Below are 55,083 nucleotides of genomic sequence, written 5' to 3' on the forward strand. Positions count from 1 at the left end.
AAGAGCCCGCCGACGGCGCCCGACAGGATGAAGGCCAGTGCGTGATAGCGCCCGATATTCACCCCGAGCGAGGCGGCCACGCTCTCTTCCTGGCGCAGCGCATCGAAGATGCGGCCAAGCCCGGTGCGGCCGATGGACCACATCACATACATGACCACGGCGACGATCACGAGCAGGATGCCGGTATTCATCACCCGCGGAATGCCGGTGACGCCGAGCGCCCCGCCGGTGAAATCCTCGGCGTAGAGCAAAAGCGAGATCACGATCTGCACGAAGGCGAGCGTGGCGATGGCCTGAAAGGCCCCGCGCAGGCGCGCCAGCGGCAGCGAGAGCAACAGCCCCCCGACCCCGGCGATGACCATGCCCAGCACCACCGACGCGGCGATGGGAAAGCCCGACTTGGTCACCAGGATGGCGACGGTATAGGCGCCGATCGCCGCGAAGCCGGCGGTGGCGATGGAGAACACGCCGGCGCGCAGGGCGATCTGCTGCGAATAGCCGAAGCCGACCGACAGCAGGAAGAAGTCGATGATCGGCTGGTAGGCGTAATAGAACTGGATCATTGGCGCGTTCCCCCGGCCACGGCATTGGCATCGCCGAACAGCCCGTTCGGCCGGATCAGCAGCACAACGAACAGCAGTGCGAAGATGATCGCATCGGTGAGCCCCGAGGGCAGATAGGCGACGGTGAGCGATTGCATGACCCCCAGCATGAGCGAGGCCACGATGGCCCCCGGCACGCTGCCGAGGCCGCCGATCACCACCACGACGAAGGCGCGCAGCATATAGGGCTCGCCCATCAGGAACTGCATCGAGTTGAACAGAAGCCCGATCAGAACGCCCGCAAGGCCCGCCAGCGCACCGGCGATGAAGAAGGTCTGCAGATAGACGCTCTGCGCATTGACCCCAAGCAGCGCCGCGGCGCGCTCATTGGTGGCGACGGCGCGCACCTGGCGGCCGAAGGTCGTCTTCTTGAGGTAGAAGATCAGCAGCGCCACGAGAACGGCGACCGTCGCGAGAATGACGAGTTGCAGAAGCGAGATCCGCAGCCCCATGAAGGTGTAGAACTTCACCGGGAAGGTGCCGAAGGGAAAGTTGAGCACCTGCGTTTTCGAGACCTGCTGCGCGATCGAGACCAGGATCAGATCAACCCCGATCGAACTCACAAGCGCCGGAAACTCGGCATTGCCGCGCTTGCGCAGCGACCGGAAGGCAATCAGATCGACCAGGATCGCGATCACCCCCGTGGCGACCATCGAGAACCCGATGGCCAGCAGGAAGGGCAGCCCGCTGATCGTGCAATAATAGGCGATGAAGGCGCCGGCCATGAAGGTCGCGCCATGAGCGAAGTTGAGCAGTTTCTGAACGCCGAAGATCAGCGTGAAGCCCAATGAAAAAAGCGCGTAGACCGATCCGGTCACCAGTCCGTTCAGGATTTGCTGTGAAAGCATGAAGCCACCCTGTTGGCGGGGCGTGACACCCCGGTTCCCGCTGCCCGGCGAGCCCCCGGAAGGGCCCGCCGGATATTGTGGTTACTCGCCGACGACAGCGAAGGCACCGTCTTTCACCTGCAACACTTTCATGCCGAAATGCGGCACGCGATGCTCGTCGTAGCTATAGGTGCCCTCACCCATGACAACCGGGATATCGGTCTGGGTGCCGAGAGCATCGCGCACACCTTCGCGGGTGACCGCGCCGGCGGCAACGGCATCCTTGATCGCATTGGCGATCACCTGCATGCCGGAATAGCCCACGGCGTGCCATTCGTCGGCGGGAATGCCGGTCTTGGCCTCGAAATTGGTCGAGAAGGCGCTCGAGAAGTCGTCGTAACCGCCCGGCACCCAGGCGCCCATGAGGTAGACGTTTTCAACCGCCGCGCCGCCCTTTTCGATGAAGGTCGGCGAGGCGAAGGCGTTATGGCCGAGGATCGGGATCGACGGGTCGAGCCCCGCCTGACGAAGCTGGATCACCAGGTTGGCGCCTTGCGCCGCCGGCGTGCCGATGAAGACGCAATCCTGTTCGGAGGTGGCGATCTTGGTGGCCAGCGCCGAGAAGTCGCTGTCGGCCAGCGCCACGCCATCGACCGAGGCGAGGTTCACGCCCTGAGCCTGGATCAGGTCTTCATATTTGCGCTGCAGCGCCACATAGGCCTCGTTGTCCTTCACGCCGATGATCGCGCAGTTCTTCGCACCGAGCGTCTGGGCGGTGAAATCGGCAATGTAGGGGATGGTCACATCCGCCGGCTGGGTGAGGATGAAGGACCACGGGCCGTTTTCGATGACTTCCATCGAGTTCGTCGTGGTAATCACCGGAAATTCCCGCTCGTTCGCCACATTGGCGCCCGCGAGCGCCACCGAGCCCGAAGTCGGCCCCATCACGATCAGCACATCCTCATCCGCCGCCAGACGGGTGATGAGCGAGAGCGTCTGGGTGCGGTCAGTTGCATCGTCGGCAACTTCGTAGACGAGGCTGTTGCCCTCGCCGAAGAAGCCGTTTGCGTTCAGCTCGTCCGCCGCCATCGCCGCGCCGTCGGCCACGTTCTTGCCGATGAAGGCCGCGCCGCCGGTCAGCGACTGCAGAATCACCATCTTGTATTCCTCAGCCATCGCCGAGGTAGACGCGGCCATAGCCGCCGCAAAGGCAGTGGCCGACATGCTAAGCTTAAGAAATTTCATGTTTTCCTCCCGGTTGGTGCCGCTTGAATGACGTTCATCCATGACGGAAGGCCCACACGGCCAGGCGCCTTCCGTTCTCGATGTATGGTAAACCGGCCCCAAAATATACACAACAATTGATTTCACCGCTTCAGGTGAGATCAAAACCGATACAATACCACCTCAAGTTACTGTTTTTTATTGATTTTATATTCATACACATTCACATGAACGCAACCGGCGCGGATTTTTCTTGTATACGGTAAAGTTGTTTTCCATATTCACAGAAAAGCACACAGACCGACACCGACCCAAGGGAGGCGAGATGCTCGCATTTCAGGAGTACACCGCAGTCACCACTATTGGCGATCTGCTCATGCATGCGGCCGCGGCCTATCCCGACAAGGATGCGCTCGTCTTCCCCGAGCGCCGGCTGAGCTTCGCCGAGCTGCGCGACGGCGCGATCCGCGTCGCCCGGGGATTGACCGCGATGGGCGTCGGGGCCGGCGATCATGTCGGCATGCTGTTGCCCTCGTCGGTGGAAACGGTCGAGGCGTTTTTCGGCATCGCGCTACTCGGGGCGGTCTCGGTGCCGATCAACGCACGGTTCCGTTCCCGCGAGCTGACCTATATCACCGAAAACGCCGATCTCGTGGCGATCGTCACCAGCGGCAAGGTCGCCGAAGGGCTGAACTTCGTCGACCGGCTGACCGAGAGCTTTCCCGAACTGGCGGAGCTGCCCGAAAACGCCAGCCTCGCGCTCGCCCGCGCGCCACGGCTGAAGCGCATCGTGCTGGTCAGCGACGACCACGCGCCCGGCTTCACCTCAGCCGAGACCTTTGCCGCCGCGGCCGAAACCGTGCCCGCCGCCGAGATCGCCCGCCTGCGCGCCCGCGTGCGCGTGTCGGATACCGGGCTGATCCTTTACACCTCGGGCACCACGGCAGACCCGAAGGGCTGCCTGATCAGCCATGAGGCGCTGGTGCGCACCGGCCAGGCCATGGCCAGGCGCTACGAGATGACCGAAAACGACGTGTTCTGGTCGCCGCTGCCGATGTATCACATCGGGGCGATGTTCCCGCTCTGCGCCGCTTATTCGGTGGGGGCGACATACCTTTCGATGCAGTATTTCGAGGCCGGCACGGCGATGGAGATGATCGAGCGCGACCGCGCCACCGTCGCCTATCCCAGCTTCGGCACTTTCATCTCCGACATGATCTATCACCCCGACTTCGAACAGCGCGATCTGAGCTCGATCCGGATCATGAATTCCAACATGGCGATGCAGCCGCCCAGCTTTGCACGCACGATCCAGGAGAAGATCCCCGGCATCATCCAGGTGGGCACCTATGGCATGACCGAAACCTCGGGCACGGTCACCACCAGCTTCCCCACCGACAGCTACGAAAGCCGCACCGGGCGGCTCGGCAAGCCCTTCGACGGGCTTGAGGTGCGTATCTGCCGGCCCGATGGCACGGCCTGCGACACGGACGAAATCGGCGAGATCTGCGTGCGCGGCTTTTCGATCTTCACCGCCTATTACAAGGACGACGCAAAGACCGCCGAGGCAAAGCGCGATGGCTGGTTCCATACCGGCGATCTCGGGGCGATGGACGCCGAAGGCACGCTGATGTTTCACGGCCGGCTCAAGGACATGCTCAAGGTGGGCGGTGAAAACGTTGCCGCGCAGGAAATCGAAACGCTGATTTGCAGCCACGAGGCGGTGAAGCTGTGCCAGGTGGTCGGCCGCGCCGACACCCGGCTGCAGGAAGTGCCGGTGGCCTTCGTCGAGCTGAAGCCCGGCACCGACGCCACCAGCGACGACATCATCGGCTATTGCCACGGCAAGATCGCCAGCTTCAAGGTGCCGCGCGATGTGCGCTTTGTCACCGAATGGCCGATGTCGTCGACCAAAATCCAGAAATTCAGGCTCAAGGAAATGCTTGAGGCATGACAACACGCGCAGAGGCCATCCGACTGATCCAGGCCACCTATTACGATGGGATCGACGCCGGCGACATGGCGCGCGCCACCTCGGCGCTGCACCCTGATGTGGACTGGAGCCACGCCCAGGTCTGGGCGCATCACGGCTTCGAGCGGGGCGAAGCCTCGGGGTGCCGGGGGCGACAGGCGGTGTATGACCTGCTGTCGGCGCGCGTGGCGGAACTCGCGCAGGCGCGGATCACCCATCGGATCGAAGATATGGTCTTCGAAGACGGTCGCGGCGCCTTCCTGGGCTATGTCGAAGGGCCGGGCGGCATGCGCAAGCCGTTCATGGTATGGTTCGAACTGTCGGACGGGCTGGTCAGCCGCTACACGCTGCGCCCGCTGTAGCGCCCTATTCCTCGGGCGCCAGCGTTACGCGGATACCGTCCAGCGCATCGGTCATCTCGATCTGGCAGGACAGGCGCGAATTTTCCCGGTAATGTTCGGTGAATTCGACGAGCTCGAATTCATCCGGCGATTGCGGATCGAGCTTGCCCAGCCAGTCTTCATCCACGTAGACATGACAGGTGGCGCAGGAGCAACTGCCGCCGCAGATCGACGCGATGTCGAGCCCGCCATTGTCGCGCAGGTTCAGCATCATCGACAGGCCGGTTTCGGCCTCGATCACCTTTTCGGTCCCGTCGCGGTCGGTGGCATGGATGATCGGCATATGGGTCTCCCGGCTTTTTGCTGACGTTATTGTATCCACAATCCATCGTCAACATATACAATTAGCCGAGATCGACCCGCGCCTCTCGCCCGTCCCACGCCTCGGCCGCCGCGTCGATCTTTGCGAAGAACCGGGCAAGTCCGGGCGTTGGCTGCACAAGCTCCAGCACGCGCCCGCAATCGTCGGGATCGGTATCGAGATAGGCGAAGGGAATGCCGGCGGTCGTGGTTCCGCCCATCAGCACATCAACGCCACGCATTTTCCAGCTTGCGAGATCGGCCTCGAGATCGTCGGTCAGCGCGCAGACGTGATGCAGCCCGCCCCCGGCGCGGTCGATGAAATCGGTAAACATCGACCGACCGCCCGCAACCTGCTGAATGATTTCGATCTGCATTCCCCGGTGGCTGGCCAGCGCCACCGCAATCTCTGCGTCACAGGGCTGGCCGCGATAGCTCACCTCGGCATAGGGCACCCGGCGCGACACGAAGAACGGGCCGACCCCGAGCACCCCTGCCCAATGGTCGATGGCGGCGTCGACATCGACAACCACATATCCAAGCTGCATGATCTTGCCAAAGCCGGCCATCTTTTCTCCGAACCAATAATACAGAACTTATGGTTTGCATATACGAGATGGCCGGGTAAAATACAAGGAACCCGGCACCAAGCGCGAACACTCCCTGATTCTGTGCCGCATGGAGGAGCCAAGACCATGAATCCGACCGAAGTTCAGCAGATCCTCGATCAGCAGGCCTATGAGTCCAAGCGGGGCGGCCCGCCCGAAGGATTTCCGCAGCTGCCCGACATTCCCGGCGACCGCTATGTCGACCCGGCATTCAACGAGCTGGAGCGCGACCGGATGTGGCACAAATCCTGGGTCTACGCGATCCATGCCGACGAAGTGCCCGAGGTTGGCTCCTATGTGCAATGGACCCGCCTGGGCGAGCCGCTGTTCTTCATCCGTGGCGAAGACGGCACCGTGCGCTGCTTCTACAACACCTGCCGCCATCGCGGCGCGCCGGTGGTCACCGAACCCTCGGGCAAATCGCGCGGCGTGACCTGCAAGTATCATGGCTGGACCTACAATACCCGTGGCGAGCTCATCAACCTGCGCGACCGACGCGACTTCGTCAATCTCGACCTGAGCTGCCGCTCGCTGATCGAAGTGCGCTGCGAGAACATCGGCAACCTCTATTTCGTCAACCTCGACGACGACGCGGTGAGCCTGCGCGACTATCTCGGGCCCGTGGCCGACAATCTGGACGAATGCCGCCCCGATACGCTGCGGCTGGTGGACAAGACAGCGATCAAGGTGGATTGCAACGTCAAGATCCTGCTCGATGCCTTCTTCGAGGTCTATCACCTGAAGTCGATCCACCAGAACACGGTGGACCGCTTCCTTGACCACCGGGGCAGCGCCATCACCCTCTGGCCGGGCGGGCACAGCCGCATGGTGACGCCCTATAAGCGCGAAGGCTGGACCGATCCGGGCATCAAGGGGCTGCCCGAGGTGGAGGGCATGGACCCGTGGTTTGCCAATACCAATTATTCCGTGCTCGCCTATCCCAACCTCGTCTCGCCGATTGCCACCGCCGGCATTCCGGTGCTGTGCTTCTGGCCCGAAACGATCGACACAATGGTGGTCGAAGTGCATTGGTTCGCCCCCTCCTGGGGCGACGGCCCGCGCCCGGAGATCTGGGATACGCGGCTTAAGAACTTCCTCGCCATCCTCGACGAAGACCTGCAATTCGCCGACAAGATCCAGAAATCGGTCGAAAGCAAGGGGCTGCGGGGCTTCCCGCTGAACTACCAGGAGCGGCGCATCTACCACTGGCACGAGGAACTCGACCGGCGTATCGGCGCGGCCGACATCCCCGAGGCCCTGCGTGTGCCCGAGCGGCTGGGCGAGTGGGTGACCACCCCTGCCCCGGCGGATGCCGCCGAACCCGCCGAAACCTGAACCGCCATGCCCGGTGACACAGCCGAACACCCGCCGGTTCTGACCGAGCGGCATGGGGCGGTGCAGGTTATCACCCTGAACCGCCCGCATGCGTCGAACGCCATGGACGCCGCCGGCTCCTACCTGGTCGACCGCTATCTGCGCGAGGCCGAGGCCGACCCGCAGATCGGCGCCATCGTGCTGACCGGCGCGGGCGGCCGCGCCTTTTGCGCCGGGATGGACCTCAAGGAAGCCTCCGAGCGTGGCGCGGGTCACGGCCTTGTGCCCGGTGCGGGCTTTTGCGGCGTGACCGAGCGGGTCATCGCCAAGCCGGTAATCGGCGCGATCAACGGCGCGGCGGTGGCGGGCGGCTTCGAGATTTCGCTGGCCTGCGACATGCTCATCGCCGTCGAGGGCGCGCTGTTCGGGCTGCCCGAGGTCAAACGCGGCATGGTCGCCTTCACCGGCGGGGTGCAGCGCCTCGCCCAGCAATTGCCGCGCCAGACCGGCATGGAGATCATGTGCCTTGGCACGCTCCTGACCGCCGAACGGCTGCACGAGATTGGCGTGGTCAACCGCGTGGTGCCGCAGGACCGGCTGATCGACGAAACGCTCGCCTTCGCCAACCTCATGCTCGACAATTCGTGGAAGGCCATTGCCTTCGGCAAGGAGCTGTTCAATCACGCGATGCACGAGCCGCTGGCCGATGCCATCGCGCGCGGCCATGCCGATGCCGACCGGCTGATGCGTTCGGAGGACAGCCGCGAGGGGATCGCGGCCTATGCCGAGCACCGCGCCGCGGATTTCAGGAAGGAAACACCCGAATGACCGACACCACGCCGACGAAATGGGGCCTCACCCCGCAGGAACTGGCCACTCTGCCCACCGTCTTTGCCCCCGATCTTCTGGCCGGGCAGCGGTTTCTCGTCTCCGGCGGCAGCCAGGGCATGGGCAAGGCGATGGTGTTCCTGCTCGCCCGGCTCGGCGCGCGGGTGATGATCTGCGGGCGGACGGAAGAAAAGCTCGTCCAGACCCAGCGCGAGGTGAAAGAGCTGGTGGGCGCCGATATTTCCTGGCGCGCCATGTCGATCCGCGATGTCGATCAGGTCGATGCGCTGCTCGACGACACCTTCGAGGAATTCGGCGGGCTGGATACGCTCGTCAACAATGCTGGCGGGCAGTTTCCGCAAAACGCCATCGACTTTTCGCGCAAGGGCTGGAACTCGGTCATCGACCTCAACCTCAACGGCACCTGGTGGATGATGCAGGGCGCCGCGCAGCGCTGGCGCGACCGAGGCGAAGGCGGACATGTGCTGTCGAACGTCGCCCATGTCGAACGCGGGATGCCGCAAGCCGCCCATACCTGCGCCGCGCGGGCGGGCGTGATCTACATGTCGCGCACCGTGGCCACCGAATGGGCGCCGCTCGGCATCCGGGTCAATTGCGTCGCGCCGGGCGCCATCGCCACGGAAGGGCTGAGCCTCTATCCGCCGGAAGCGACGAAGCGCTTCAACAACGTCAACCCGATGCGGCGCATGGGCAATGCCTGGGACGTGGCGGAAGGTGTCGTCTACCTCTCCGCGCCCTCCGGCAATTTCATCACCGGCGAGGTGCTGACCATCGACGGCGGCATGCGGATGTGGGGCACGGTCTGGCCCGCAGGCGTGCCCGAGCACTTCCAGGTATATTAAGCGGGAAGGCTTGGTTGGCCCCGGCGCGGCACAGGCCCGCCGGGACCGCGACTTTGGATCAGCGCGGGATCATCGACATCGTGGCCTTGGTCACGCCGCCATCCACCACCAGCTCATGGCCATTCACGTAAGACGCGGCATCCGAGGCGAGCCACATGACCGCTTCGGCAATGTCGTGCTCCGTTCCGAGCCGGCGGCTGGGCACGCCCATGCGGCGGCGCTCCACCACGGCATTGTCGTCATAAACAGTCGTCGACATGCCGCCATGGATCATACCCGGCGCTACGGCGTTGATCCGCAGGCCGAGCGGCCCCCATTCCTGCGCCATCAGCTCCGTCATCGCCGCCAGCCCGCGCTTGGCCCCGGCATAGGCATGGGTGCCGGGGCTGGTGGCGATCCCGCCCGTCGAGGTGATATTGACGATGCTGCCCGAGCCACGCGCGATCATCCGTTCGGCCACCAGCCGTGCCACGGTGAACGCGCCGGTGAGGTTGACCGCGATCACCTTGGCGAAGTCTTCGGTGGAGGTTTCGAGCAGTGGCTTGAAAGTGACGATGCCGGCGTTATTGACCAGCAGATCGGGCACCGCCCCCAGCGCATCGAGCGCGGCGGTCACCGTCTCTTCCCGGGTCACGTCGCCTTCGAAAAACCGCGCCGCCGGCAGCTCTGCGAGAACCGGTTCGGCACGCGCGCGCGACAGATCGAACAGCGCGACCTCCCAGCCCTGCGCCTGCGCCAGCCGCGCCGTTTCGGCGCCAAGACCGACCCCGCCCCCCGTGATGAATGCAAGCGGCATTGCCACCTCCTGTTGTATACCTTACAATATTATTCTGAACACAAAATGAACCCAAGGGAAGGATAAATCGACGTGCAACATCCGCCCGACACTGCTCTTCCGCGCCCCGAAGCCGACACACTGGCCGGGTTTGCCGCCCATTGGGCCACGATACAGGGCAATGCGCCCGCGCTTGGGCCTTTGAGCTGGGCGGACCTCGATGCCGCAATCCGCGCGCATAAGGTTTCAGGCCCCGTCGTTGCGGTGCCGGGGGACGAGCTTGCCACCACCCTGCCCCATGCGCTCGCTGCGCTCGGCTCGGCGGCGGCCCTCCTCGCCCCGGCGCAGCCGACCAAACGGGCCAGACCGGGCGAATTGATCCTGCCCCTGCACCTCGCCGGCGGTGAAGAGCTGGTGCGCTATGCCGAGACGGGCCTCGCTGCGATGGGCCGGGCGCTGGCGCGGCGCTACCACCTCGCCCCCAACGACCGGATCTGGCTCGACGGTGCGCTGACCGAGCCTGCAAGCTGGCTCATCCTTGCCGCCGCGCTCTACGCCGGATGCCCTGTTTCTCTTGATCCGGAGGGCGCCACCATCGCCTGGCAGCTCAACGGCGGCACCCCCTGCACCAGCGCGGCGCTGCGGCTCATTCACCTGCGCGCCGGGCGCGACACCCTTGCCGAATTGCAGCGCAGCCGGCCCGATCTGACCGTGGTGAACGGGCTGGCTCTGGCCCAGGCCGGCGGCCTGCCGCTGTGCTCCGACCCGCGCGACCCCGCCGCCACCGTCGCGGCGACGATGGGCCGGCCACTGCATGGCATGGAAGTGATGATCGTCGATCCGCGCACCGGGATGGACATGCTGCTTTACGAAACCGGCGAAGTCTGGCTGCGCGGGCCGGGGGTGATGGCGGGCTATGCCAACGGCATCGCCCCGTTCGAGCCAGCGCGCTTCCTGCGCACCGGCATCCTCGGTTTTCTCGACAGTGAAGGCCGCCTCGTGCTCTCGCGCACCGAGGAAGAGGCCTTGCTCGGTGCCGCCTGATATTCGTATGCACAATATCACTTTGTCATATATTTTTTCATAGCACTCCTGATACACTTTGCCGGACTCACCGATGAGAGGGAGGAGATTGCGATGCGGACGGATCGCAGCGTTGATGTGCTTGTGATCGGCTCGGGCGGCGCGGGGCTGACCGCCGCCGTCACCGCGATGAAAGCGGGGCTTGAGGTGCTGGTGGCCGAGAAAGACACGGTGTTCGGCGGCACCACCGCGACGTCAGGCGGCGTGATATGGGTTCCGATGAACCGCCACGCACAGAAGCTGGGCGCCGAGATCGGGGTAGAGGACAGCATCGCGAATGCCCGCCGTTACCTGGAGATCGAGGCCGGCCAATACCTCGACCGCGACCGGATCGAGGCCTATCTCGCCTCCGGTCCGGCAATGGTCGATTTCATGGAGCGGGAAACCGAGGTCAGGTTCCACGCGATGGACTTTCCCGATTACCATTCCGAGGAAGAGGGCGCGTCGCGGATCCGGTCGCTCGGCACGCTGGAATACGATGCCGGCAAGATGGGCGACATGATGGCGACGCTGAAGGGCGAGTTGCCGCAGACGCTGTTCATGGGCCTCGCGCTCGGCTCGTCGCTGGAGATGAAGAATTTCATGAAGGCCGGCCGCTCGATCACCGCGATGGGCTTTGTCGCCAAGCGCATGATCCGGCATTTCCGCGATGTGGCGCTGCACGGCTCCAGCCAGTCGATCGTGCGTGGCCGGGCGCTGATCGCCCGCCTCGCGCGCTCGCTGGCGGACGGCAACGTGCCAATCTGGCTCGAAAGCCCGGCGCGCGAGCTGATCGTCGAGGATGGCCGCGTGGTCGGCGCACGGCTCGACACGCCCGACGGGCCGGTAAACGTGCATGTGCGCCACGGCGTCGTGCTGGCCGCCGGCGGCTACCCGCGCGACCGCGAGCGCCGCCGCGAGCATCACCCCGGCGTCACCGCGACGATGGAGCCGGTCCTGCCCGTGCCGATGGGCAATACCGGCGACAGCGCGCGCATGGCCGAGGCCGCGGGCGGGCGGTTCAACGGCAACCTCGCCACCGCCGCCGCCTGGATGCCCACCTCGCAACTGCCCGGCGCGAGCGATTTCACCGGGGTCTGGCCGCATCTCGTCGACCGGACCAAGCCCGGCTTCATGATGGTCACCCCGGACGGGCGGCGCTTTGCCAATGAAAGCTGCTCCTACCGCGATCTCATTCCCGAAATGCTGCGCGCCTTCGAGGAACGCGGCACCGACGTGGCCTGGCTCATCGCCGATCACCGGGCGGTGAAGCGCTGGGGCATCGGCTTTGTGCGCCCCTTCCCGATCCCGCATGGCACATACCTGCGCAACGGCTACCTCAAGCGCGGGCAGACGCTGGACGATCTCGCCCGGATCTGTGGCATCGACGCCGCCGAGCTGAGCGCGAGCGTGAAGCGGTTCAACAGTTTCGCGCGCAGTGGGGTGGACGAGGATTACCATCGCGGGGCCTCGAAGTATGACCGTCACCACGGCGACGAGGAAAATCACCCCAACCCGGCGCTGGGGCCGCTGGAACGCGGGCCGTTCTACGCGGTGCGGATCTATCCGGGCGAAATCACCTCCTACAAGGGCCTCGCCACCGATCTGCATGCCCGCGTGCTGGACGCCGCCGACCGGCCCATTGCGGGCCTCTATGCCGTGGGCAACGACCAGGCCAATGTGTTCGGCGGCGCCTATCCCGGCGCCGGGGCGACGATCGGGCCGGGCATGGTCTTTGGCTGGCGGGCGGCCAAGCACCTTGCCGAAACCGCCGGGCGCAGCCTGCCGGGCGTAACGGGCGAAACCGAAAGGCTGGCAGCGGAATGACCGAGATGAATCCCTCCCTGCGCCAATGCGACGTTCTGGTGATCGGCACCGGGGGTGCCGGGCTCACCGCCGCGATCACCGCGAAGAAGGCCGGGCTTTCGGTGCTGATCGCCGAGAAAGATGCCGTGTTCGGCGGCACCACCGCCACCTCAGGCGGTGCGCTCTGGGTGCCCGGCACGCACCATTCAGCCGAACTGGGCGCCAAAACCGGCGAGGCCGACAGCCGCGAACAGGCCCAGCGCTATCTTGAGATCGAGGCGGGCCAGCGGCTCGACCCGGCCAAGCTTGCCGCCTTCCTCGATGACGGGCCGCGTATGATCGACTTTCTCGAACGCGAGACCCATGTCCGCTTCACCGCCATGCCCTTTCCCGACTACCATTCCGAGCAGGAAGGGGCCGCCGCCACCCGGTCGCTGTTCAGCGTGCCGATCACGGCGGGCGAGGTCGGCCCGGTGCTGGCCGATCTCAAGCGCGAATTGCCGCAAACCTCGTTTCTCGGCATGACCATGCGGTCGGGCGCGGAGGTGCAGCTTTTCTTCAGCGCCACCCGCTCGTTCAGCGCCTTCCGCCACGTGGCGGCCCGGATGCTGCGCCATGTCTGGGACATGGTGCGTCATGGCGAGAGCCAGAGCCTGACCACCGGGCGCGCGCTCGTCGCCCGGCTCGGGCGCACGGTCCATGAGCTGGGCATTCCGATGCTGCTCTCCTCGCCCGCGCGCAGCCTGATCCGCGAGGGCGAGGCCGTTACCGGCGCGGTGCTCGACACGCCGGACGGGCCGCTGATTGTGAACGCCGGAGCGGTAATCCTCGCCGCCGGCGGCTATCCCCGCGACCCGGCCCGCCGGCTGGCGGAGCATCCCGAGCCGGTCAACCGGCTGCCGCTGATCTCGCCCGTGCCGCCGGGCAATACCGGCGACAGCGCCAATATGGCCGAGGCCATCGGCGCGCGGTTCCAGTCGAACGGGGCCAATGCCGGGGCGTGGATGCCGGTGTCGCAAATGCCCGGCGTCGAGGGCTTTACCGGCGTCTGGCCACATCTGGTCGACCGCTACAAGCCGGGCTTCCTGATCGTCCTGCCCGATGGGCGGCGCTGCGCGAACGAAAGCGCCAGCTACCACGACCTGGGCAAGCAGATGATCGCCGCGATGGCGGAACGCGGAGCGACCCACGGCTGGATCATCGGCGACGGCCCCGCCGTGCGCCGTTGGGGGATCGGCTTTCAGAAGCCCTGGCCGATGCCGCAGGGCAAACTGTTGCGCAACGGCTATCTGCTGAAGGCGGAGAGCCTCGAAGCGCTGGCGAAACGTGCCGGGATCGACCCCGAGGCGCTGGCCGAAACCGTCGCCGCGTTCAACACCCATGCAAGCAACGGCGAAGACCCCGAGTTCCACCGTGGCCGCGCGCCCTATGACCGTTACCACGGCGACCCGAGCCACAGGCCGAACCCGGCGCTGGGGCCGCTTACAACCGGGCCATATTATGCGGTAAAGATCCACGTCGGCGAGATCGGCAATTTCAAGGGCATCGCCACCGATGAAAACGCGCAGGTGCTCGATACGTCCGACAGGCCAATCCCCGGCCTCTACGCGGTGGGCAACGACATGGCCAACGCCTTTGGCGGCAGCTACCCCGGCGGCGGCGGCACGCTGGGGCCGGGCATGACCTTTGCCTATCGCGCCGCGCGCCACGCGGCGGAGATGTCAGCCAAGCGCTAGCCGCGCCGCGTTCTGGCCGGCGACGCGCCCGAAGATCACGGCGTTGCCGACCGAAGCGCCGCCCCCGGCATAGCAGGGGCCAGCGAAGCCGCCCGTGGTTTCGCCCGCTGCGAACAGCCCCGGCATCGGCCTGTCGGCCAGATCGAGCACCCGCGCCTCGGCGTCGATGCGCAGGCCCATCCCGGTCCAGCAAACCACCGCCGGACGGATGCGGGCACCGTAGAACGGCGGCGTTTCGACCGGGCGCAGGTGGCGGGCCTCCTTGAAAAAGGCGGTATCGGCCCCGGCCCGGGCATCGGCGCTGTAGCGCGCGGCGGTGGTGACGAGCGCACCGGGGCGCACGCCGAGAATATCGGCGAGCGCTTCGAGCGTATCGGCCTGTTTGAGCAGGCCCGAAGCGGCAAACTCCGCCAATCGCTCCGCCGACCAGTTGGGCGCGGGCGTGGCTTTGGCCCCGGCGCGGGCCGCCTCGTCGAAAATGGCGAAGCATTCGCCCGCCGTCTGCCCACTCAGCACCTCCGCCAGCACCGAATATTCGGTCGACTCGTCGATGAAGCGGCGCCCCTCATGGGTCACCTGCATCAGCCAGGGCGGCAGGTAGGGCTCCAGATCCTGGGTAAAACCGGGGGTCATCAGCAACAGCCCGCGGTCGCGCCCGGTGATCTCGGCGCCGGCGCGCTGCGCCATCTCTATCCCGTCGCCGCGGCATTCATCGGCGCCGATATACCAGGCCAGCGCCCCCTGTTTGGCCGCGCTCGGGTAATGCTCGGCCCACATCCGCCGGTTATTGCCAAAGCCGCCGGCGGCGATCACCACCGCGCCCGCCGTCACCTGCTCGCCGCCGACGCGCACGCCGCGCACGCCCCCTTCCCCAACGATCAGATCTTCCACGCGGGTATGCGTCGCCAGATCGACGCTGCGCCCGGCCAGCGCCCCCTCCAGCGCATCGGCAATGTCTTCGCCATGACGCGCCGCGCGATGGCCGCGCGCGATCTTGTCCACCCCGGAGACGTAGAGGTTTTCGAGCGGAAACTCGGCCCCGAGCCCGACCAGCCATTCGAAGGTGGGCGCCGACAGATCGCAGTAGCGCCGCACCAGAGCCGGGTCCACTTTGTACTGGTTTACGGTCATGTAGTAATGAAACTGATCGTCGGGGTTATCCTCGATCCCGGCCTTGCGTTGCAGGCTGGTGCCCGCCGCCCAGAACACCCCGCCCGACAGCCGGGTCGATCCCCCGGCCCGCGCCCCGGCTTCGAGCAACAGCACCCGTGCGCCGGCCGCGCTGGCCTCGGCGGCGGCGGCAAGCCCAGCGCCCCCGGCGCCGATGACGATCACGTCAAAATCCGTTTCAGCCATGCTGTTCTCCTGTGCGTGGGCGACGACGATATCCCGGCTGTCAGCCATCGCCGCCTGTCAGCCGGTCGATCTCGGCCAGATCGTCCGCATCCAGCATCCAGCCGGTAGCGGCGACGTTGGCGGCGATCTGCTCAGGCTTGGTCGCCCCGGCCATCACCGAAGCCACGGTGGGGCGGGTCAGCAGCCAGGAAAAGGCCAGCTCGACCAGGCTGCGCCCGCGCGCCTCGCAGAACCCGGCAAGCGCCTCGGTCCGCGCCCAGTTCGCCTCGGTCAGATAGCGGTCCGCGAGCCGGCCAAGTTTGGCGAAGCGGCTGTCTTCCGGCACACCGGCATTGCGGCGATACTTGCCGGTAAGGAGGCCGGAGGCGAGCGGGAAATAGGGCAGGAAACCCACGCCATAGCGCTCCAGCGCCGGGATCAGGCTGGTTTCCTTGTCGCGCACCAGCAGGCTCAACTCGTCCTGAATCGAGATGAAGCGATGGGTGCCCAGTTCGCGCGCGATATATTCGGCCTCCACCACCTCCCACGCGGCGAGGTTGCAGGCGCCGACGTAGCGCACCTTGCCCGCGCGGATCAGATCGTCGAAGGCGCGCAGCGTTTCGTCAATCGGCGTGGCCGGGTCGGACCAGTGCAACTGGTAGAGGTCGATCCAGTCGGTCCTGAGGCGGCGCAGGCTGTCTTCGACCGAGCGGACCACGTTCGCCCGGCTGCCGCCCTTGCTGCCATCGGCCATTTCCAGCCCGACCTTGGTCGACAGCACCACCTCGCCGCGCCGGGGGCCGAGCAATTCGCCCAGCATCGTCTCGGAACCGCCGGAATTGCCGTAGACATTCGCCGTGTCGAGAAAGGTGATGCCGTGGTCGAGGGCTGCGTCGAGCACGGCGCGGCTCTCGTCGATCCCGATGGTCCAGCCGAAATTGTTGCAGCCCAGCCCGACCGCCGAGACCTTCAGACCGGACCGCCCGAGATTCCTGTAATCCACGGCACTCTCCTCAGATGTTGATCGCCCGCCCGAACGCCGCCAGCGCCGCCTCTTTCATCACCTCGGAAATCGTCGGATGCGGGAAAACCACGTCGAACAATTCCGCCTCAGTCGTCTCCAGCGCCATCGCGGTGGCGAAGCCCTGGATCAGTTCCGTTACCTCCGCCCCGGCCAGATGCGCGCCCAGAAGCTCGCCGGTATCGGCATCGAAGATCACCTTGGCCATACCCTGATCCTCGCCCATCGCAATGGCCTTGCCGTTGCCCAGGAAGGGGAAGGTGCCGACCCGCACCGCATGCCCGCCCTCGCGCGCCGCCGCCTCGGTGAGACCGATGCTGGCAACCTGCGGATCGCAATAGGTGCAGCCGGGAATGCGGCTGCGGTCGAGCGCATGGGGCGCGCCGCCTGCGATCGTCTCGACACAGATCATCGCCTCGTGCTCGGCCTTATGGGCCAGCATCGGCGCACCGGTGATATCGCCGATGGCCCAGATACCGGCGGCACTCGTCCGCCCCGCCGCATCGACGCGCACGATCCCGCCATCGAGCGCGACGCCCGCCTCCTCCAGCCCCAGCCCCTCGGTATTGGCGACGATGCCGGCGGCGCTGATCAGCCGCTCGGCCTTGAGCGTTTCGCCCCCCGTCAGGGTGACCGACACGGCGGACTTGCCCGCCTTCACCGCCTCGACGCGCGCGCCGGTGCGAAAGGCGATCCCGCGCTTGCCCAGCGCTTTTTCCATGAAGGCCGAAATCTCGGCATCCTCGGCAGGCAGGATACGGTCGAGCACTTCCACCACGGTCACCTCGGTGCCCATCGCGGCATAGAAGCTGGCGAACTCGACGCCGATCGCGCCGGAGCCGACCACGATCAGCGATTTGGGCAGGTGCGCGGGCTTCAGCGCCTCGAAATAGGTCCAGATCCGGTCGCCGTCCGGCTCGATCCCCGGCAGCACGCGGGGGCGCGCGCCGGTGGCGAGCACGATATGATCGGCGCTGTAGCGCCCGGCGGGTTTGATCCCCTTCGGGCGCGGCGCCTGCGGCTCTTGGGCGGGCCGGGCCGGTTCGGCCACCTCGACAATGCCGCCGCCCGCAAGCCGCGCCTCGCCCCAGATCACGTCCACCTTGTTCTTGCGCAGCAGCATCGCCACGCCGCCCGCCATCCGCTCGGCAACGCCGCGCGAGCGGGCCACGACCCTGGCGATATCGGGTTTGACCTTGCCGGTGAGCGTGATGCCGAAGTCTTCGAAATGTGCGGCATGGGTCATCATCTCGGCTGAGCGCAGCAGCGCCTTGGTGGGGATACAGCCCCAGTTGGAGCAGATCCCGCCCAGATGCTCGCGCTCGACCACGGCGGTTTTCAGCCCGAGCTGCGCGGCGCGGATCGCGGCGGTATAGCCACCCGGCCCGCCGCCGATGATGATGATATCGTAATCAGCCATGCTACTGCCCCCTGAACTCCGGTTTGCGGCGCGCGGCGAAGGCCGCGACACCCTCTTTGAAATCGTCCGTCCGGGCGGCGGCGACGAAACCCGCGCGCTCGGCGTCGAGCTGCTCTGCCAGCGAGGCACCGGGCGCGGCATCGACCAGCCGGCGGAACCGGCCAAAGCTGCGGGTCGGCCCCGCCGCAACCCGCGCGGCCAGCCTGCGTGCCCTGTCGTCCACCTCGTCCGCCGGGCACAGTTCGGTGACCAGCCCCGCCGAAAGCGCCTCTTCAGGCGTGAGCGGACGGCCCAGCAGCATCATTTCCATCATCCGGCCCCGGCCCAGCCGATGGGTGAGGAACCAGCTTCCGCCGCAATCGGGCACACCGGCCACCTGATCATAGGCGAGCAACAGCTTGGCCGCCTCGTCGAGCACCACCAGATCGGCCCCGGCCATGAGCGAAAGCCCGGCCCCCGCCGCCACGCCGCGCACGGCGGCGATCACCGGCGCATCGTTCTCGCGCAGGGCAAGGATGGCCGGGTTCAGCGCCTCCAGCAGCGCGTCGATCACCTCGTGACCGCGGTCGGGATCGGCGGCCATGGCCGATACGTCGCCACCGGCGACAAAGCCCTTGCCCTCGGCGGTGATCAGGATGGCGCGCACATCCGGCCGCGCCGTCACCTCGGCCACCGCCGCCCCGAAAGCACGTGCTGTAGGGAGGTCCAGCGCGTTCAGCGCTTCGGGGCGGTTCAGACGGAGCTCGGCGACGGCTCCATCCACGGTGGTTCTGACGAGCCCGGCGGTCATGGCTTCGGGATCCCGGGTACGAAGGCGAGTCTCTTCACGGCAATTCCTCCCCCTTCTGTATAGGTCTCAATGTTATTGTGTGTAAATTACATAGTTTTTGCATACATTTACTTTGAGCACTTATTCCCAATAAAATATCATATCATTCATGAGGTATCGACAGGTCCGCCCCGGTAATCCACAGATATTTGGGCTTGCCATCAGGCAGATTATCGGTCTTTGTGTATACGAAATTTTCCAAAGGCCGATACCGGCCGGAACCGTCTGGGAGGAAGCTTATGGATCTGGGTCTGAAGGGCAAGAAGGCCATCGTCACCGGCGCCACCAAGGGCATTTGCCGCGCGCTCGTCGAAATTCTCGCACAGGAAGGCTGCGATATCGCCTTCTGTGCCCGCAGTCAGGACGATGTCGACGCCACCGCGGAAGCGCTCAAGGGCTACGGCACCAGGATCGTCGGCGGCACCGCCAACGTGAAAGACGTCGAGGGCTACCAGAAATGGCTGACCGAAGCGGCGGAAGAGCTGGGCGGCTGCGATATCTTCGTGCCCGGCGTCTCGGCCGGCGGCGGCATGGAAGGCGAAAAGAGCTGGTACCGCGCCTTCGAGATCGACCTGATGGGCGTCGTGCGCGGCTTCGATGCGCTGTTTCCCTTCCTCAAGGCCTCGGGCAATGCCAGCGTCGTCTTCATCTCGACCACGGCGGCGGTCGAAACCTTCATCGCCCCGATGCCCTATAACGCGATCAAGGCATCGCTCATCACCTATGCCAAGCAGCTCAGCCAGGCCCATGCCAAGCGCGGCATCCGGCTCAACGTGGTCTCGCCCGGCCCGATCCTGATCGAAGGCGGAAGCTGGGACCAGATCCGCCAGAACGACGAAGCCTTCTTCAACTCGATCCTCGCCCAGCAGCCAGACGGGCGCATGGGCGAGGCCGACGAGGTGGCGCGCACCATCGCCTTCCTCGCCTCGGATGCGGCGAGCTGGGTGACCGGCACCAACCTGATCGTCGACGGCGGCTTTACCAAGCGCGTCCAGTTCTGAGGCAGGGCGGATGGTCATCCGCTACGACGCGCGGCTGAATCTGCTGGTTTCGACCAAGGGGCACCCGTTCGACACGGCGGCGTTCTTCGCCATGTTCGACGCGATGAAGGGGATGACCTGGACCCATGTCGAGCAGCCCGCGACCACGGCGCTGATGTCGCCCGAGGGCTGCGCCGATTTCGGGGCGCTGTTGTTCTACGATGTGCCGGGGCTGCAGTTCCGCACCCCCAACCCGCCGGATCTGATCGAACCGCCGGAAGCCTTCAAGCAAGACTTCCGGGCCTTGCTCGACGCGGGCAAGCCGATGATCTTCCTGCATCACGCCATCGCCGGCTGGCCGCTCTGGGACGAATATGCCGAGGCGATCGGCGCGCGGTTTTTCTACCAGCCCGGCAGCTATAAGGGCCGCGCCTATCCCGACAGCGGCTATGTCTTTCCCGCGACCTACAAGGCGCGTCCGCTCGCCGATCACCCGGTGCTGGACGGGCTCGAAGACGGGTTCGAACTGACCGACGAACTTTACCTGTTCGACACGCTTGAGGATGACATCCTGCCGCTGCTCGCGGCGGATTACAGCTTCGATCGCGAACATTTCTACTCCGCCGCCAATGCCCTCAACGCCCGGATGTGGACCCGCGACGACTGGGATCACCCCCCCGGCACCAACCTGATCGCCTGGGCGAAGCGCTCAGGCAAGGCGCCCGTTGTGACGATCCAGTGCGGCAACGATGGCGCGACCTTTGGCAATCCGGATTTCCGCCGCCTGCTGCGCAACGCCATCGACTGGGTGACGAGCGACGAGGCGGCACAATGGGCGAGGAACGCCGCATGACAACGCCATCGCAAACCATCGTCGAGGCCGGCACCCGCACCTCGGCGCAAACGCTGGCCGAGGCCGCCCGCAAATGGCCCGACGCCACCGCGCTGCTGATCGACGGCACCCGGCTGACATGGGCCACGCTCGACGCCGAGGCGCGGCTCTGGGCGCGCGGGCTGGTCGCCGCCGGGGTGCGCCCCGGCGCGCATGTGGGCATCCTCATGCCCAATTGCGCCGAATATGTGCGGCTGTTCTATGCCTGCGGGATGATCGGCGCCACGGCCCTGACGATCAATGCCCGCTTCAAGGACGACGATCTGGGCTACGCCATCCACCATTCGGACATGGACATCCTGTTCATCGGTGGGCAGGCGCGGGAATACACCGATTTTCACGCCATGCTCCTGCGGCTCTACCCCGAGCTTGCCGGCTGGACCGGCGCACCGCTGGCGCTGGCCGACGCGCCCAGCCTGCGCAGGATCTACAACCTGTGCGACCCACGCGATCACGGCTGGCCCGATGGCGATACGCTGATGGCCGGCGCGGCCGGCGTGCCCGAGGATGAGGTCACGCGGCTGCGCGATGCCACCTCGCCCGCATCCCATGCGCTGATGATGTATTCCTCGGGCACCACGGCGCATCCCAAGGCCTGCATGCTCACCCACCGCACCCTGGGCATGATCGGCGCGGCCTTTGCCGAGCGGTTCCACCTCGCCCCCGGCGACAGCGTGATGAACCCCCTGCCCTTCTTCCACATGTCGTCGATGCTGCCGATGGCCGCCTGCCGCGCCTCGGGCGCCGCGCAGATCGCCACCGCCCATTTCGAACCGGGCGAGGCGCTGCGGCTGATGGAGGAAGAACGGGTGACCTTCGGCTATCTGTCCTTCCCGACGCTGGTGAACCAGCTCATCAACCACCCCGATTTTGCCGGGCGCGATCTGTCGCGGCTGCGCTACCTGCATTGCGTCGGCCCCGCCGAGACGATGCAGAAATACACCCGCGCCTTTCCCGGCGCGCAATATATCAACGCCTACGGGCTGACCGAAGCCACCGGCGTGCCCTGCTACACCGACCCCGAAGACCCGGCGGAAGAGGCGCTGTCCGTCTCCGGCAGGCCCTTCGACGGGATCACCGGCAAGGCGGTGGACCCGGAGACGCTGGCCGACATGCCGCCGGGCGAGCGTGGCGAGATCTGGCTGTCGGGCTGGGCGCTGTTCGACGGCTATTACAAGGATGACGAGGCCACCGCGCGGGCGCTGGTCGATGGCTGGCTGCGCACCGGCGATATGGGGCATGTGCGCGCCGACGGGCGCATCGTCTATGACGGGCGGCTGAAGGACATGCTCAAGATCGGCGGCGAGAACGTGGCGGCGCTGGAGATCGAGACCTGGCTGTGCTCGCATCCCGATATCCAGATCGCGCAGGTGATCGGGGTGCCGGACGACCATCTGTTCGAGGTGGCGGCGGCCTATGTCGAGCTGACGCCGGGGGCGCATATCACACCGGGCGAGATCGTGGATTACTGCATCGGCCAGATCGCCAGCTACAAGATCCCGCGCTATGTGCGGATCGTGGACAGCTGGCCGATGTCGACGACGAAGATCCAGAAGTTCAAGCTGGCGCGCGACTTCACGCCAGCCGAAAAGATCGACCCGAAGACGCGGGCGAAAGCGGGCTGATCTCAGCCCGCGTCGCGCGCCTCGCGCGCCGCTCTGGCGGCAGCGACGATCTCGGCATTGGTGGGGTTGCGCCGCAGAGTCACGCCGCCATTCACCTGCAGCACCTCGCCGGTCACGAAACAGGCATCGGAGCAGAGCCATGTGATCGCCTCGGCGGTGTCGTCCAGCGTGCCGACCCGGCCCAGCGGGTATTCCTTCGCAAAGGCGCCCACCACGGCCGGATTACGCGCCGCGCGCTCGGTCATCGGCGAGGCGGTGAAACCGGGCGCGACGCTGTTGGCCCGGATGCCGCGCGCCCCGAACTCGTTGGCGATGCAGCGGATCACATGGTCGATCCCCGCCTTGGTGCCCATATAGGCGGCATGGTCTTCCATCATGATCTTCGCCGTCGCGCTCGATACCTGCACGATCGAGCCGCCATCGGCCATCACCCTCAGCATCGACTGGAAGAACTGGAAAGGTCCGACGAATTGCAGCGACGCCATCCGGTCGAGCTCTTCGCGGGTGGTGTCGAGGAAGGGGGTGAGCAGCCCCCAGCCGGTGGCGTTGACCGCGATGTCGACGCCGCCAAGCGCCTCGACCGCCGCCGTGGCGAGGCCGGCAAGCTGACCCTCATCGGTGATGTCGCAGACCGCATGGGCGCCGCCAATCTCCTGCGCCAGCGCCGCCAGCGGCGCCTCATGGCGCCCGGCCACCAGCACCTGGGCGCCTTCACGGGCGAACTGCCGGGCGGTGACCTGCCCCAGATTGCCCTCCCCCGCCGCGCCGATGATGACCGCGCGTTTACCTTCCAGACGTTTCATGATGCCTCCATCACAGGATTGGTTCCGGCCAGCCCTCGCGGATCGGGTCGGTCCCGTCCCAACCCACCGCCGCTGCACGGATCTGGTCGAAAATCGACCGCCGCTCCGCCGTCAACTCGGTCACCTCGAAGGTGAAATCGGGCTCGGCGGGATGCTGGTAGTAGACGAAGGGGCCGTAGCGCGACCGCCCCTCCTGCACGATCGCGAACCCCTTGGCCAACGCCGCCTGCATGACGGCATCGTAGCGTTCGGACCATGACGAATAATGATGCGGGGTCAGGCCGAAACCGTGCCGCCCGGCAAACTCGGTATAGATCGACGCGCCCGGGCTGTGCTGCTGGATCACCTCGACCTGCATGTCGCCGGAATTGGCGAGCGCCGCGTCGATGCGGATCTCGATCGGCTCGCCCCGGTAGCGGCATTGAGCCACCGGAACATCGCGGGCGACGAACCACGGGCCGATGCCCGCCGTCTCATGCAGGAAGGTCAGGGCGCGCTCCATGTCGTCGGTGACGTAGGCAATCTGGCGCACATCGCCAAAGATACGGCTCATTTGCTCCTCCTTTTGTATACGATTAGCACCATATTCGCATACTTACAAAGAGAAACTTCTTGGCTCGCGCCGTCTCCACCTTGAATGGCTGGCAATCGGGCCAAGCGCCACAATGCCGCAGCGGCACTTTTTTCCGCAAGTAAAGTCTGGCAAGCGCGGTATCCGCAATGCTAACATAAAAATACGAAAGACTGGGAAATCCGGGACGCTCAGAAAAGGAAATATAAGACATGGCAAGAACCGCCGGCCTGACCCACGCAGAATTCGTGCGCCTTTCCCTTGAAAACGACATCTTTTCCGGGCGTCTGGCGCCCGGCGCGTCGCTCGACGAGGAAGCCCTTGCGCGGCGCTTCTCGGTGTCGCGCACGCCAGTGCGCGAGGCGATGTTGCAACTGATTCAGTCGGGGCTTGTCGAGAAAAAGCCGCGTCAGGGCGCAATCGTCACCCAGATCGACCTGTCGGACATGATCCGGCTGTTCGAGGTGATGTCGGAACTCGAAGGCATCTGCGCCAAATTCGCCGCCCGCCGGATGACCCCGCAGGAACGCAAGGCCATTCGCAAGCTGCATGAGCAGTCGGTCGAGGCTTACGAGGCGGGAGACCACGACAAGTATTACACCCTCAGCCGCAAATTCCACCTGATGGTGATCGAGGGCACCCATAACCAGGAGCTGATCGAGACGACCAATCGCCTCGGGATCAAGCTGGTGCCCTATCGCCGCTTCCAGCTCTCCTACCCCGGACGCTCCGAGAGCAACCTGCGCGATCACGAAGCGATCATGGAAGCGATTGTGGATGGCGAATACGAGCTGGCCGCCGAGCTGTTCCGCAAGCACACCAATGTGCAGGGCGACGTGCTGGCCGAATATATCGCGATGGGCGACCGCGAAGCGAAAAAGCAAAGCGCCGCAAGCTGATCGCCTGCCCCGCAGGGCCAAAATGCAAACCGCCGGGAGCAATCCCGGCGGTTCTTTGTTGTCGCCTGTGCGCCCGCGTCAGGAGAGCAGGCGCATCGGGTCTTCGATCAGGCCGCGCAAGGTGGCGAGGAACTGCGCCGCAAGCGCCCCGTCGATGGCCCGGTGATCGGCCGAGAGCGTGGCCGAGATCATCGTGGCGAACAGCACCGCACCGTCCGGCCCCTCGACCGCCTCACGCCGCGGGCCGCCCACGGCCAGGATCGCGCCCTGCGGCGGGTTGATGATCGCGTCGAATTCACGCACGCCGAACATGCCGAGGTTGGACAGGGTGAAGGTGCCGCCCTTCAGCTCCTCCGCCGTCAACGCGCGGGCGCGGGCGCGGGCGGCCAGATCGGCGGCGGCGCCGGCGATGTCGCGCAGGCCACGCTGGCCCGCATCCCGCAGCACCGGCGTGATCAGCCCGCCGTCGATCGCCACGGCGACCGAGATATCGGCACGCTCGAACAGCGTCACCCCGTTCTCCGACACATGGACATTCACGCCCGGATGCTCGGTCAGCGCCATGCCGCAGGCACGGATGAGGAAATCGTTGACCGAGATCTTCGCGCCGCCCGAGCCGTTCATGCCTTTGCGCAGATCCATCAGCGCGTCGATCCGCAGATCGACGGTGGTGTAGAAATGCGGCACGTTCTGCTTCGACGCGGCGAGCGCTCTGGCAATGGATTTGCGCATTCCCGTGAAGGGCTGCTCGCTGCCGGTTTCGGCGGGCATGGCGGCAGCCGGGCCCGCGCCGCGCGCGGGTTTGGCAGGCCGCGACCAGAGCCCGGCACGGATCGCCGCCGCTTCGGCATCGGCGAGCGAGACCCGGCCCTTGCGCCCGCTGCCGGCGATCCCGGCCAGACCAAGCCCGACCTCGCCCGCGAATTTGCGCGCGATAGGGCTGGCATGGATTGTGGCGTTTTCGGCCCGAATATCCTCGATGGAACGCGCGGGCGCGCTTGCCCGGGCCACATCGTCGCGGGTGACCTTGCCGCGATGCCCGCTGCCCGCGACCGTGGCCAGATCGACGCCCGACTGTTCGGCCACCCGTTTGGCCAGCGGCGTGGCGCGCAGATCGGCCCCGGCAGGCGGGGTGGCCCCGGCAACCGGCTCGGGCGCGGCAACCGCCGCCTCGGCGCCCTGTTCGGACGGCTCGAAAGAGGCGTCGACTGGCTTGTATTCGGCAATGAACAGCTCAATCGCGGCCTCGTTGACGGCGGGCTCGGCCATCACCGCGATCAGCGCGCCAACGGGCGCAACCTCGCCCTCGGGCACGAGGATGCGGCGCAGGGTGCCGGACTGATCCAGCTCGACGCTGTTGACGATCTTGTCGGTTTCGATATCCACCAGTTCGGCGCCCTTCTCGGCGCTCTGCCCCTCGGCCAGATGCCAGGCGGTTACCGTGCCTTCGGACATTTCCAGGCCCCATTTGGGAAGCGTGATCGCAATAATCTGGCTCATCTCACACCTCCTTCAGCACGGCGCGAATGGCCGCTTCGATATCGTTGGGGCTGGGCACATAGAGCCGCTCAAGCTCGCGCGCGAAGGGCACGGGCGTATGCGGCGCGGTGATCTTCTGCACCGGCGCGCGCAGATCGTGAAACCCTTTCGAGGCGGCCAGCCCGGCAATCTCGGAGGCGATGGAGCAGATCGGGTTCGATTCATCGACCACCACGAGCCGCCCGGTTTGCGACAGGCTTTCGAGGATCGTCTCCTCGTCGATCGGCGAGGTGGTGCGCATGTCGATCAGGTCGCAGGTGATGCCCTCGCCGGCCAGCTTGTCGACCGCCTTCATCGCGAAGGGCACCATGCGCGCGATGGCCACAACCGTCACGTCGCTGCCCTCGCGCAGCAGCGCCGCCTCGCCGAAGGGCACGAGATACTCGCCCTCAGGCACCTCGCCCTTGCGGGCATAGAGCGCCTTGTGCTCGAAGAAGATCACCGGATCGTCGTCGCGGATCGCGGTGGCCAGCATCCCCTTGGCATCCGCCGGGGTTGAGGGGATCGCCACCTTCAGCCCCGGGATCGCCGACAGCATGGGATAGATCGTCTGGCTGTGCTGGGCGGCGGCGTTCATGCCCGCGCCCATCGACATGCGCAGCACCACCGGCGTTTTCGCCTTGCCGCCGAACATGTAGCGAAACTTGGCCATCTGGTTGAAGATCTGGTCGAGCGAGACGCCGACGAAATCGGCAAACATCAGCTCGGCCACCGGCCGCATCCCCGCCAGGGCCGCGCCATTGGCAAGCCCGACGATGGCGCTTTCCGAAATCGGCGTGTCGATCACCCGATTGCCGCCGAAGCGGGTCTTGAGGCCCTTGGTCACGCCGAAGATGCCGCCCGCGGCCTCTTCGTTGCCCGACGAGCCGCCGGAGCCGCCGGCAACGTCTTCGCCGACGACGATCACGCGCTCGTCGCGCTCCATTTCCTGGTGCAGCGCCTGGTTCAGCGCGTCGCGCATTGTCATTTCAGCCATGCCGGTGCTCCTCAATAGTCGATGTAGACGTCGGACATCAGAATGTCCTCGCCCGGCACCGGGCCGTTGCGCGCACTGTCGACAGAAGAGTCGATCAGGGCGAGCACTTCTGCGTCGATTTCGTCCAGTTCCTCGGCGGTGAAGATCCCCGCGCCAGTCACCTTCTCGCGGATGGTTTTCATCGCATCCACGGTCTCGCGGAAGGTTTTCACCTCATCCTTGGCGCGATAGGCCTGCGGATCGCCTTCGAAATGGCCGAAATAGCGCGTGGCTGTGGCCAGGATCGCCGCCGGACCGTTGCCCGCGCGGATATAGTCCAGCGCCTTTTCGGTGGCTTCGTATACAGAGAAGTAGTCGAACCCGTCGGCTTCCCAGACCGGGATGCCGAAGCCCTCGGTGCGGGTCTTCAGATCGGAGCCGATGCCGTAGCTCGCGCCGGTATGTTCGGAATAGCCGTTATTTTCGAGCGCGAAGAGCTTGGGCAGCTTGAGCACGACGGCCATGTTCATCGCCTCGAACACCGTCCCCTGGTTCGACGCGCCGTCGCCGGTGAAGCTCACCGCCACCGAACCGTCGCCACGCGCCTTGCAGGCGAGCGCGGCCCCCACGGCGATCGGCTGGCCGGCGCCGACGATGCCGTTGGCGCCCAGCATCCCCTTGGTGAGATCGGCAATATGCATTGAGCCGCCACGGCCTTTGCACAGACCATCGGCCCGGCCGTAGATCTCGTGCATCATGCCCCTGGGGTCGCAGCCGCGCGCGAGGGCATGGCCGTGGCCCCGGTGGGTGGAGATGATAAAGTCGCTCTCGCGCAGGTTTTCGCACACGCCGACGGCAATGGCCTCCTGCCCCGAATAGAGGTGGGTGAACCCGGCGATCTCGCCTTTCGGGTTCTCGACATGGAGACGCTCTTCGAACTCACGGATAAGCCGCATCTGCCGATACGCCTGCCGGATTTGGTCCGGGCTTTGCTGCATGGAATCCTCCCTGTCGCCGCCGTCTGTGCACAGAAAAATGCGCTTGTTCTGCGATTGTCTATACTCATCCCAGATTTTTGTGTATATGGAAAGGGCTATTTTTGTATTCACAGAACGGAAGGAACGTGGCCAGATGGACTTCCAGCTGACCGATGACCAGAAAAGCCTGCAGGAGGCCGCGCGCCGTTTCGCGCAGGAACAGCTGCCCGATCTCGCCCGCAAGCTTGAAGAAAGCTGCGAGCCTGTGCCGCATGACTGGCTCAAGCGCTATGCCGATATGGGCTTTCTCGGCATCAACGTGGCGGAAAAATACGGCGGTCTGGGCCTCGGCAATCTCGAAGCGCTTCTGGTGGTCGAGGAATTCGCCAAGATCAGCTCGGCCGTCGCCTTCCCGGTCTTTGAAAGCTGCGTCGGCCCGGTGCGCGCCATCGAGCATTTCGCGCCCGAGAGCCTGCGCGAGCGGGTTATCCCGCGCGTCTGCTCAGGCGAAGCCGTGGTGGCGGTGTCGATGTCCGAGCCCGATGCCGGCTCGGCGCTCACCGATCTGCGCACCAATGCCAAGGTGGTCGGCGACAAGGTGATCCTCAACGGCACCAAGCGCTGGTGCTCCGGCGGCGGCCATGCCGATGGCTACGTGGTCTATTGCCGGTTCGACGATGTGCCGGGCGCCAAGGGCATCGGCGCGGTCTATGTCGACAAAGACACGCCCGGCCTCAGCTTCGGCCCGCAGGAACAGCTCATGGGCTTTCGCGGCGTGCCCTCGTCAGACCTCTATTTCGATAATGTCGAACTGCCGCTCGATGCGGTGATCGTGCCGGGTGGCGGCTTTAAGAAACTGATGGAAGCCTTTGATCTGGAACGCTGCGGCAATGCCACGATGTCGCTCGGCCAGGCCTCGGGCGCGCTCGACGACGTGCTGGACTACGTGCAGGAGCGCAAGCAATTCGGCCGCCCCATCGTCGAGTTCCAGGGTGTGCAGATCAAGCTGGCCGAGATGAAGCTGCGGGTCGAGGCGGCGCGTCTGCTGATCCACCGAGCGGCGAAGAACGCCGAGGACGGGATGCCCTCGATCCTCGATTCGTCGCTCGCCAAATGCTACGCCAACGAGATCTCGCGCGAGGTCACCGGCACCGCGGTGCAGCTCATGGGCGGCTATGGCTATTCCAAGGAATACCCGATGGAGCGCCGCTTGCGCGACAGTTGGGGATGGGGGATTGCCGGCGGCGCGATCGACATCCAGAAAGTAAACATCGCCTCGGCCATGGTCGGGCGGCGGTTCAACCAGCGGGCAGGATGACGCGGGCATGATCCCGAGCGGCCAGAAAGACTTTCAGGATGCCTGTTCGACAATGCAGGTGCCCCGGACGGGGGTGTTTTTCACCTCGATCGGCTCGCAGGAGATCATGCTGGCACGCAACGCGGCGGGCGATATCGTCGCCTTTTCCGGCTTCTGCACCCATTCGATGGGCAAACTTGAAGGCGGGCCGGTGGAGGGCGACGAGATCACCTGCCCCCATCACGGCGCGCGCTTCAACTTCCGCACCGGGCAGGCCAAGACGGCCTGCCCGAACCTGCCGAAATACGAGGTGAAGATCGAGGGGCGGCGCGTGCTCGTGCGCCCGGCCCGCTAGGGGCCACCCGGTCAGAGCCGCGACAGGAAGGTATCGAGCGTTTCCGAGAACACGTCGTTGCGGTCGCCCACGATCATGTGCCCTGCCCCGGTCACGTCCTGAAACTCGGCATGCGGCGCGATCTCCAGAAAATGCGCCACGCTCTCGTCGTTCACCAGCTCGCTTTGCGAGCCGCGCACCAGCAGGATCGGAACGTCAATCGCCGCCAGCGCGGTGTTGAGGTCTTCCAGCGTCTGTTCATTCAACCGCGACGAGCGCCGCCCCTCGATGAAGGCGGGATCCCAATGCCAGGTGTAGCGGCCATCGGGGCGCGTGCGCAGGTAGCGCGCGAGGCTTGCGATGTTGGATTTGCGCCCCTTGCGCTCGGGCAGATAGGCGGCAATCGCCTCGGCGGCTTCCTCGTAGGTCTCGAACCCGTCTTCGAGATGCTGGCCCATGAAACCCAGCACCTTGTCGGCGCCCTTCACGTCGATCTTCGGGGTGATGTCGACCAGCACCAGCGCGCGGAACACGCCCGGCCCGATCCGGCCCATCGCCAGCAGGCCGGCATTGCCGCCGAGCGAGGCGCCGACCAGCACCGGCGGGATGGCGAAGGTCTTGCCGACGGCAACCAGATCAACGCCGTAGCGCTCCAGTGAGTAATCCTTGGCCGGATCCCAGCCGCTCTCGCCATGGCCGCGCAGATCGAGCGCCACCGCGTGCCAGCCGGCCTCGCCCAGCCGCCGCGCGACGCGGCTCCAGGCATAGCGCGTCTGGCCGCCGCCATGGGCGAGCAGCACGCCGGGCGCAGACGGGTCGCCAAAGGCTTCGCCAACCAGTTCCACGCCGTCTTCCATCGCGTAACGCATGAGGGTCGCCCCCTCTTCGACGAAGCTCACACTCATGCGAAGGGCTCCTCTTTCGCGGCCCAGCGGATGCCCCGCCGGACGAGCTCGCGAAACACCGGATGCGGCCACGATCCGCGCTCCACAAACGGGTATTCCTCGGTGATCGGGCGCATGTCGTAGCGCCCGCGCGTATGGCCGAGGGTGAGGTAAAGCACGGCCCCCGCCCCGGCCTCGCGCAGATACATCACCTGGTGCTCGGTCCGCTCCCAGTGGCGGGTTTCAAACAGCGGGGTCTCGCCCTCGAATGTAGTGGTCAGCAGCACCCGGTTGCCCGGCTCGTGCCATTGCAGATATTGCTCGTCATCCACCCGGAAAGGCTCGATCCCCGCCACCAGCGGGTGGCTGTCGCCAGTCGGTTTGACCTTGAACTGCCCCGGCGCGGGATGGGCGGCGAACTGGCTGCCCAGCATGGCACGCAGCCGCTCGGGCAGCGGCGGGCAGACCACCGGATTGTCGCCCTCCAGCACCATTGCGCTGTTGGTGCCGTGCAGCGCGAACCAGCGCCCGCCGCCGGCAAGAAACGCCTCCAGCGCGTCGAGCGATGCCGCGTCGGGCAGCAGATCGCAGGTGTAACTCACGATCATATCCGCCGCCGCGATGGCGCCGGCCTCGTAGCAGTCGCGCAGCGTCACGCGCAGGCGTTCGGTTTCGGCAAGGAAGCCCAGAAGCTCCAGCCGGGCGTGGTCCATGTCATGCCACGGCCCGCCGGTGATCAGCAGCACCTCGACGCGGGGCGCGATCATGCGGCCCGCCGGTAGACGAGCGAGACGGAGGTGAAGGAAAACACCACGTCGCCATCCTGATTTTCGACCCAATGCTGCATATTGGCGATGCCGATCCCCGGCCGGCTGTCGGACGGGCGTTTGGACAGAACGCGCGACCCCGCGGTGAGCGTGTCGCCCGCCCGCACCGCCTTGCGCCAGCGCACCTCGTCCCATTGCACGCCGCAGACCCAGTCGATATTGCCGTTCACCTCGTGATCCATGATCCGCCACAGCGCGGCGGTATGGATGCCCGAGGCCACCAATTCGCCGAACAGTGAATCCTTCGCCGCTTCCTGATCGGAGTGGAAATACTGCGGGTCATAGCGATGGGCGAAATCCAGCATGTCCTGCGCCGTCACCGTGAGCGGGCTGGAGCGGGTTTCCTCGCCGATCTCAAGGTCTTCCCACTTGCGTTCCGGATGGGGATCAGTCTTCTCCAACATAGTCCATCAGCACCTTGTGGAAGTGGCGGATACGCAGTTCCTGGTCGCCAAGCCAAAGCCCTTCATAGGCGGCCGAATGCATCCCCTGCTGCACGCCGGGCAGGTTGGCGGCATCCTGGTCGATGACCAGCCCCATCGAGCGCTCGCCATGCTTGAAGCGTTCGTTGCGCGGCTTGCGCGGGCGCTCTTCGTCGGTCCGCAGCAGTTTGAACATCTGCACGTCGAAATACATCTTGTCAGGGTCCGTCTCATGCGGGCGCTGGCGGAACAGCATCAGATCGTCGGCATGGGTGTTCATCGTGATGTTGGGGAAGATCATGTAGTGATAATCGTCCGTAAGCTGCTCGTCGTTCAGATCGGAGTAATCCAGCCCCATCTCGGGCCCGTGTTCGCGCTTGTATTTCTGCAGCGCCACGCGCACCTCGCTCACCCGCCCGTCGAAATCGGCCGGGTCCATCCCCGCCTCCTGCATCGCGTGCTTGATGAGATGAGGAATTTCGGTGGTTTCGTTCACCCGGTGCGAGATCGTCGAGAACGGGATCAGATAGCGGTTGTGGCGCTCGTAAGTGTCGATCTGGATGTGCTTGTCTTCGATGAAATAGAGAAGTTCCGGGTGGATGCCCTGCACGTGATACGCCTCGTTGAAGGCGTCGACGCTGGTCTTCCAGTTGCAGTCCCATTCCACCGTCCAGTCGATCACCTTCACCATCCGGTCGAAATGGTAGGGCTCGAGGTGCTCGCAAAGCGGGTCGAGATAGTCGCGCAGCGGTCCGGCATCGGGGTTGAGCGAGAAGAACACGAAGCCGTTCCACTCCTCGGCCTTCACCGGGGTGAGGCCACCGCAGGGCGGCGCGCCCTGCGGGAAGGTTTCGATATCGGGCAGGTTTTCGAACTCGCCCGAGAGCTTGTATTCCCAATGGTGATAATTGCACCGGAAGGTGGTGGCGTTGCCCTGCCCGACCATCACCCGGTTCCCCCGGTGCGGGCAGACATTGTAGAAGCCGCGCACGCTGCCATCGGGCTGGCGGGTGAGCAGGATCTCTTCCTTGCCGATCGAGGTGACGAGGTAATCGCCCGGCTCTTCGATATCCTGCGAGGCGCAGCCCCAGAGCCAGACCTTCGTCCACATCCGCTCCCATTCCTTGCGCATGAAATCGGGCGCGATGTAGCGCTGCTTGGGGATCATATTGGTCCCGAGATCGGGGTTTTCGGTCTTGTCGATCGGCGTCTTGGTGAAATCGCCGGGTTTGATCCGATGCACAGTCATTGTCGCCTCGCTCAGAATTGCACGCCCTTGGTGAAGCCGCCGTCCACCAACAGATGAGAGCCCACGCACCAGCTTGCCGCCGGGCTGGCCAGGAAAACGGCGGCGCGCGCGATTTCGTCGGCCTCGCCCATCCGCCGGGTGGGCTGCTGGCGCAGGGCGCTGTTATAGGTGCGCGACCGGGCCACCTTGATCATCTCCCAGTTCGAACCGGGAAACATTGTCGGCCCCGGCGACAGGCAGTTCACCCGAATGCCCTTGGGCGCATAGGCTTCGGCCAGTTGCTTCGACCAGGTGACCAGCGCCGCCTTGATCGCATTATAGGCCATCGGGGCCACGAAAGTCTCGGAGGCCGCCATCGTGGCGACGATCAGGATCGAGGCGTTCTGGCTCTTCTTCAGGGCCGGATAGGCTTCCTCGACCGCGCGGGTGGCGCTCATCAGGTCGATCTCGAAATTGCGGTACCAGTAGCGTTCGTCATTGGTGCCGCCGCCGGCGGAGAGGCTGGCGACGAGAATATCGAGCCCGCCCAACTCATCGACCGTATCGCGCATCCAGCCGCGCACAGCGTCACCGTCGCGGCCCTGAACCGCGCGGCCCATCGCCCGCACGCCATTGCCTTCGAAGGCGCTCACCGCCGCGTCGATATTTTCCTGCCCGCGCGCACAGATCGAAATGTCGCAGCCCTCTTGCGCCAGCAACCCGGCAATCGACCGCCCGATCCCGCGCGACCCGCCCGAAACGGCGGCCTTCAGCCCTTTGAGGCCCAGATCCATGCCCCGCGTCCTCCAATTCTTACCACGCAGGGTCCGCGCAACCTGCCTGGATGTCCATTCCTTACGATCCGTCTTTACATGTATATGATCACCGGATTATTGTATACCTTAAAACAAGCTTTCGCATAAAGGCTCTGCTGCCTGCGTATGTGACAGACGACCAAGGAGAACGCCGTGGACGACCGACCGAATCAAGCCGCCCTGTCTGCGGACTGCCCAACCGAGGCGCCGGCCGAGCGGATCCTCGATGGCGTGAAGGTGCTCGATCTGTCGCGCGTCGTGGCCGGCCCGCTCGCCGGCCAGACCCTGGCCGATCTCGGCGCCGACGTGGTCAAGATCGAGCGCGTCGGCGAGGGCGACGATCTGCGCACCCTCGGCCCGCCCTGGGTTACCTCGCCCACCACGGAGCTGGAGCAATCGACCTATTTCCAGACCGTGAACCGGGGCAAGAAATCGCTCACGCTGGATTTCGCGCGGCCCGAAGGGGCCGAGATCCTGAAGGCGCTGGCGCGTGAATCCGATGTTTTCATCGAGAACTTCCGCACCGGCACGCTGGCGCGCTACGGTCTGGGATACGAAGATCTGCACGCCATCAACCCGCGCCTGATCTATTGCTCGATCACCGGCTTCGGGCAGACCGGCCCCTACCGCGACCGTTCGGGCTACGATTATCTTGCGCAGGCGATGGGCGGGCAGATGGCGGTAACCGGCCTGCCCGACGGGATGACCGGCGCCGGCCCGATGCGGGTGGGCGTACCCATCGCCGATATCACGGCGGGCAACAACGCGGTGATCGCCATTCTCGCGGCGCTCTATCACCGCGAACGTTCCGGCAAGGGCCAGCATATCGACATTTCGCTGCTGGATTCGCAGGTCGCGCTCCTGCTGAACTCGCTCTCGGCCTGGATGAACGCCCGCGCGCCGCTGCCGCGCACCGGCAACGACCATCCCACCGCGGTGCCCAACGGAGTGTTTGCCGTGAAGGACGGCCATATCCTGATCGCCACCTTCAACGACCGCGAATTCGCCCGGCTGGCCGAGGTGCTGGGCCACCCCGAATGGGGCCAGGACCCGCGCTACGCCCGCTCGCGCGACAGGCTCGCCAACCGGGTGCAGCTTACCGAAGACATGACCGAGGCGCTGTCGCATCACGGCAAACAGCACTGGATGAAGGCGATCAACGGCGCCAAGGTCTCCTGCGGCCCGATCAACGACATGGCCGATATCGAACAGGACGAACAACTCGCCGTGCGCGAAATGTTCGTCACCCTGCATCACCCGGTCATGGGCGATGTGCGCGTCGCCGGAAGCCCGCTCAAGTTTTCCGAAACGCCCGTCGATATCTCCCGGGCCCCGCCACTGGTCGGCGAAGACAGCGAGGCGATCCTGCGCGAACGCTTGACCCTGACCGATACCGAGATCCAAAACTTGCGGGCAAACAAGATCATCTGAGGCGTATCGTGACCGACGACAACACCGCTCCCGAGGCCGAATATCTGGGCCATCTCGCCCAGGGCCGCTTCATGCTCCAGCGCGATCCGCTCTCGGGCGCGGCGGTGTTTCCGCCCCGCCTGCGGGCGCCCGGGCATGGCGGCGCGCTCGGCGCCTTCGCGCCGGTCTCCGGGCGCGGCGTGATCTATTCGCTGACGGTTCAGCCCAAAAAGCCGCCTCAGCCCGCGCGCATCATCGTACTGGTGGACCTGGAGGAAGGCGGCCGGATGCTCTCGCACATGCCCGCCGCCACACCCGACAGCGTGGCCATCGGCGATGCGGTCACCGCCCGGATCGTGACGGAAGGCGAGACGCCGACAATCGTCTTCGACCCTGCCCCATGAGCTGGGCCGAAGCCTTCCCGCGCGGCCGCAGCGCCGTGGTCGGCGCCGCCACATTCGGGCTGGGCGAGTGCCCCGGCCACAGCGCTCTGGAAATGGCGGCTGAAGCCGGCTACCGCGCGCTCGACGATGCCGGCCTGACGATCGACGCGGTGGACGGGCTCTTCGTCGCCCTGCCCGACGATTACCTGGGCGGCCTCGCGATGGCCGAGTATTTCGGCATCAGCCCCGCCATCGTCGACAACAACCGCACCGGCGGGTCTTCGTTCCTCTGCCACGCCATCCACGCCGCCCTCGCGCTCGATGCCGGGCTGATCGACGTGGCGCTGATCACCTATGGCTCCAATCAGCGCAGCAATGCCGGGCGGCTGGTCTCGGCCCTGCGCGCCTCGCCCTATGAGGCCCCGCATGGCGCGCGGATGCCGGTGGGCGGCTATGCCCTTGCCGCCGCGCGGCATATGCACGAGTTCGGCACCAGCCGCGAAGATCTGGCCCATGTGGCGCTCGCCGCCCGGCAATGGGCGGCGATAAACCCCGAAGCGTTCCGCCGCGAACCCACCACGATTGACGCGCTTCTGGGCGCGCGGATGATCTCCACGCCGCTCAGCGTGTCGGATTGCTGTCTCGTCACCGATGGCGCCGCAGCGGTGGTGATGACCCGGATGGACCGCGCCCGCGACACCCGCGCGCCGATCCCGCTGCTTGGCGGCGCGGCGACAGTGACCCACAAGGAAATCGCGGCAATGCCCGATCTCACCACCACCGGCGCGGCGATCTCCGGGCCGCGCGCGATGGCGGCCGCCGGGATCACCCCCGAGGCGGTGGACCTGGTGCAGCTTTACGACGCCTTCACCATCAACACGGTGCTGTTTTTGGAAGATCTCGGCTTCTGCCCCAAGGGTGAGGGCGGGCGCTTCGTGGCCTCCGGCGCCATCGCGCCCGGCGGCACGCTGCCGGTCAACACCAATGGCGGCGGGCTGTCGTGCAATCACCCCGGCATGTACGGGCTGTTCACGATGGTCGAGGCCGTGCGCCAACTGCGCGGCGAGGCCGGCACGCGGCAGGTGGAGGGGGCCGAGATCGCGCTCAGCCACGGCAATGGTGGCGTGCTGTCGAGCCAGGCCACGCTCGTTTTCGGGACCGAAGCCACGCTTTGACCCGCCATATCAGGGAGGACAATATGGACCAGGACATTCTCAAACGGATCGACCGGCTGGAAAGCCGCAACGCGATCCTCGAAATCATCGCCAATTACTGCAAATCCTGCGACGACCGCGACGTGCCGCTCCTGCGCTCGACCTTCACCGACGATGCGGTGGTGCGCAGCCTCGACGGGATGATGGAGGGCATCGGCATCGACGGGATCATGGAGATGTATCGCAAGCGGTTCGAAGTGCTGGCGATCTCGGTGCACTGGACGCATGACAGCATCATCACCTTCGACGAGACCGATCCCGACAAGGCCAGCGGCGAGGTGTTCTGCCATGCCGAGGCGCATCGCAACGGGCAGACGCTGGTCGGCAGCCTGCGCTACGACGATGAATACCGGCGCGAAAACGGCGTGTGGAAATTCTCGCAGCGGATTCTGAAGTTCCTCTACTACGTTCCGGTCGAGGAATACGGCGAGGCGCTCGGGTCGCAGACGCGGATGCGCGCCTATGGCGACCGGCGCGCCTCGGACTACCCCGAGAGCTTCGATTGCTACAACACCTGGGCGCAGCATTGCGCGGCGCAGTAACGCACTGACCGCCGCCACAAAAAAGGCCCGCCATTGCGGCGGGCCTTGTCGTTTGCGGCGCTGTCCGGCTCAGAGCTTCCCGGTCAGCTCCGGCAGCGCCTCGAACAGATCGGCGACGAGGCCGTAATCGGCGACCTGGAAGATCGGCGCTTCCTCGTCCTTGTTGATGGCGACGATGATCTTCGAGTCCTTCATCCCCGCGAGATGCTGGATCGCGCCGGAGATGCCGACCGCGATGTAAAGCTCCGGCGCGACCACCTTGCCGGTCTGGCCGACCTGCAGATCGTTCGGCGCGAAGCCCGAATCCACCGCCGCGCGCGAGGCGCCCACCGCCGCCCCCAGCTTGTCGGCCAGCGCCCCGATCAGCGCGAAGTTCTCTTCCGAGCCGACGCCACGCCCGCCCGAGACGATCACCTTCGCCGAGGTCAGCTCCGGACGGTCGGAACTGTCGACCTTGTCCTCGACCCAGGACGACAGCCCCTTGTCGCCGGCGGAGGCCGCGGCCTCGACCGGGGCGGAGCCGCCGGCACCGGCGGCTTCGAAGGTCGAGGTGCGGACACTGATAACCTTCTTTTCATCTTTCGAGCGTACTGTCTGGATCGCGTTGCCGGCATAGACCGGGCGCTCGAAGGTCTCGCCGTCGATCACGGCGGAGATGTCGGAGATCACCATCACGTCGAGCAGCGCCGCGACGCGCGGCAGCACGTTCTTCGCGTCCGACGTGGCCGGGGCGACGATGTGGCTGTAGCCGGGCGCCAGCGAGACGACCAGATCGGCCAGAGGCTCGGCGAGGGTGTTGGCATAGGCCGCATCGTCGGCCACGAGCACCTTGGCGACGCCATCCAGCGTGGCGGCGGCTTCACCGGCGGCTTGCGGGCCGCAGACCAGCACCGTCACCTCGCCCAGCGCCTTCGCGGCGGTCAGCGCCTTGGCGGTCGCGTCGATGTGGAGGTCGCCCCCGGCGACCTCGGCAAGAAGAAGAACGGCCATCAGATCGCCCCCGCAGCTTTGAGTTTCGTCACCAGCTCGTCGACCGAGCCCACCATCTCGCCGGCCTGGCGTGTCGGCGGCTCGGAGGTTTTCACCACCTCGAGACGCGGGGCGACATCGACGCCGTAGTCACCGGCGGTTTTCTCGTCGACCGGCTTCTTCTTCGCCTTCATGATGTTCGGCAGCGAGGCATAGCGCGGCTCGTTCAGCCGCAGATCGGCGGTGACGACCGCGGGCAGCGCGACCTTGATGGTCTGCAAGCCGCCGTCGACCTCGCGCGTCACAACGGCGCTGTCGCCCTCGACGGCAAGCTCACTGGCGAAGGTCGCCTGACCCCAGCCGAGCAGCGCCGCAAGCATCTGCCCCGTCGCGTTCATATCGTTGTCGATCGCCTGCTTGCCCATGATCACAAGCCCGGGCTGTTCTTCGTCGACGATCGCTTTCAGGATCTTCGCCACCGCCAGCGGCTCGATATCGGTATGCACATCCTCGGCGGCGGTGACGAGGATGCCCCGGTCGGCGCCCATCGCCAGCCCGTTGCGGATCGTCTCCTGCGCCTGTTTCACCCCGATCGACACCAGCACGACCTCATCGGCCTTGCCCGCCTCCTTCAGCCGGATCGCCTCTTCCACCGCGATCTCGTCGAACGGGTTCATCGACATCTTCACATTCGCAAGATCGACCCCGCTCCCGTCCGCCTTCACGCGGACCTTCACGTTGTAGTCGATAACCCGCTTTACAGGGACCAATATCTTCATTGGTTGTCTCCTTTGCAGATATGTCTTTTTGACCAAACCCTTGCGGGGCGATCATTCAGCCTCATTGAACCGGGGCGGGCGCTTTTCGAGAAACGCCGCCATGCCTTCCCGCTGGGCCGCCGTGCCGAACAGCTGGTGAAACAGCCGGCGTTCGTAGAGCAACCCTTCGGCCAGGCTCGCCTCTTCCGCCCGCATCACCGCCTCGCGCGCCAGCCGCACCACCGGGCGGGCATAGCCGGCGATCTCGGCGGCGGCCTTCATCGCCTCCGCCAGCACCTCGTCATCCGGCACGACCCGGGCGACAAGCCCCGCCGAAAGCGCCTCGGCGGCCTCCATCATCCGCCCTGTCAGGTGCATGTCCATCGCACGGGCGCGGCCGATCAGCTTTGTCATCCGTTGGGTGCCACCGATCCCGGCGACGACGCCGAGCTTGATCTCGGGCTGGCCGAACTTTGCGCCCTGCCCGGCGATGGCGAAATCGCACATCATCATCAGCTCGCAGCCGCCGCCCAGCGCATAGCCCTGCACCGCCGCGATTTTCGGCGTGCGGGCATTGGCGAAGTCCATCCACTCACCGAAGTAATCCGCCTCCGACATCGCCTCGGCGCTCATATCGGCCATTTCGGCGATATCCGCCCCCGCCGCGAAGGCGCGGTCGGAGCCGGTGACGACCATGCAGCCGACGGAGGTATCGGCATCCAGCGCACGCACGGTCGCAACCAGTTCGGCGGCGAGCGCGGCGTTCAGCGCGTTGAGCTGTTTGGGCCGGTTCAGGCGCAGGAGCGCGACGCGCCCCTCGCGCGTGACCTCGACGAGCCCGCTCATCCGCGGCCCCGGCTTTCGAAGCGCGGCAGCATGGCGGAAAAGTCCATGCCGCGCCCGCCCTCTTCCTCGACATATTGCCGGTACAGTTCCAGCGCTCGCTCGCCCATCGGCGTATCGGCATCCACCGCCGCGGCGGCGGTCTGGCTGAGGCCGAGATCCTTCAGCATCAATTCGGCGGCGAAGCCGGGCTTGTAGCCGTTGTCGGCAGGGCTTTTCGCGCCGACGCCGGGGGCCGGCGTATAGGCATTCATCGTCCAGGAATAGCCCGACGAGGTGGAGACCACGTCATACATCTTCTGGCGGTCGAGGCCGAGCTTGTCGGCCAGCGCGAAGGCCTCGCAGGTGGCGATCATGGTGACGCCGAGGATCATGTTGTTGCAGATCTTCGCCGCCTGCCCGTTGCCTGAGGGGCCGCAATGCACCGCCTTCTGGCCCATCACCTCAAACAGCGGCGCGGCGGTTGCGAAGGCCGCATCGCCGCCGCCGACCATGAAGGTGAGCGTGCCCGCTTCGGCGCCGCCGATCCCGCCCGAGACCGGAGCATCGAGCGCGCCGAGCCCCGCCGCCGCGGCCTGTGCGGCCACCGCGCGGGCGCTGTCGACATCGACCGTCGAGCAATCGAGAAACACCGCGCCCCTGGGCAGCACCGGGATGATCTCGTCGGCCACGCTCTGCAGGATGGCGCCGTTGGGCAGCATGGTGATGGCCACGTCCGCGCCGGTGCAGGCCGCAGCGGCGGTGGGCGCCATCTCGATGCCCTCGGGCTGAGCCGCGAGGTCGAAGCCGGTCACCTCATGGCCCGCGGCGATCAGATTGCGCGCCATCGGCGCGCCCATGTTTCCAAGTCCGATGAATGCGATTTTCATGTCGTTCCTCCCAAATCGAGTTCGTCTTCGCCCAGCGGCGCCAGCATCGCGGCAACCTCATCTCCGCTCACCGTCGCCGGGCCGTCATGGCGCCAGCGCGGGTTGCGGTCCTTGTCGATGATCTGGGCGCGGATCCCTTCCAGAAAATCCCCCTGCGCCTGGGCGCGGTGGGTGAAGCGGTATTCCTGCGCCAGCGCCTGCGTGATGTCGTCAAGCCCGCCCGCATCGCGGATCAGTTGCAGCGCGCAGGCCATCGACAGGGGCGAATTGCGGCGCATCGTCTCCAGCGCGGTCTGCGCGAAGGCGCTGTCGGCGGCGGCGAGGCTGTCGACGATCGCGGCCAGCGTCGGCTGGGTGAAATGCCGGTCGATCTCGCCTGCCGCCCCGGCCAGCGGGCTGACGCCGGGATCGCGCTGCGCGGCGGCGACGAGGCCGACATCGCCGGTTTCCTCCAGCGCGGCGATCAGCGCGGGCCAGTCGGCCTCGGGCACATGGCCATCGGCAAAGCCCGCGTGGATCGCATCCGCCGGGCCCATCCGCGCCGCCGTCAGGCCGAGATATTCGCCCAGATGCCCCGGCGCATGGCCGAGAATCCAGGTGCCGCCCACATCGGGGATCAGCCCGATGCCGCATTCGGGCATGGCGAGCTTGACGCTTTCACCGACGATCCTGTGGCCCGCATGGCACCCCACCCCCACGCCGCCGCCCATCGTGAAGCCCTGCATCAGGGTGACGACCGGCTTGGGAAACTGCGCAAGCCTGGCATTCATCCGGTATTCCTGCCGCCAGAACGCCTGCGCGGCCTCGTGCCTTCCCGCGATGCCGTTGCGGTAGATATCGGCGATGTCGCCACCGGCGCAAAAGGCGCGCTCGCCCTCGGCGTCGATGACCACGAGCGCCACCGCCGGATCGTCGCGCCAGGCGTCCAGCGCCTCTTCGATGGCGATGGACATGGCGGGCGAGAGCGCGTTCAGCGCCTCGGGGCGGGCCAGCGTGATCCGGCCCGCGCGGCCGGCTGTGCGGATGCGGATATCGCTCATCGCGACGCCAGAAGGTTGCGCACGACGATGAGGCGCATGATCTCGTTGGTGCCTTCGAGGATCTGGTGCACGCGCAGATCGCGCACGATCTTCTCGATCCCGTAATCGGCAAGGTAGCCGTAGCCGCCATGCAATTGCAGGCACTGGTCAGCCACCTGGCTGGCGGCTTCGGTGACGAATTTCTTCGCCATCGCGCAGAACTTGGTGGCGTCGGGTGCGCCGGTGTCGAGTTTCCAGGCCGCCTGGCGCAGGAAGGTCCGCGCCGCCTGCAGCTCGATCTCCATATCGGCGAGCCGGAATTGCAGCGCCTGGAACTGGTCGATACTCTGCCCGAACGCCTTGCGCTCGCCCATATAGGCGATCGTCGCATCCAGCGCCGCCTGCGCCGCGCCGAGCGAACAGGCCGAGATGTTGAGCCGCCCGCCATCGAGGCCCATCATCGCATATTTGAAACCTTCACCCTCATTTCCGAGCAAATTTGCCGCCGGAATATCGCAATCGTCCAACTGGACCTGCCGCGTCGGCTGGCTCTTCCAGCCCATTTTCGCCTCCAGCCCGCCGAAGGACAGGCCCTCGGCGCCATCCTCGACGATAAGCGCCGAGATACCGCGCGGGCTGTCGTCGCCCGTGCGCGCCATGACGATATAGGCGTCCGAATAGCCGCCGCCGGAGATGAACGCCTTGGTGCCGGTGAGGCTGTATCCGGCCTCGGTTTTCGCCGCGCGGGTTTTCAGCGCGGCGGCGTCGGAGCCGGAGCCGGGCTCGGTCAGGCAATAGGACCAGACGCTTTCCATGCTGACCGCGCCGGGCAGGAAGCGCGCGCGCACCTCGTCGGAGCCGAATTTGTCGATCATCGCCGCGCACATGTTGTGGATCGACAGGAACGAGGCAACCGAGGCGCAGGACATCGACAGCGCCTCGAAGACCAGCGTGGCGTCAAGCCGGGTCAGCCCGGAGCCGCCGTTTTCCTCGCGCACATAGAGGCCGCCGAAGCCCAGTTCGGCCAGCTTCGGCCAGAGATCCTTCGGAATCTCGCCCCGGCTTTCCCAATCGCGGGCAAAGGGCGCGATATGTTCCTCACCAAAGGCGCGGGCCATGTCGAAAATGGCCGCCTGTTCCTCGCTGAGTGCGAAATCCATAGAATCCTCCCGTTCCGCCAGACACACGACGTCGGCGGCAAGAAGAACATGCTGTGATGCGCACGTAAATTGTGAAATAGTCTCATTCGGGTTGCACAGGTTCACATATGGCAAAACAGTTCGATTGGGGGGCGATGGAATGGTTTCTGGCGATTGCCCGCAGCGGCAGGCTGACCGTCGCGGCGCAGAAACTCGGCATCGACCACACCACGCTGAGCCGGCGGATCAAGCAGCTTGAAGAAACCCTCGACACCCGCCTGTTCGAACGCAGCGTCACCGGCTACACGCTGACGCCGCAGGGCGAACGCTTTCTCGAAGCCGCGCAGGGGGCGGAAACGATCGCGCTGCAGGCGGCCAACGACATTTCCGGCGAAACCTCGAAGATCGCGGGCACGATCCGGATCGGCGGCCCGGAAGGCTTCGGCAGCAGTTTCATGGCGCCCAGCCTCGTCAAGCTGGGGCAAAAGCAGCCCGGTCTGAAGCTGGAACTGGTGACAATGCCGCGCCGGTTCAGCCTGACCAAGCGCGAGGCCGATATGGCGGTAAGCCTTGCGCGGCCAGAGAAGGGCCGGTTTCACGCGCACAAGCTCACCGATTACGAACTCGGCCTCTACGGGACGGCGGAGTATTTCGACAGGTTCGGCCAGCCCGAAACCCGCGCCGATCTGCGCGATCACCGGATCATCGGCTATGTGCAGGATCTGATCTATGCCCGCGAGCTCGACTATATCCCGCAGATCTCCAAGGACATCGTGCCATGGATCACGAGTTCCAACCTGCTCGCACAGATGAACATGACGATTGCCGGCGCGGGCCTGTGCATCCTGCCCAAGTTCATCGCCGCGACCGATCCACGGCTGATCCGCACCATGGCCGGCGAGGTGCGGCTGATCCGGTCATTCTGGCTGATCGTGCATGCCGATCTGCGCGATCTCGCCCGTATCCGCTATTGCTCGGATTTTCTCACTCAGGAGGTACGCGCGGCCCGGGCGCTGTTTCTGTCGTGACGGCGGGCCGGCCCCGGAGGGCCAGCCCGCTCAGTTTCGGGTGCCGTGTGGGACTCAGGATTCGGTCGGAATGAACCCGGCCTTGCGCCAGAAAACGACCCTGCGTTCGATCTGGTCGATCAGCCAGTAGATCGCGAAGGCCGTCACCGAGAGAAGGATCACATAGGCGAAGACCACATCCAGATCGAAGCGCAGGCTGGCGGTCTGGATCAGGATGCCGATGCCGCGCCCGCCGCCGGAAAACTCGGCCACCAGCGCCCCGATAAGCGAGAGCACGGCAGCGCTTTTCAGGCCGGCAAAGACGAAGGGCAGCGCGTTGGGCAGTTTCAGCTTGAAGAAGCGTTGCAGCCGACTCGCGCGCATCGTGGCGAACATCTTGTCGGCATCCTCGTCGACCCCGGCCAGACCGGCGGCGGTATCGACCATCACCGGGAAGAAGGCGATGGTGACGGCCATCACCACCTTGGGCGTCGTGTCGAAGCCGAACCAGGCGACGAAGACCGGCGCGAGCGCCACTTTCGGCGCGGCGTAGAGCGCCACCATATAGGGCTGGATCACCCGTTTGCCGAAGGTCGTCTCGGCGATCAGCGCACCGACCACAAAGCCGATGATCCCGGCAAAGAACAGGCCCAGTGCCGCTTCCTCCATCGTCACTTTGAAGTTCACCCAGACATGGCCGCCGGTAAACAGGTTGCCGAGTACCTGAACGAGCGCCTTGCCGGTGTCGGATGCGCGCGGCAGCACCAGTTCCGGCACCCAGCCGATGACGACGACGAATTCCCAGACTGCAAGCAGCACGATCAGCGATCCGCCCACCAGAATGGGCGACGGGATGCGTTCAAGGAAGGGGTCGCGCAGCGCCTTATGCGCCGGTTGCGCGGCTTTTTGCGAAGCGGATGCCGACATCAGGTCATCTCCATTGCATGGCCGCGCTTGAGCATGTCGCGCGCGGCTTCGACGTGGTGCTGAAATTCGGGGCTGGTGGCGATATCGGGCGTGCGGTCCTTCGGCAGATCGACATCGACAATGCCCATGATCCGGCCCGGCCGGGCGCACATCACCGCGATCCGGTCGGCGAGAAACACCGCCTCGCTGATACTGTGGGTCACGAGGATCGCCGTGCGCCCAAGCCGATGGGTCAGATCGAGCATCTGCATGTTCATGTGCTCGCGGGTGAACTCGTCGAGTGCGCCGAAGGGTTCGTCGAGGAGCAGGATATCGGGCTCGTTGATCAGCATCCGGCAGATCGCCGCACGCTGCTGCATCCCGCCCGAAAGCTCGTTGGGCATCTGATCGCCGAAGCTCTTGAGGCCGACGAGATCGAGCAGCTCATCCACCCTGCCCTGCGCGGCTTTCGCGGCCCGCCGGCCCTTGCTCATCTCGATCGGCAGAACGATGTTGTCGCGCACCGTGCGCCAGGGCAGGAGCACGGGCTTTTGAAACATCATCCCGATCTCGTCGGGCACGCCGGTGACCGCATGGCTCGCCACTTCGATTGTGCCCGAGGTCGGCGGCAACAGGCCCGCGATGATATTGAGCAGGGTCGACTTGCCGCAGCCGGAGGGGCCGAGCAGCACCACGAATTCGCCCGGCGCCACGTCAAGCGACACGCCCGAAAGCGCCTGGATCGTGTTGCCGTCGCGCGTGAAGGTCCGGTCGAGGTTCCGGATCGAGACGGCGGGCGGCGGCGAGCCGGGGGCAGGCATGGTGCCCGCCCCCTCCATCTGCTGATCGCTCACGCTGATCATTCCGCGTTCCATGCCGAGACATAGGCGTTGGACACCGGTGCCGCGAGCGCCTCTTCACCCGCCGCGCCGATGCTCACCATGAGATCCTTATAGGCGGCCCAGGTGGTCTCTTCGATGAAGCCGTATTGGCCGCCCGCGGCGTCGCCAAGCACGAACAGCGCATCGACCCCGTCCAGAACGGCATTGGTGAAGCCCATATCTTCGGTTTCATGCGGCGCGGCATTGCCGCAGGCCGTCACCACCAGCTCGCGGTTGGCGAGCCCGGCTGCGGTGGCCCGCGCAAGCGCCCGGCCAATGCCCTCGATCACGTCCGGGTTGTCGTTGAAATAGCTCGTCTGGGCCATCAGCATCTCACCCGTGGTGGCGGGATAGCCCTCGGAATCGAGCGCTTTGTAGGCCAGCCCCATGCCGCCAAAGATGATCTCGTCGACGAAAGAGGCCGAATGGGCATCGACCGCGCCGCCGGTGATGGCCGAGGCCGCCATGCTGCCCTCGCCCACGGCCAGCTCCTCATAGCTGCCTTCGGACAGGCCCGCATGGGCCAGCAGCGAGCGCATGTAGATCGCTTCGCCGCCGCCGGCGCTGGTGATGCCCACCGTCTTGCCTTCGAGATCGGCCAGCGACGTGATGTCGGAATCCGTGGCCGTGACCAGCCGGAACGGCAGGTACTGGTAGAAATTGTAGAACCCGGTCACGTCCGCACCCGCACCGCTTGCCGCCAGCATGTCGGCGGGCGCGGTCGCGGCAATCTGGGCCTGACCTGCAAGCGTCGCCTGGATCGCGGTCGACGAACCGTCGAGCCCGACCATCGTGACCTCAAGCCCCTCTGCGGCGAATTCCCCGTTCTCCGCCGCCACGTAGAACGGCCAGTTGGCAAGGCAAAGATTGACCGGCAAGGCAACGGTAAGCGCCTTGGTCTCGGCCGAGGCGGCACTGGCCATGGCAATGACCGACGCTGCCGTCATGGCGGAAATCTTCATAAGTTTCAAAGTCATGGACGTTCTCCCTGTCCAGGTTTGGTGATCTGTCCCCGGCTCTGCATGGCCGGTTTGTGTGATCGTTTGAGTGGTGTCGTGTTCGTCGGAGCCGGAGCGCCGGCCCGTGTGTTCAATCTCTTGTGTCGCACAGCCCTCCCCTGTTAACCGCCCTGATCCGGCGCGAAATGCCGGTCGAGCCAGGCAAAGCACTGATCGGCCTGCGACACCGGGCAGTCTATCACCACCCGCGTGCCCTGACGTTCGAGTTCGACCCGAATGCGATCCGCGCCCGCGCGGCCAGCGAACCAGCCGAGAAACCCCTTGCGGCGGGCAGGCCGTGGCGCGGCCTGCGCATTGGTCGCCGTCTGCACAGCGGGCGCCACAACATCCGGCGCGCGGCCAGCGGCCACCGTCCGGCCCGCCAGCACATCCGCGAAATCGCGGCAGAACTGTTCCCACATCCGCTCGGCCTTGGTGCGCATCGGGTTCAGCCCGAGCGCGCCGAGCCGGCCCATCACGGTCGCCTTCGCCACGACGCGCAGTGCTGTGCGGTCGGTGCCTTCGGGCGTAGCGAACACCTCGCTCACCGCCCGCACCGCACTGGCGACGGATGTGTCGTCGCCCGTCACCTCGACGCGCATGTAGTCCGGCGCGCGCGCCTCGGCGATCACGACCCGCAGGGTGAAAGCGGCGCTGATGAAGGCGATCTTCACCTTGATCCGCGCGGTGTATTCCGTATCGCTGATGACCTCGACGGATTGCATCCCGGGCACGCATTGCGCCACCTTGCCGGGATCGAGCAGCACCGGCCAGAGCTTTGCCGGCGGTGCGTCGAAGACATGTGAAAACTCAAGTTCCATTCAGGTTCTCCGCGGCAGCGCGGACGGCGTCCACGATGCCCTGATAGCCGGTGCAGCGGCAGATATTGCCCGAGAGCGCCTTGCGGATTTCCGCATCGTCCGGCGAAGTGTTGCGCGACAGAAGATCGGCCGCGGCGATCAGAAAGCCCGGCGTGCAATAGCCGCATTGCAGCCCGCCATGCTCCATGAAGGCCGCCTGCAGCACATGCAGCGCCTGACCCTGCGCCAGCCCTTCCACCGTTGTGATCGTCTTGCCGTGGGCCTGCACCGCGAGGCTGAGGCAGGACTTGGACACCTCACCGTCGATCAGGATCGAACAGGCGCCGCAGACCCCGGTTTCGCAGCCGCGCTTGGTGCCGGTGAGGGCAAGCTGATCGCGCAGGAAGTCCGACAGCAGGCGGTTGGCGGGCACTTCCGCCTCTATGGTTTCACCGTTGAGGGTGAGGGAAATCCAGTGATGGCTCATGCCGCGGCCTCCGACCAGTCAAGCCCTGCCGCCTCGGCCACGATCCGGCGCACAGTGGCGCGCACCACCTGCCGGCGGAATGCAGCACTGCCACGCGCATCGGAGACCGGCGTGAGGTCTTCCGCCGCGATCCGGGCGGCCTCGGCGGCAAGATCGAGCGTGATCGCCTGCCCGGTCAGCGCCGCCGCCGCGCGGGCCATGCTCTGCGCCACCGGGGTGGCCGCACCGATGACGAGGCGCACATCGTCCCACAGCCCGCCCCGCTCGGTCAGCGTGAGGGCGACATTGGCCACCGGACGATGCTCGGCCGGCGTGCGCAGATGGCGCTTGTAGTGCCCGACCCGGCCCGGCGTGACCGGCGGCAGGTGGATCGCGGTCAGGATCTCACCCGGCTCAAGCGCGGTGGTGAAGTAATCGACGAGGAAATCCGCCATCGCCACGCGGCGGGTGCCGGACCGGCCCGCAATCTCCAGCTCGGCATCGAGGGCAACGAGAACGGAGGGCGGATCGGTCGCCGGATCGCCGTAGCAAAGGTTGCCGCCGATGGTGCCCTGGTTGCGCACCTGCGGATTGGCGAGCCCTGCCGCCACCTTGGCAAGCACCGGGTAATGCTCGCGCACGATGTCGGCGCGCGCAATCTCGCTGTGGCGGCTGAGCGCGCCGATCCGCAGGCCCGCCTCGGGCGTGTAGCCAATCCCGCGCAACGCGCTGAGACCACCCAGCGCAACGACGATGCCCGGCGCGAGCATCCGCTGGCGCATGGCGAGCAAGAGCGCGGTGCCGCCGGCAAACACGGCGGCCTCGTCGCCATAATCGGCCAGCATCCGCAGCGCTTCATCAAGGCTTTCCGGTTCGAGATAGTCAAGGTTACGCAAGAGACGCCTCCTCAAGTTCGGCAAGGCCCGCGAGGATCTTTTCCGGCGTGATCGGCAGATCGGTGATCCGCACGCCGATCGCGTCATATACGGCATTGGCGATGGCGGCGGCGCCCGGCAGGATCGCGGTTTCGCTCGCGCCTTTCGCGCCGAGCGGCCCGTTCGGCTCGTAGCCCTCGACGATCATGCTGTGCATCATGGGCACCGCATCGGCAGTGGCCATCGTGTAATCGGCAAGGTTGCCGTTGATGACGCGCCCGCCCTCGAAATGCAGCTCTTCATAGAGCGTCCAGCCCAGCGCCTGCACCGCCGCGCCGTTCGACTGGCCATGCACCGCGAGCGGATTGATCGCCACGCCACAATCGTCCGACAGGTAGGTTTCCACCAGCCGCACCTGCCCGGTTTCGGTATCCACCTCCACCTCCACCGCCTGGGCGGCAAAGGAATAGGCGGGGGCGATGTTTCCGCGAAAATCGCCATCGAAACGCACCGTCTGCGGATCGTGGCTGCCCTTCACATAGATGCCCTCGCCGCCGTGGCGATAAATGTGATAGCGGCAGATCTCGGCCAGCGGTGCTGTATGCGCACCGTCGGCGCTGCGGATCACGCCATCCACCAGCGCCAGATCCTCCGCATCGCAGCCCAGCTTCGCCGCCGCCGCGGCAAGGATCGTGGCCCTGGCCTCCTCTGCCGCCTTCACCATCGCCATGCCGCCATTGATCGTGACCCGCGAGGCGAGCGTGCCGATACAATAGGGCGAGTTGTCGGTGTCCGGGGCGGCCACGGTGACATGGGCAACGGGAATACCCAGCGTCTCGGCGCAGATCTGGGCGAGCATGGTAAATGCCCCCTGCCCCATGTCGGATTCGCCGGTATGCACCACGGCGCGCCCGTCTTCGTTGACCTTGAGCAGAATGGTCGAGCCATCCCAGTTGCCGATGGTGCGGTTGCCGCTCACATGCATCGCCGCCGCCATGCCCACGCCACGGCGCAGCACGCCGCCGGCCTTGGCCCGGCTCCGTTTTTCGCCCCAGCCAATCGCCTCGCTCACCTGGTCGAGGCAGGCGGGCAATTCGCAACTGCCGATCTTCCAGTCATGCACGCTGGTCTCGCCCGGTCCGATCGCGTTCTTGCGGTGCAGCTCAATCACATCGAGCCCGAGCATCTCGGCCATCGTCGCCATGTGGCTGTTGAGCGCGAAAGACATCTGCGCGCCGCCGAAGCCCCGAAACGCCCCGCGCGGCATCGTGTGGGTGTAGACGAGCCGCGCCCGCGTGCGGATATTGCGGATGCGCTGCATGTTGTCGCTGCGCATCGCCGTGACGGTCATCACCTCGCCCGCAAGCCCGGCATAGGCGCCGCAATCGGCGAGAATATCGACCTCCTTGGCGACGATGGTGCCGTCGCGCGTCATCCCCATCTTCAGCCGGATCGTCGCCGGCACGCTGAAACAGCCCGAAAGGATATCGTCGAGCCGGCTCAGCCCCAGCCGCACCGGGCGATCGACCAGCGTGGCGAGGAAGGCGGCGATCACGCTGGAGCGCTCCTCGATGATCTTGCCGCCAAAGCCGCCGCCCACCGTCGGCTGGATCACGCGGATAGAGGAAATCGGGCGGTCCAGCGCCTCGGCCAGCCGCTGGCGGGCGAGGAAGACCGATTGCGTCGAGGTCCAGACGTTGAGCCGCCCGGCGCCGTCGACCTCGGCCAGCGTGGCCATCGGCTCCATGTAACCGGGATATTGTGAATGGGTCGTATAGGTTTCTTCGTGGATCAGATCGGCCCCGGCAAAGGCGGCATCGACATCGCCCCGGTCGATATTGATCTCTTCGGAGAGGTTGCCGCCCTCATGCACCTGCGGCACGCCCGGATCGAGGCTGAGCGCCGGGTCGAGCAGCGGCGCAAGCTCTTCATATTCCACCCGGATCAGGTCGAGCGCCTCTTCCGCGATCTCCGGCGTCTCGGCCACCACCGCGGCCACTTCCTCGCCGACGAAGCGCACCACGCCGCGCGCCAGCACATGCTGCTGCTTGTGGCCCACGCCCCAGCGCCGGTCGGGCACGTCGGCCCCGGTGGCGACAGCCCTGACCCCGGCCAGCGCCCGCGCCGCGCTGGTATCGACCGAGACGATCCGCGCATGAGCATGGGGCGCACGCAGCAGCCGCGCATGGAGCATCCCCGCCAGCTTCAGATCGCCGGCATACCGGGCCCGCCCAAGCACCTTTTCGCGTGCGTTGATCTGTGGCCGCGCCTGGCCGATGGCAGACGTTTCCATGCTTTCTCCCTGCACCGTCGCGCGATGGTTGTGGTTGAGTTGAATTGTGTTCGCGCTTGTTGTTGATTCAACAACACGTCAAAGCTGCCATAGCTAAGTTGATTCATCAACAAATATTTTCTAGAATGATATTTGGGATTTACGTGAACCAGTCGCGCAGGCGGCAGTAGGTTCCAGAGCCGGAGGAAAGGGAGAATCATGGCGAAACAGGACAAAGCACAGGCTTGCCCGTGGTCAGACCTCGACCCGAGCGGCGCGAACCTCGTGGTGCACGATTTCCTGACAACGCGGCTCAGCGCCCTGATGAGCAGCCTGCGCCGCCAGGTTACCCTGCCCTACGCCAAGAGCTTCGACCTCTCCATCGCCCAATGGCGGGTGCTGTCGCTGGTGGCCCATGCGGGCACCTTGCCCTTCGGCGAACTCGTGGTGCAATCGACCTCCGACAAGGCCCTGGTCAGCCGCACCGTGCGCACGCTCGAAGAGCGCGGACTGGTCACGATCCAGCCGGAAACGAAAGCCTCGAAAAAGAAGATCGCCTGCACCATCACGCCCGCGGGCCTGACGCTCTATGACGAGGCGATCAAGATCGCCCGCAAACGCCAGGCAGATATGATCCTCTCGCTCAACCGGGGCGAGCGCGAAGCTCTCTTTGCCATCATCGAAAAGCTGCAGGGCATCCTCGACGACGAATAGGCGCGCCCACCGGCTCAGCGCGGGTCGGCGCCGTCTTCGTCGAACACATCCATCGTGCCACACCACAAAAAGGTGGCCGTTTGCGCGCCGTGGTTCCACGTCGAATGCAGCCGCCGTGAGTTGAAGTGGATCGAATCCCCTTCCTTCAGCACGGTCGCCTTGCCCTCGACCTCGACGGTGATCTCGCCGCGCACCATGAAGTAGAGTTCCTCGCCCTCGTGGCTGGAGGGTTCTGTCCGGTGGCCGGAGGGCTCATGGATCAGCACCGAGCGCAGCGTGCTGCCGTCGAACCGCGTCGACAGCCGCTCGAAGGTCGGCGCGCCGCGGCCGACCTGATATTCCACCCGCTCGCGCCGCCGCGTGGTGTTGCTGCCCACGCCCGGCTGTTCGAGGAAGAACGACATCGGCTTGCCGAGCACCTTGGAGATCGCCCGCAGCGACGAAATCGACGGCACCGTCAGGTCGCGCTCGATCTGCGAGATGAACCCGACAGACAGCCCGGCACGGTCGGCGACGACCTGCATCGTCAGCGCCGCTTCCTTGCGGCACGCTCTGAGCTTCCGGCCGAGCGTCGGCGCCTGCTGCTCGTCTTGTTTTTTTGCTTCGTTCGGCATTGGCAAAAGGTGTGGGCAGGCTCCGGGTCTGTCAAGCGGTGAGCGGCGGAGGGGCGATTCCGGTGCCCGAAGCCGTTGCCGGACTGCACAATTCATCGGCAATGCCTCAATTGCGCCATCGCGCGTCCTGCGCTTCAGCCATAGGAAAAAGGCAAATTCCCGGCATCTATTTTTTTAGCAATACTAAAACTTGACAGGTCAAACGATTCTCGCGCAGGATTTTAGTCAGGCTAAAAAACGCATTGGAGATGCCCGTTTTCATGACCTCCACGCTCGGCAAGAAGCTCCGCGAAAGCCGCAAGCAGGCATCGCTCACCTTGAAGGAGGTGGCCGACAAGGCGGGGTTTTCGACCGGGTTCATCTCGCAGGTCGAACGGGGCATTTCGGTGCCGTCTCTGTCATCGCTGCGCGCGATTGCCGGGGTACTCGGCCAGCCGATCTCGGTCTTTCTCGAACAGCCCTCCAGCGCCGACGCCACCCGCGCCTCGGACCGTGTGAGCTACCGGGTCGGCGACGGCGCACTGGCCTATGAGCGGATCTCGGCGAAGTTCGAGGGGAGCACCCTGCGCTCGGTGGTGGTGCACGAACCCCCCGGCCACCGCAACGAGCCGGTCAGCCACGAGGGCGAAGAGCTGTTCTTTGTCCTCGACGGCGAGCTGACCGTTGAGGTCGAGGGCGTGCCGACGGTGCTGACGCGCGGAGATTCCACGCATTTCGATTCCAGGAAGGTTCATTCGACCTGGAATCACACATCGCAAACCGCATCGCTGCTGTGGTGCGGAACGATGGACGTATTCGGCGAGGACGCCATCGAGCCGGTTCACAAAAATGAAAAGAGAAAGGGCGGCTAAGCCCTGAAGTATCCAACCCATAGGGAGTTAGTAATGGCAATCTGGAACACATCACTCGCAGCGGGGCTTCTCGCGGCAACGGCGCTCGTAAGCCCCGCTCTGGCCGGCGGAACCCTGCGGCTCGACGAGGTCGCGGTGGGCGAGCTCGACCCGGCAAAGGCATCGGACTATGCCGACAGCATCCTGATGTTCAACGTCTACGACACGCTGGTCCTGCCCGCGCAGGGCGCGGCGGGCCATGTGCCGCACCTCGCCGAAAGCTGGACGAGCGACGGTAACACCTTCACCTTCACCCTGCGCGACGGTGCGGCCTTCCAGAGCGGCAACCCGGTGACGGCCGATGACGTGGTCTATTCGCTCGACCGCACCAAGGCGCTCGGCGCGGGCCTCTCCTACCTGTTCGGCGTGGTCGAAAGCGCCGAGGCGGTGGATGCGCGCACGGTCAGGTTCACCCTGTCCTCGCCCTACGCGCCCTTCGTCGCCTCGCTGACCCGCCTGCCGATCGTCGACAAGGCGCTGGTCGAGGCCAGCAAGGCCGCCGACGACACCTGGGGCGAAGCCTTCCTCTCCGGCAACGGGGCAGGCAGCGGCGCCTATGTGGTGACCGCGCATAATCCGCAGGAAGAGACCGTGATGGAAAAGAACGGCAGCTACTTCCTCGATATCGCCGAGGCCGCGCCCGACCAGGTGCGCCTGCGCTACGGCCTTGAAGCCGCGACGGTGCGCACCCTGATCGCGCAGGGCGAGCACGATATCTCGTCGCAATGGCTGCCGCCTGAGGTGATGAAGGCGCTGGCCGATGACGGTGCGCAGCTTTTCACCGAAGGGGGCACCGGGGCGTTCTATCTCAAGATGAACACCACCAAGCCGCCGCTCGACGATGTGAACTGCCGCCTCGCCCTGTCGGAAGCCTTCGACTACGATACCTCGATCCGTATGATCGCGATCACCGACGAGGTATCCGGCGGCAGCCCGGCAACCGGCGCGATCCCGAAGGGCATGTTCGGCGCGAACGACGCCTCGATGGCGCTGATGCAGGATCTGGACGCCGCCAAGGCCCATCTCGACGCCTGCGCCTACGATCCGGCCGAAATGGATATCGAGATCAGCTGGATCGCCGAAGTGCCGCTCGAAGAGCGCTTCGCCCTGCTGTTTCAGTCGAACCTGACCGCGCTCGGCGTGAAGTCGCATATTGTCAAGATGCCCTGGGCGCTCTTCGCCGAACAGGTCTCCAAGCCCGAGAACACGCCGCATATCAGCCAGCTCTTCGTGAACGCCGTCACCGGCGACCCCGATACGCTGCTCTACGGCATGTATCACTCGTCGACGCCGGGCACCTGGCAATCGCCGGAATACCTCAACGACGCGAAGGTCGACGAGTATCTGGAAGCCGGGCGCATGGCGGCCACCGAGGAAGAGCGCGGCGAAGCCTATGCGATGCTGAATGCGCGGCTGATGGAGATCGCCCCGACGATCTACGCCTATGACCGGCAATCGGTCTTTGCCGCCAGCAGCCGCGTGACGGCTCCGGCGCTCACCGATCCGGCGCAGGCCTTCGGGCTCGACGGCATGGGCTTCACCT

56 protein-coding genes (2 of these 56 only partly in view) are annotated in these 55,083 nt (G+C 65.7%); 22 read left to right on the plus strand and 34 right to left on the minus strand.

Annotated features, from left to right (window positions below; all coding sequences use genetic code 11):
* The 3 genes from QMG28_RS17470 to QMG28_RS17480 form a co-directional block, all read right to left on the minus strand.
* Positions 1–563, minus strand: the 5' portion of a protein-coding gene (locus tag QMG28_RS17470) for a branched-chain amino acid ABC transporter permease (protein ID WP_281843607.1). 340 nt of this gene lie to the left of the window's left edge; 563 of the gene's 903 nt are visible here — the first part of the coding sequence; its start codon is at positions 561–563; its stop codon lies beyond the left edge, outside the window.
* Positions 560–1,450 (minus strand): branched-chain amino acid ABC transporter permease, encoded by an 891-nt coding sequence (locus QMG28_RS17475; RefSeq protein WP_281843608.1) that lies wholly within the window; start codon positions 1,448–1,450, stop codon positions 560–562. The genes QMG28_RS17470 and QMG28_RS17475 overlap by 4 nt, the downstream gene beginning before the upstream one ends.
* Positions 1,451–1,531: 81 nt before the next feature.
* Positions 1,532–2,674, minus strand: coding sequence for an ABC transporter substrate-binding protein (locus QMG28_RS17480; RefSeq protein WP_281843609.1), 1,143 nt, complete (start codon positions 2,672–2,674; stop codon positions 1,532–1,534).
* A gap of 304 nt (positions 2,675–2,978) precedes the next feature.
* On the opposite strand from QMG28_RS17480, the gene QMG28_RS17485 reads away from it, so the two are divergent.
* Both QMG28_RS17485 and QMG28_RS17490 read left to right on the plus strand, forming a co-directional pair.
* Positions 2,979–4,607, plus strand: coding sequence for a class I adenylate-forming enzyme family protein (locus QMG28_RS17485; protein WP_281843610.1), 1,629 nt, complete (start codon positions 2,979–2,981; stop codon positions 4,605–4,607).
* Entirely contained in the window at positions 4,604–4,987 is a 384-nt protein-coding gene (locus QMG28_RS17490; RefSeq protein ID WP_281843611.1) for a nuclear transport factor 2 family protein, read from the plus strand. Before QMG28_RS17485 ends, QMG28_RS17490 begins: the two co-directional genes overlap by 4 nt.
* A gap of 4 nt (positions 4,988–4,991) precedes the next feature.
* Here the strand turns inward: QMG28_RS17490 and QMG28_RS17495 are convergent, their stop codons facing one another.
* Both QMG28_RS17495 and QMG28_RS17500 read right to left on the minus strand, forming a co-directional pair.
* Complete coding sequence (locus QMG28_RS17495) at positions 4,992–5,309, minus strand: 2Fe-2S iron-sulfur cluster-binding protein (RefSeq protein WP_281843612.1); 318 nt, start codon at positions 5,307–5,309, stop codon at positions 4,992–4,994.
* Between the two features lie 61 nt (positions 5,310–5,370).
* Positions 5,371–5,895 (minus strand): VOC family protein, encoded by a 525-nt coding sequence (locus QMG28_RS17500; RefSeq protein WP_281843613.1) that lies wholly within the window; start codon positions 5,893–5,895, stop codon positions 5,371–5,373.
* Between the two features lie 126 nt (positions 5,896–6,021).
* On the opposite strand from QMG28_RS17500, the gene QMG28_RS17505 reads away from it, so the two are divergent.
* Genes QMG28_RS17505 through QMG28_RS17515 form a run of 3 tightly spaced genes read left to right on the plus strand, consistent with a single transcriptional unit; the run spans position 6,022 to position 8,939 of the window.
* The gene (locus QMG28_RS17505) at positions 6,022–7,269 is read left to right on the plus strand and encodes an aromatic ring-hydroxylating oxygenase subunit alpha (RefSeq protein WP_281843614.1); all 1,248 of its coding nucleotides are present in this window, start codon (positions 6,022–6,024) and stop codon (positions 7,267–7,269) included.
* Positions 7,270–7,275: 6 nt separating this feature from the next.
* Positions 7,276–8,076 carry an enoyl-CoA hydratase/isomerase family protein gene (locus tag QMG28_RS17510; RefSeq protein WP_281843615.1) on the plus strand — a complete coding sequence of 267 codons (801 nt, stop codon included), beginning with the start codon at positions 7,276–7,278 and terminating at the stop codon, positions 8,074–8,076.
* A complete protein-coding gene (locus QMG28_RS17515) occupies positions 8,073–8,939 on the plus strand; it encodes an SDR family oxidoreductase (protein WP_281843616.1) in 867 nt (288 codons plus the stop codon). The genes QMG28_RS17510 and QMG28_RS17515 overlap by 4 nt, the downstream gene beginning before the upstream one ends.
* Before the next feature lie 58 nt (positions 8,940–8,997).
* Here QMG28_RS17515 and QMG28_RS17520 read toward each other — a convergent pair whose 3' ends face one another.
* Entirely contained in the window at positions 8,998–9,735 is a 738-nt protein-coding gene (locus QMG28_RS17520; RefSeq protein ID WP_281843617.1) for an SDR family NAD(P)-dependent oxidoreductase, read from the minus strand.
* 72 nt (positions 9,736–9,807) lie between these two features.
* Here QMG28_RS17520 and QMG28_RS17525 point away from each other — a divergent pair, with 72 nt between their 5' ends.
* The 3 genes from QMG28_RS17525 (at position 9,808) to QMG28_RS17535 (ending at position 14,318) form a co-directional block, all read left to right on the plus strand.
* On the plus strand, positions 9,808–10,758 hold the full coding sequence (locus QMG28_RS17525; RefSeq protein ID WP_281843618.1) for an AMP-binding protein: 951 nt from the start codon (positions 9,808–9,810) through the stop codon (positions 10,756–10,758).
* Between the two features lie 93 nt (positions 10,759–10,851).
* A complete protein-coding gene (locus QMG28_RS17530; RefSeq protein WP_281843619.1) occupies positions 10,852–12,603 on the plus strand; it encodes an FAD-dependent oxidoreductase in 1,752 nt (583 codons plus the stop codon).
* Entirely contained in the window at positions 12,600–14,318 is a 1,719-nt protein-coding gene (locus tag QMG28_RS17535) for an FAD-dependent oxidoreductase (protein ID WP_281843620.1), read from the plus strand. Before QMG28_RS17530 ends, QMG28_RS17535 begins: the two co-directional genes overlap by 4 nt.
* Here QMG28_RS17535 and QMG28_RS17540 read toward each other — a convergent pair.
* The 4 genes from QMG28_RS17540 to QMG28_RS17555 are packed head-to-tail and all read right to left on the minus strand — an operon-like array spanning position 14,304 to position 18,884.
* Positions 14,304–15,674, minus strand: coding sequence for an FAD-dependent oxidoreductase (locus QMG28_RS17540; protein ID WP_281843622.1), 1,371 nt, complete (start codon positions 15,672–15,674; stop codon positions 14,304–14,306). The genes QMG28_RS17535 and QMG28_RS17540 overlap by 15 nt on opposite strands.
* 40 nt (positions 15,675–15,714) lie before the next feature.
* Positions 15,715–16,656, minus strand: coding sequence for an aldo/keto reductase (locus QMG28_RS17545; protein WP_281843623.1), 942 nt, complete (start codon positions 16,654–16,656; stop codon positions 15,715–15,717).
* A gap of 10 nt (positions 16,657–16,666) precedes the next feature.
* Complete coding sequence (gene lpdA / locus QMG28_RS17550; RefSeq protein ID WP_281843624.1) at positions 16,667–18,094, minus strand: dihydrolipoyl dehydrogenase; 1,428 nt, start codon at positions 18,092–18,094, stop codon at positions 16,667–16,669.
* A gap of 1 nt (position 18,095) precedes the next feature.
* Entirely contained in the window at positions 18,096–18,884 is a 789-nt protein-coding gene (locus QMG28_RS17555) for an enoyl-CoA hydratase/isomerase family protein (protein WP_281843625.1), read from the minus strand.
* A 278-nt stretch (positions 18,885–19,162) separates the two neighbouring features.
* Between QMG28_RS17555 and QMG28_RS17560 the strand changes: the two genes are divergently transcribed.
* The 3 genes from QMG28_RS17560 to QMG28_RS17570 are packed head-to-tail and all read left to right on the plus strand — an operon-like array spanning position 19,163 to position 22,420.
* Complete coding sequence (locus QMG28_RS17560) at positions 19,163–19,924, plus strand: SDR family NAD(P)-dependent oxidoreductase (protein WP_281843626.1); 762 nt, start codon at positions 19,163–19,165, stop codon at positions 19,922–19,924.
* Positions 19,925–19,934: 10 nt separating this feature from the next.
* The gene (locus tag QMG28_RS17565; RefSeq protein WP_281843627.1) at positions 19,935–20,756 is read left to right on the plus strand and encodes a ThuA domain-containing protein; all 822 of its coding nucleotides are present in this window, start codon (positions 19,935–19,937) and stop codon (positions 20,754–20,756) included.
* Entirely contained in the window at positions 20,753–22,420 is a 1,668-nt protein-coding gene (locus QMG28_RS17570) for a class I adenylate-forming enzyme family protein (protein ID WP_281843628.1), read from the plus strand. The genes QMG28_RS17565 and QMG28_RS17570 overlap by 4 nt, the downstream gene beginning before the upstream one ends.
* A gap of 2 nt (positions 22,421–22,422) precedes the next feature.
* Here the strand turns inward: QMG28_RS17570 and QMG28_RS17575 are convergent, their stop codons facing one another.
* The gene (locus QMG28_RS17575; RefSeq protein WP_281843629.1) at positions 22,423–23,223 is read right to left on the minus strand and encodes an SDR family oxidoreductase; all 801 of its coding nucleotides are present in this window, start codon (positions 23,221–23,223) and stop codon (positions 22,423–22,425) included.
* A gap of 10 nt (positions 23,224–23,233) precedes the next feature.
* Positions 23,234–23,776, minus strand: a complete 543-nt coding sequence (locus QMG28_RS17580; RefSeq protein WP_281843630.1) for a VOC family protein — start codon at positions 23,774–23,776, stop codon at positions 23,234–23,236.
* Positions 23,777–24,006: 230 nt separating this feature from the next.
* On the opposite strand from QMG28_RS17580, the gene QMG28_RS17585 reads away from it, so the two are divergent.
* Positions 24,007–24,693 carry a GntR family transcriptional regulator gene (locus QMG28_RS17585; protein WP_281843631.1) on the plus strand — a complete coding sequence of 229 codons (687 nt, stop codon included), beginning with the start codon at positions 24,007–24,009 and terminating at the stop codon, positions 24,691–24,693.
* Positions 24,694–24,771: 78 nt separating this feature from the next.
* Here QMG28_RS17585 and QMG28_RS17590 read toward each other — a convergent pair whose 3' ends face one another.
* The 3 genes from QMG28_RS17590 to QMG28_RS17600 are packed head-to-tail and all read right to left on the minus strand — an operon-like array spanning position 24,772 to position 28,185.
* The gene (locus QMG28_RS17590; RefSeq protein ID WP_281843632.1) at positions 24,772–26,193 is read right to left on the minus strand and encodes a dihydrolipoamide acetyltransferase family protein; all 1,422 of its coding nucleotides are present in this window, start codon (positions 26,191–26,193) and stop codon (positions 24,772–24,774) included.
* A gap of 1 nt (position 26,194) precedes the next feature.
* Positions 26,195–27,208 carry an alpha-ketoacid dehydrogenase subunit beta gene (locus QMG28_RS17595; RefSeq protein ID WP_281843633.1) on the minus strand — a complete coding sequence of 338 codons (1,014 nt, stop codon included), beginning with the start codon at positions 27,206–27,208 and terminating at the stop codon, positions 26,195–26,197.
* Positions 27,209–27,219: 11 nt separating this feature from the next.
* Positions 27,220–28,185, minus strand: a complete 966-nt coding sequence (locus tag QMG28_RS17600) for a thiamine pyrophosphate-dependent dehydrogenase E1 component subunit alpha (RefSeq protein ID WP_281843634.1) — start codon at positions 28,183–28,185, stop codon at positions 27,220–27,222.
* A gap of 133 nt (positions 28,186–28,318) precedes the next feature.
* Here QMG28_RS17600 and QMG28_RS17605 point away from each other — a divergent pair, with 133 nt between their 5' ends.
* Both QMG28_RS17605 and QMG28_RS17610 read left to right on the plus strand, forming a co-directional pair.
* On the plus strand, positions 28,319–29,482 hold the full coding sequence (locus QMG28_RS17605) for an acyl-CoA dehydrogenase family protein (protein ID WP_281843635.1): 1,164 nt from the start codon (positions 28,319–28,321) through the stop codon (positions 29,480–29,482).
* A gap of 7 nt (positions 29,483–29,489) precedes the next feature.
* A complete protein-coding gene (locus QMG28_RS17610) occupies positions 29,490–29,816 on the plus strand; it encodes a Rieske (2Fe-2S) protein (protein ID WP_281843636.1) in 327 nt (108 codons plus the stop codon).
* 11 nt (positions 29,817–29,827) lie between these two features.
* On the opposite strand, the gene QMG28_RS17615 is transcribed toward QMG28_RS17610, so the two are convergent.
* From QMG28_RS17615 to QMG28_RS17635, 5 genes are read right to left on the minus strand one after another with little or no spacing between them, the layout of a single operon-like run.
* Complete coding sequence (locus QMG28_RS17615; RefSeq protein WP_281843637.1) at positions 29,828–30,700, minus strand: alpha/beta fold hydrolase; 873 nt, start codon at positions 30,698–30,700, stop codon at positions 29,828–29,830.
* Positions 30,697–31,446: a ThuA domain-containing protein gene (locus tag QMG28_RS17620; protein WP_281843638.1), complete on the minus strand. Its 750-nt coding sequence runs from the start codon at positions 31,444–31,446 to the stop codon at positions 30,697–30,699. The genes QMG28_RS17615 and QMG28_RS17620 overlap by 4 nt, the downstream gene beginning before the upstream one ends.
* Entirely contained in the window at positions 31,443–31,910 is a 468-nt protein-coding gene (locus QMG28_RS17625) for a MaoC family dehydratase (RefSeq protein WP_281843639.1), read from the minus strand. The genes QMG28_RS17620 and QMG28_RS17625 overlap by 4 nt, the downstream gene beginning before the upstream one ends.
* Positions 31,894–33,177 (minus strand): aromatic ring-hydroxylating oxygenase subunit alpha, encoded by a 1,284-nt coding sequence (locus QMG28_RS17630; RefSeq protein WP_281843640.1) that lies wholly within the window; start codon positions 33,175–33,177, stop codon positions 31,894–31,896. Before QMG28_RS17630 ends, QMG28_RS17625 begins: the two co-directional genes overlap by 17 nt.
* A gap of 11 nt (positions 33,178–33,188) precedes the next feature.
* Positions 33,189–33,950: an SDR family NAD(P)-dependent oxidoreductase gene (locus QMG28_RS17635; protein WP_281843641.1), complete on the minus strand. Its 762-nt coding sequence runs from the start codon at positions 33,948–33,950 to the stop codon at positions 33,189–33,191.
* A gap of 174 nt (positions 33,951–34,124) precedes the next feature.
* Here QMG28_RS17635 and QMG28_RS17640 point away from each other — a divergent pair, with 174 nt between their 5' ends.
* Genes QMG28_RS17640 through QMG28_RS17655 form a run of 4 tightly spaced genes read left to right on the plus strand, consistent with a single transcriptional unit; the run spans position 34,125 to position 37,520 of the window.
* Complete coding sequence (locus tag QMG28_RS17640; protein WP_281843642.1) at positions 34,125–35,402, plus strand: CaiB/BaiF CoA transferase family protein; 1,278 nt, start codon at positions 34,125–34,127, stop codon at positions 35,400–35,402.
* 8 nt (positions 35,403–35,410) lie between these two features.
* Complete coding sequence (locus QMG28_RS17645) at positions 35,411–35,785, plus strand: Zn-ribbon domain-containing OB-fold protein (RefSeq protein ID WP_281843643.1); 375 nt, start codon at positions 35,411–35,413, stop codon at positions 35,783–35,785.
* Entirely contained in the window at positions 35,782–36,939 is a 1,158-nt protein-coding gene (locus QMG28_RS17650) for an acetyl-CoA acetyltransferase (protein WP_281843644.1), read from the plus strand. Before QMG28_RS17645 ends, QMG28_RS17650 begins: the two co-directional genes overlap by 4 nt.
* A gap of 23 nt (positions 36,940–36,962) precedes the next feature.
* Complete coding sequence (locus QMG28_RS17655) at positions 36,963–37,520, plus strand: nuclear transport factor 2 family protein (RefSeq protein WP_281843645.1); 558 nt, start codon at positions 36,963–36,965, stop codon at positions 37,518–37,520.
* Between the two features lie 69 nt (positions 37,521–37,589).
* On the opposite strand, the gene QMG28_RS17660 is transcribed toward QMG28_RS17655, so the two are convergent.
* From QMG28_RS17660 to QMG28_RS17685, 6 genes are read right to left on the minus strand one after another with little or no spacing between them, the layout of a single operon-like run.
* Positions 37,590–38,510 carry an electron transfer flavoprotein subunit alpha/FixB family protein gene (locus QMG28_RS17660; protein ID WP_281843646.1) on the minus strand — a complete coding sequence of 307 codons (921 nt, stop codon included), beginning with the start codon at positions 38,508–38,510 and terminating at the stop codon, positions 37,590–37,592.
* Positions 38,510–39,268 carry an electron transfer flavoprotein subunit beta/FixA family protein gene (locus QMG28_RS17665; protein ID WP_281843647.1) on the minus strand — a complete coding sequence of 253 codons (759 nt, stop codon included), beginning with the start codon at positions 39,266–39,268 and terminating at the stop codon, positions 38,510–38,512. The genes QMG28_RS17660 and QMG28_RS17665 overlap by 1 nt, the downstream gene beginning before the upstream one ends.
* Positions 39,269–39,319: 51 nt before the next feature.
* Positions 39,320–40,093 (minus strand): enoyl-CoA hydratase-related protein, encoded by a 774-nt coding sequence (locus QMG28_RS17670; protein WP_281843648.1) that lies wholly within the window; start codon positions 40,091–40,093, stop codon positions 39,320–39,322.
* Positions 40,090–40,959 carry a 3-hydroxyisobutyrate dehydrogenase gene (mmsB, locus tag QMG28_RS17675; protein WP_281843649.1) on the minus strand — a complete coding sequence of 290 codons (870 nt, stop codon included), beginning with the start codon at positions 40,957–40,959 and terminating at the stop codon, positions 40,090–40,092. Before mmsB ends, QMG28_RS17670 begins: the two co-directional genes overlap by 4 nt.
* Complete coding sequence (locus QMG28_RS17680; protein ID WP_281843650.1) at positions 40,956–41,999, minus strand: enoyl-CoA hydratase/isomerase family protein; 1,044 nt, start codon at positions 41,997–41,999, stop codon at positions 40,956–40,958. The genes mmsB and QMG28_RS17680 overlap by 4 nt, the downstream gene beginning before the upstream one ends.
* The gene (locus tag QMG28_RS17685) at positions 41,996–43,138 is read right to left on the minus strand and encodes an acyl-CoA dehydrogenase family protein (RefSeq protein ID WP_281843651.1); all 1,143 of its coding nucleotides are present in this window, start codon (positions 43,136–43,138) and stop codon (positions 41,996–41,998) included. Before QMG28_RS17685 ends, QMG28_RS17680 begins: the two co-directional genes overlap by 4 nt.
* Before the next feature lie 107 nt (positions 43,139–43,245).
* Between QMG28_RS17685 and QMG28_RS17690 the strand changes: the two genes are divergently transcribed.
* Complete coding sequence (locus tag QMG28_RS17690) at positions 43,246–44,145, plus strand: LysR family transcriptional regulator (protein WP_281843652.1); 900 nt, start codon at positions 43,246–43,248, stop codon at positions 44,143–44,145.
* A gap of 54 nt (positions 44,146–44,199) precedes the next feature.
* Here QMG28_RS17690 and QMG28_RS17695 read toward each other — a convergent pair whose 3' ends face one another.
* The 7 genes from QMG28_RS17695 to QMG28_RS17725 form a co-directional block, all read right to left on the minus strand.
* Positions 44,200–45,051 carry an ABC transporter permease gene (locus QMG28_RS17695; protein ID WP_281843653.1) on the minus strand — a complete coding sequence of 284 codons (852 nt, stop codon included), beginning with the start codon at positions 45,049–45,051 and terminating at the stop codon, positions 44,200–44,202.
* On the minus strand, positions 45,051–45,905 hold the full coding sequence (locus QMG28_RS17700; protein WP_281843654.1) for an ABC transporter ATP-binding protein: 855 nt from the start codon (positions 45,903–45,905) through the stop codon (positions 45,051–45,053). Before QMG28_RS17700 ends, QMG28_RS17695 begins: the two co-directional genes overlap by 1 nt.
* Positions 45,890–46,888: an ABC transporter substrate-binding protein gene (locus QMG28_RS17705; protein ID WP_281843655.1), complete on the minus strand. Its 999-nt coding sequence runs from the start codon at positions 46,886–46,888 to the stop codon at positions 45,890–45,892. The genes QMG28_RS17700 and QMG28_RS17705 overlap by 16 nt, the downstream gene beginning before the upstream one ends.
* Before the next feature lie 143 nt (positions 46,889–47,031).
* Positions 47,032–47,730 carry an SRPBCC family protein gene (locus tag QMG28_RS17710; protein WP_281843656.1) on the minus strand — a complete coding sequence of 233 codons (699 nt, stop codon included), beginning with the start codon at positions 47,728–47,730 and terminating at the stop codon, positions 47,032–47,034.
* Complete coding sequence (locus tag QMG28_RS17715) at positions 47,720–48,196, minus strand: (2Fe-2S)-binding protein (RefSeq protein WP_281843657.1); 477 nt, start codon at positions 48,194–48,196, stop codon at positions 47,720–47,722. Before QMG28_RS17715 ends, QMG28_RS17710 begins: the two co-directional genes overlap by 11 nt.
* Positions 48,193–49,071, minus strand: a complete 879-nt coding sequence (locus QMG28_RS17720; RefSeq protein WP_281843658.1) for an FAD binding domain-containing protein — start codon at positions 49,069–49,071, stop codon at positions 48,193–48,195. The genes QMG28_RS17715 and QMG28_RS17720 overlap by 4 nt, the downstream gene beginning before the upstream one ends.
* Positions 49,064–51,343: a xanthine dehydrogenase family protein molybdopterin-binding subunit gene (locus tag QMG28_RS17725; protein WP_281843659.1), complete on the minus strand. Its 2,280-nt coding sequence runs from the start codon at positions 51,341–51,343 to the stop codon at positions 49,064–49,066. The genes QMG28_RS17720 and QMG28_RS17725 overlap by 8 nt, the downstream gene beginning before the upstream one ends.
* Before the next feature lie 198 nt (positions 51,344–51,541).
* Between QMG28_RS17725 and QMG28_RS17730 the strand changes: the two genes are divergently transcribed.
* On the plus strand, positions 51,542–52,036 hold the full coding sequence (locus tag QMG28_RS17730; protein ID WP_281843660.1) for a MarR family winged helix-turn-helix transcriptional regulator: 495 nt from the start codon (positions 51,542–51,544) through the stop codon (positions 52,034–52,036).
* A gap of 14 nt (positions 52,037–52,050) precedes the next feature.
* On the opposite strand, the gene QMG28_RS17735 is transcribed toward QMG28_RS17730, so the two are convergent.
* On the minus strand, positions 52,051–52,650 hold the full coding sequence (locus tag QMG28_RS17735; RefSeq protein ID WP_281843661.1) for a helix-turn-helix domain-containing protein: 600 nt from the start codon (positions 52,648–52,650) through the stop codon (positions 52,051–52,053).
* 260 nt (positions 52,651–52,910) lie between these two features.
* Between QMG28_RS17735 and QMG28_RS17740 the strand changes: the two genes are divergently transcribed.
* Entirely contained in the window at positions 52,911–53,501 is a 591-nt protein-coding gene (locus QMG28_RS17740) for a helix-turn-helix domain-containing protein (protein WP_281843662.1), read from the plus strand.
* Between the two features lie 33 nt (positions 53,502–53,534).
* Positions 53,535–55,083, plus strand: partial view of an ABC transporter substrate-binding protein gene (locus QMG28_RS17745; protein WP_281843663.1) — the 5' portion only. It continues 26 nt past the right edge of the window; the window shows 1,549 of its 1,575 coding nt (coding positions 1–1,549); its start codon is at positions 53,535–53,537; its stop codon lies off the right edge, out of view.

This window comes from Sinisalibacter aestuarii, assembly GCF_027923545.1.
Classification (GTDB): Bacteria; Pseudomonadota; Alphaproteobacteria; order Rhodobacterales; family Rhodobacteraceae; genus Sinisalibacter; species Sinisalibacter aestuarii.

Excerpts from the sequence above, each read along its gene's own strand:
- QMG28_RS17475 (WP_281843608.1), bottom strand. The coding sequence starts at position 1,450 with ATGCTTTCACAGCAAATCCTGAACGGACTGGTGACCGGATCGGTCTAC.
- QMG28_RS17480 (WP_281843609.1), bottom strand. The coding sequence starts at position 2,674 with ATGAAATTTCTTAAGCTTAGCATGTCGGCCACTGCCTTTGCGGCGGCT.
- QMG28_RS17485 (WP_281843610.1), top strand. The coding sequence starts at position 2,979 with ATGCTCGCATTTCAGGAGTACACCGCAGTCACCACTATTGGCGATCTG.
- QMG28_RS17490 (WP_281843611.1), top strand. The coding sequence starts at position 4,604 with ATGACAACACGCGCAGAGGCCATCCGACTGATCCAGGCCACCTATTAC.
- QMG28_RS17495 (WP_281843612.1), bottom strand. The coding sequence starts at position 5,309 with ATGCCGATCATCCATGCCACCGACCGCGACGGGACCGAAAAGGTGATC.
- QMG28_RS17500 (WP_281843613.1), bottom strand. The coding sequence starts at position 5,895 with ATGGCCGGCTTTGGCAAGATCATGCAGCTTGGATATGTGGTTGTCGAT.
- QMG28_RS17505 (WP_281843614.1), top strand. The coding sequence starts at position 6,022 with ATGAATCCGACCGAAGTTCAGCAGATCCTCGATCAGCAGGCCTATGAG.
- QMG28_RS17510 (WP_281843615.1), top strand. The coding sequence starts at position 7,276 with ATGCCCGGTGACACAGCCGAACACCCGCCGGTTCTGACCGAGCGGCAT.
- QMG28_RS17515 (WP_281843616.1), top strand. The coding sequence starts at position 8,073 with ATGACCGACACCACGCCGACGAAATGGGGCCTCACCCCGCAGGAACTG.
- QMG28_RS17520 (WP_281843617.1), bottom strand. The coding sequence starts at position 9,735 with ATGCCGCTTGCATTCATCACGGGGGGCGGGGTCGGTCTTGGCGCCGAA.
- QMG28_RS17530 (WP_281843619.1), top strand. The coding sequence starts at position 10,852 with ATGCGGACGGATCGCAGCGTTGATGTGCTTGTGATCGGCTCGGGCGGC.
- QMG28_RS17535 (WP_281843620.1), top strand. The coding sequence starts at position 12,600 with ATGACCGAGATGAATCCCTCCCTGCGCCAATGCGACGTTCTGGTGATC.
- QMG28_RS17540 (WP_281843622.1), bottom strand. The coding sequence starts at position 15,674 with ATGGCTGAAACGGATTTTGACGTGATCGTCATCGGCGCCGGGGGCGCT.
- lpdA (WP_281843624.1), bottom strand. The coding sequence starts at position 18,094 with ATGGCTGATTACGATATCATCATCATCGGCGGCGGGCCGGGTGGCTAT.
- QMG28_RS17555 (WP_281843625.1), bottom strand. The coding sequence starts at position 18,884 with ATGACCGCCGGGCTCGTCAGAACCACCGTGGATGGAGCCGTCGCCGAG.
- QMG28_RS17560 (WP_281843626.1), top strand. The coding sequence starts at position 19,163 with ATGGATCTGGGTCTGAAGGGCAAGAAGGCCATCGTCACCGGCGCCACC.
- QMG28_RS17565 (WP_281843627.1), top strand. The coding sequence starts at position 19,935 with ATGGTCATCCGCTACGACGCGCGGCTGAATCTGCTGGTTTCGACCAAG.
- QMG28_RS17570 (WP_281843628.1), top strand. The coding sequence starts at position 20,753 with ATGACAACGCCATCGCAAACCATCGTCGAGGCCGGCACCCGCACCTCG.
- QMG28_RS17575 (WP_281843629.1), bottom strand. The coding sequence starts at position 23,223 with ATGAAACGTCTGGAAGGTAAACGCGCGGTCATCATCGGCGCGGCGGGG.
- QMG28_RS17580 (WP_281843630.1), bottom strand. The coding sequence starts at position 23,776 with ATGAGCCGTATCTTTGGCGATGTGCGCCAGATTGCCTACGTCACCGAC.
- QMG28_RS17585 (WP_281843631.1), top strand. The coding sequence starts at position 24,007 with ATGGCAAGAACCGCCGGCCTGACCCACGCAGAATTCGTGCGCCTTTCC.
- QMG28_RS17590 (WP_281843632.1), bottom strand. The coding sequence starts at position 26,193 with ATGAGCCAGATTATTGCGATCACGCTTCCCAAATGGGGCCTGGAAATG.
- QMG28_RS17595 (WP_281843633.1), bottom strand. The coding sequence starts at position 27,208 with ATGGCTGAAATGACAATGCGCGACGCGCTGAACCAGGCGCTGCACCAG.
- QMG28_RS17600 (WP_281843634.1), bottom strand. The coding sequence starts at position 28,185 with ATGCAGCAAAGCCCGGACCAAATCCGGCAGGCGTATCGGCAGATGCGG.
- QMG28_RS17605 (WP_281843635.1), top strand. The coding sequence starts at position 28,319 with ATGGACTTCCAGCTGACCGATGACCAGAAAAGCCTGCAGGAGGCCGCG.
- QMG28_RS17610 (WP_281843636.1), top strand. The coding sequence starts at position 29,490 with ATGATCCCGAGCGGCCAGAAAGACTTTCAGGATGCCTGTTCGACAATG.
- QMG28_RS17615 (WP_281843637.1), bottom strand. The coding sequence starts at position 30,700 with ATGAGTGTGAGCTTCGTCGAAGAGGGGGCGACCCTCATGCGTTACGCG.
- QMG28_RS17620 (WP_281843638.1), bottom strand. The coding sequence starts at position 31,446 with ATGATCGCGCCCCGCGTCGAGGTGCTGCTGATCACCGGCGGGCCGTGG.
- QMG28_RS17625 (WP_281843639.1), bottom strand. The coding sequence starts at position 31,910 with ATGTTGGAGAAGACTGATCCCCATCCGGAACGCAAGTGGGAAGACCTT.
- QMG28_RS17630 (WP_281843640.1), bottom strand. The coding sequence starts at position 33,177 with ATGACTGTGCATCGGATCAAACCCGGCGATTTCACCAAGACGCCGATC.
- QMG28_RS17635 (WP_281843641.1), bottom strand. The coding sequence starts at position 33,950 with ATGGATCTGGGCCTCAAAGGGCTGAAGGCCGCCGTTTCGGGCGGGTCG.
- QMG28_RS17650 (WP_281843644.1), top strand. The coding sequence starts at position 35,782 with ATGAGCTGGGCCGAAGCCTTCCCGCGCGGCCGCAGCGCCGTGGTCGGC.
- QMG28_RS17655 (WP_281843645.1), top strand. The coding sequence starts at position 36,963 with ATGGACCAGGACATTCTCAAACGGATCGACCGGCTGGAAAGCCGCAAC.
- QMG28_RS17660 (WP_281843646.1), bottom strand. The coding sequence starts at position 38,510 with ATGGCCGTTCTTCTTCTTGCCGAGGTCGCCGGGGGCGACCTCCACATC.
- QMG28_RS17665 (WP_281843647.1), bottom strand. The coding sequence starts at position 39,268 with ATGAAGATATTGGTCCCTGTAAAGCGGGTTATCGACTACAACGTGAAG.
- QMG28_RS17670 (WP_281843648.1), bottom strand. The coding sequence starts at position 40,093 with ATGAGCGGGCTCGTCGAGGTCACGCGCGAGGGGCGCGTCGCGCTCCTG.
- mmsB (WP_281843649.1), bottom strand. The coding sequence starts at position 40,959 with ATGAAAATCGCATTCATCGGACTTGGAAACATGGGCGCGCCGATGGCG.
- QMG28_RS17680 (WP_281843650.1), bottom strand. The coding sequence starts at position 41,999 with ATGAGCGATATCCGCATCCGCACAGCCGGCCGCGCGGGCCGGATCACG.
- QMG28_RS17685 (WP_281843651.1), bottom strand. The coding sequence starts at position 43,138 with ATGGATTTCGCACTCAGCGAGGAACAGGCGGCCATTTTCGACATGGCC.
- QMG28_RS17690 (WP_281843652.1), top strand. The coding sequence starts at position 43,246 with ATGGCAAAACAGTTCGATTGGGGGGCGATGGAATGGTTTCTGGCGATT.
- QMG28_RS17695 (WP_281843653.1), bottom strand. The coding sequence starts at position 45,051 with ATGTCGGCATCCGCTTCGCAAAAAGCCGCGCAACCGGCGCATAAGGCG.
- QMG28_RS17700 (WP_281843654.1), bottom strand. The coding sequence starts at position 45,905 with ATGGAACGCGGAATGATCAGCGTGAGCGATCAGCAGATGGAGGGGGCG.
- QMG28_RS17705 (WP_281843655.1), bottom strand. The coding sequence starts at position 46,888 with ATGACTTTGAAACTTATGAAGATTTCCGCCATGACGGCAGCGTCGGTC.
- QMG28_RS17710 (WP_281843656.1), bottom strand. The coding sequence starts at position 47,730 with ATGGAACTTGAGTTTTCACATGTCTTCGACGCACCGCCGGCAAAGCTC.
- QMG28_RS17715 (WP_281843657.1), bottom strand. The coding sequence starts at position 48,196 with ATGAGCCATCACTGGATTTCCCTCACCCTCAACGGTGAAACCATAGAG.
- QMG28_RS17725 (WP_281843659.1), bottom strand. The coding sequence starts at position 51,343 with ATGGAAACGTCTGCCATCGGCCAGGCGCGGCCACAGATCAACGCACGC.
- QMG28_RS17730 (WP_281843660.1), top strand. The coding sequence starts at position 51,542 with ATGGCGAAACAGGACAAAGCACAGGCTTGCCCGTGGTCAGACCTCGAC.
- QMG28_RS17735 (WP_281843661.1), bottom strand. The coding sequence starts at position 52,650 with ATGCCGAACGAAGCAAAAAAACAAGACGAGCAGCAGGCGCCGACGCTC.
- QMG28_RS17740 (WP_281843662.1), top strand. The coding sequence starts at position 52,911 with ATGACCTCCACGCTCGGCAAGAAGCTCCGCGAAAGCCGCAAGCAGGCA.